The 57,671-nt window shown below is 69.4% G+C and carries 33 protein-coding genes and 1 pseudogene (2 of these 34 cut by a window edge); 15 read left to right on the top strand and 19 right to left on the bottom strand.

The features are described 5' to 3' along the window. The 6 genes from JRI60_RS03280 to JRI60_RS03305 form a co-directional block, all read left to right on the top strand. A protein-coding gene (locus JRI60_RS03280; protein ID WP_204224414.1) for a protein phosphatase 2C domain-containing protein crosses the window boundary here: on the top strand, nt 1-153 show its 3' portion. It extends 651 nt beyond the left edge of the window; the window shows 153 of its 804 coding nt (coding positions 652-804); its start codon lies beyond the left edge, outside the window; it ends in the stop codon at nt 151-153. 4 nt (nt 154-157) lie between these two features. Further along, complete coding sequence (locus tag JRI60_RS03285) at nt 158-2,026, top strand: hypothetical protein (protein WP_204224415.1); 1,869 nt, start codon at nt 158-160, stop codon at nt 2,024-2,026. 150 nt (nt 2,027-2,176) lie between these two features. Further along, complete coding sequence (locus tag JRI60_RS03290; RefSeq protein WP_204224416.1) at nt 2,177-3,247, top strand: cysteine hydrolase family protein; 1,071 nt, start codon at nt 2,177-2,179, stop codon at nt 3,245-3,247. Nucleotides 3,248-3,368: 121 nt separating this feature from the next. Then, nucleotides 3,369-4,178, top strand: coding sequence for a hypothetical protein (locus JRI60_RS03295; RefSeq protein WP_204224417.1), 810 nt, complete (start codon nt 3,369-3,371; stop codon nt 4,176-4,178). Between the two features lie 88 nt (nt 4,179-4,266). Beyond that, nucleotides 4,267-6,264: a bifunctional metallophosphatase/5'-nucleotidase gene (locus JRI60_RS03300; protein ID WP_204224418.1), complete on the top strand. Its 1,998-nt coding sequence runs from the start codon at nt 4,267-4,269 to the stop codon at nt 6,262-6,264. A gap of 225 nt (nt 6,265-6,489) precedes the next feature. Beyond that, on the top strand, nt 6,490-7,965 hold the full coding sequence (locus tag JRI60_RS03305; RefSeq protein WP_204224419.1) for a HAMP domain-containing sensor histidine kinase: 1,476 nt from the start codon (nt 6,490-6,492) through the stop codon (nt 7,963-7,965). Here the strand turns inward: JRI60_RS03305 and JRI60_RS03310 are convergent, their stop codons facing one another. The 4 genes from JRI60_RS03310 to JRI60_RS03325 all read right to left on the bottom strand — a co-directional run bounded on the left by JRI60_RS03310 (nt 7,966) and on the right by JRI60_RS03325 (nt 14,197). Then, nucleotides 7,966-10,716, bottom strand: coding sequence for an ELWxxDGT repeat protein (locus tag JRI60_RS03310; protein WP_204224420.1), 2,751 nt, complete (start codon nt 10,714-10,716; stop codon nt 7,966-7,968). It lies immediately after the preceding gene. Between the two features lie 141 nt (nt 10,717-10,857). Next, the gene (locus tag JRI60_RS03315; protein ID WP_204224421.1) at nt 10,858-13,311 is read right to left on the bottom strand and encodes a cation-translocating P-type ATPase; all 2,454 of its coding nucleotides are present in this window, start codon (nt 13,309-13,311) and stop codon (nt 10,858-10,860) included. Further along, the gene (locus JRI60_RS03320; protein ID WP_204224422.1) at nt 13,308-13,751 is read right to left on the bottom strand and encodes a universal stress protein; all 444 of its coding nucleotides are present in this window, start codon (nt 13,749-13,751) and stop codon (nt 13,308-13,310) included. The genes JRI60_RS03315 and JRI60_RS03320 overlap by 4 nt, the downstream gene beginning before the upstream one ends. Before the next feature lie 20 nt (nt 13,752-13,771). Beyond that, entirely contained in the window at nt 13,772-14,197 is a 426-nt protein-coding gene (locus tag JRI60_RS03325) for a universal stress protein (RefSeq protein WP_204224423.1), read from the bottom strand. 373 nt (nt 14,198-14,570) lie between these two features. On the opposite strand from JRI60_RS03325, the gene JRI60_RS03330 reads away from it, so the two are divergent. The 3 genes from JRI60_RS03330 (at nt 14,571) to JRI60_RS03340 (ending at nt 17,553) form a co-directional block, all read left to right on the top strand. Further along, complete coding sequence (locus JRI60_RS03330; RefSeq protein WP_204224424.1) at nt 14,571-16,193, top strand: sigma 54-interacting transcriptional regulator; 1,623 nt, start codon at nt 14,571-14,573, stop codon at nt 16,191-16,193. A 151-nt stretch (nt 16,194-16,344) separates the two neighbouring features. Beyond that, nucleotides 16,345-17,100 carry a hypothetical protein gene (locus tag JRI60_RS03335; RefSeq protein WP_204224425.1) on the top strand — a complete coding sequence of 252 codons (756 nt, stop codon included), beginning with the start codon at nt 16,345-16,347 and terminating at the stop codon, nt 17,098-17,100. A 45-nt stretch (nt 17,101-17,145) separates the two neighbouring features. After that, nucleotides 17,146-17,553 (top strand): hypothetical protein, encoded by a 408-nt coding sequence (locus tag JRI60_RS03340; protein ID WP_204224426.1) that lies wholly within the window; start codon nt 17,146-17,148, stop codon nt 17,551-17,553. A 12-nt stretch (nt 17,554-17,565) separates the two neighbouring features. Here JRI60_RS03340 and JRI60_RS03345 read toward each other — a convergent pair whose 3' ends face one another. Continuing rightward, nucleotides 17,566-21,234, bottom strand: a complete 3,669-nt coding sequence (locus JRI60_RS03345) for a serine/threonine-protein kinase (RefSeq protein ID WP_239470315.1) — start codon at nt 21,232-21,234, stop codon at nt 17,566-17,568. Between the two features lie 340 nt (nt 21,235-21,574). Here JRI60_RS03345 and JRI60_RS03350 point away from each other — a divergent pair, with 340 nt between their 5' ends. After that, nucleotides 21,575-22,150 carry a Uma2 family endonuclease gene (locus JRI60_RS03350; RefSeq protein WP_204224427.1) on the top strand — a complete coding sequence of 192 codons (576 nt, stop codon included), beginning with the start codon at nt 21,575-21,577 and terminating at the stop codon, nt 22,148-22,150. 21 nt (nt 22,151-22,171) lie between these two features. Here JRI60_RS03350 and JRI60_RS03355 read toward each other — a convergent pair whose 3' ends face one another. The 5 genes from JRI60_RS03355 to JRI60_RS03375 all read right to left on the bottom strand — a co-directional run bounded on the left by JRI60_RS03355 (nt 22,172) and on the right by JRI60_RS03375 (nt 28,055). Continuing rightward, complete coding sequence (locus JRI60_RS03355) at nt 22,172-22,813, bottom strand: hypothetical protein (RefSeq protein WP_204224428.1); 642 nt, start codon at nt 22,811-22,813, stop codon at nt 22,172-22,174. Next, on the bottom strand, nt 22,810-23,832 hold the full coding sequence (locus JRI60_RS03360; protein WP_204224429.1) for a M20/M25/M40 family metallo-hydrolase: 1,023 nt from the start codon (nt 23,830-23,832) through the stop codon (nt 22,810-22,812). Before JRI60_RS03360 ends, JRI60_RS03355 begins: the two co-directional genes overlap by 4 nt. After that, a complete protein-coding gene (locus tag JRI60_RS03365) occupies nt 23,832-24,458 on the bottom strand; it encodes a hypothetical protein (RefSeq protein WP_204224430.1) in 627 nt (208 codons plus the stop codon). Before JRI60_RS03365 ends, JRI60_RS03360 begins: the two co-directional genes overlap by 1 nt. Before the next feature lie 220 nt (nt 24,459-24,678). Further along, complete coding sequence (locus tag JRI60_RS03370) at nt 24,679-26,508, bottom strand: DUF4215 domain-containing protein (protein ID WP_204224431.1); 1,830 nt, start codon at nt 26,506-26,508, stop codon at nt 24,679-24,681. 11 nt (nt 26,509-26,519) lie between these two features. Then, nucleotides 26,520-28,055, bottom strand: coding sequence for an OmpA family protein (locus JRI60_RS03375; RefSeq protein ID WP_204224432.1), 1,536 nt, complete (start codon nt 28,053-28,055; stop codon nt 26,520-26,522). 40 nt (nt 28,056-28,095) lie between these two features. On the opposite strand from JRI60_RS03375, the gene JRI60_RS52975 reads away from it, so the two are divergent. Next, nucleotides 28,096-28,497 (top strand): transposase, encoded by a 402-nt coding sequence (locus JRI60_RS52975; protein ID WP_275439095.1) that lies wholly within the window; start codon nt 28,096-28,098, stop codon nt 28,495-28,497. A gap of 171 nt (nt 28,498-28,668) precedes the next feature. Here JRI60_RS52975 and JRI60_RS03390 read toward each other — a convergent pair whose 3' ends face one another. The 3 genes from JRI60_RS03390 to JRI60_RS03400 form a co-directional block, all read right to left on the bottom strand. Continuing rightward, nucleotides 28,669-29,439: a hypothetical protein gene (locus tag JRI60_RS03390; protein ID WP_204224434.1), complete on the bottom strand. Its 771-nt coding sequence runs from the start codon at nt 29,437-29,439 to the stop codon at nt 28,669-28,671. Between the two features lie 207 nt (nt 29,440-29,646). Beyond that, nucleotides 29,647-30,378, bottom strand: a complete 732-nt coding sequence (locus tag JRI60_RS54935; protein ID WP_204224435.1) for an immunity 52 family protein — start codon at nt 30,376-30,378, stop codon at nt 29,647-29,649. Next, nucleotides 30,375-31,739: a Tox-REase-5 domain-containing protein gene (locus JRI60_RS03400; protein ID WP_204224436.1), complete on the bottom strand. Its 1,365-nt coding sequence runs from the start codon at nt 31,737-31,739 to the stop codon at nt 30,375-30,377. Before JRI60_RS03400 ends, JRI60_RS54935 begins: the two co-directional genes overlap by 4 nt. 620 nt (nt 31,740-32,359) lie before the next feature. Between JRI60_RS03400 and JRI60_RS03405 the strand changes: the two are divergent. Then, nucleotides 32,360-34,251, top strand: a pseudogene (locus tag JRI60_RS03405) (CHAT domain-containing tetratricopeptide repeat protein); the annotation flags it as partial. A gap of 125 nt (nt 34,252-34,376) precedes the next feature. Here the strand turns inward: JRI60_RS03405 and JRI60_RS03410 are convergent. Further along, nucleotides 34,377-34,844 carry a DUF4214 domain-containing protein gene (locus JRI60_RS03410; RefSeq protein WP_204224437.1) on the bottom strand — a complete coding sequence of 156 codons (468 nt, stop codon included), beginning with the start codon at nt 34,842-34,844 and terminating at the stop codon, nt 34,377-34,379. 399 nt (nt 34,845-35,243) lie between these two features. Between JRI60_RS03410 and JRI60_RS03415 the strand changes: the two genes are divergently transcribed. Beyond that, complete coding sequence (locus tag JRI60_RS03415; protein WP_204224438.1) at nt 35,244-36,590, top strand: hypothetical protein; 1,347 nt, start codon at nt 35,244-35,246, stop codon at nt 36,588-36,590. A gap of 226 nt (nt 36,591-36,816) precedes the next feature. Continuing rightward, nucleotides 36,817-40,131: a CARDB domain-containing protein gene (locus tag JRI60_RS03420; RefSeq protein ID WP_239470317.1), complete on the top strand. Its 3,315-nt coding sequence runs from the start codon at nt 36,817-36,819 to the stop codon at nt 40,129-40,131. A 27-nt stretch (nt 40,132-40,158) separates the two neighbouring features. Here the strand turns inward: JRI60_RS03420 and JRI60_RS03425 are convergent, their stop codons facing one another. Continuing rightward, a complete protein-coding gene (locus tag JRI60_RS03425) occupies nt 40,159-40,926 on the bottom strand; it encodes an enoyl-ACP reductase FabI (protein WP_204224440.1) in 768 nt (255 codons plus the stop codon). A 103-nt stretch (nt 40,927-41,029) separates the two neighbouring features. On the opposite strand from JRI60_RS03425, the gene JRI60_RS03430 reads away from it, so the two are divergent. Further along, complete coding sequence (locus tag JRI60_RS03430; protein WP_204224441.1) at nt 41,030-47,041, top strand: type I polyketide synthase; 6,012 nt, start codon at nt 41,030-41,032, stop codon at nt 47,039-47,041. A gap of 108 nt (nt 47,042-47,149) precedes the next feature. Here JRI60_RS03430 and JRI60_RS03435 read toward each other — a convergent pair whose 3' ends face one another. The 4 genes from JRI60_RS03435 to JRI60_RS03450 all read right to left on the bottom strand — a co-directional run. Beyond that, nucleotides 47,150-50,767: a Dyp-type peroxidase gene (locus tag JRI60_RS03435; protein ID WP_204224442.1), complete on the bottom strand. Its 3,618-nt coding sequence runs from the start codon at nt 50,765-50,767 to the stop codon at nt 47,150-47,152. 179 nt (nt 50,768-50,946) lie between these two features. Then, nucleotides 50,947-56,556, bottom strand: a complete 5,610-nt coding sequence (locus JRI60_RS03440; RefSeq protein WP_204224443.1) for an aminotransferase class I/II-fold pyridoxal phosphate-dependent enzyme — start codon at nt 56,554-56,556, stop codon at nt 50,947-50,949. Between the two features lie 26 nt (nt 56,557-56,582). Next, a complete protein-coding gene (locus JRI60_RS03445; RefSeq protein ID WP_204224444.1) occupies nt 56,583-57,494 on the bottom strand; it encodes an SAM-dependent methyltransferase in 912 nt (303 codons plus the stop codon). Beyond that, on the bottom strand, nt 57,491-57,671 hold the 3' portion of the coding sequence (locus JRI60_RS03450; protein WP_204224445.1) for an acyl carrier protein. 32 nt of this gene lie beyond the right edge of the window; 181 of the gene's 213 nt are visible here — the last part of the coding sequence; its start codon lies beyond the right edge, outside the window — the gene reads right to left on this strand; the stop codon is at nt 57,491-57,493. Before JRI60_RS03450 ends, JRI60_RS03445 begins: the two co-directional genes overlap by 4 nt.

Consider the following 57,671-nt stretch of genomic DNA (forward strand, 5'->3'; position numbering starts at 1 on the left):
TCCAACCCGGACGCGCTGCGTCGCAGGCTCGCACTCCTCAACCGCGAGTCCGTCCGCGCGGACTTCCCGGCCCGTCGCCTCGTGCGAGTGCCCGGACTGCTCACCGATGACACCACCCTCGTCGTCCTGCGCCGCCGGCAGGGGAGGGCTTGAGGCCATGGACGTCTATCTCGAAGGGAAGAAGCTCCGGTTGGATCCCACCAAGGCGCTCGGCAAGGGCGGCGAGGCGGACGTCTTCGACCTCGGGGACGGGCGCGTCCTCAAGCTCTTCAAGCCGCCCGAGCACCCCGACTATGGCAACCTCCCCGACGAGCAGGCCGCCGCCCGCGCCCGCATCGCCGAGCACCAGCGGAAGCTGCCCGCGTTCCCCCGGCCACTGCCGGGGCGCATCGTCTCGCCCGAGGCGCTCGCCACGGACAAGAAGGGGAAGACGGTGCTCGGCTATGCCATGCGCAAGCTCGAGAACGCCGAGCTCCTGCGCCGTTTCGGTGAACCGGCCTTCCGCCGCGCCGGAGTGCCGTCCTCCCGTGTCGCCGAGCTCTTCCGTGGCCTGCACCGCACGCTCTCCGCGCTCCACGGGAGCGGCGTGGTGGTGGGGGACTTCAATGACCTGAACATCCTCGTCACCGGCAACGACGCCTGGCTCATCGATGCGGACAGCTTCCAGTTCGGGCCCTACCTCGCCACCGTCTTCACCGAGAAGTTCCTCGACCCGCTGCGCCTGGGCGGCTCGACGGGTGGCCTCATGCCCTCGCGCCCGGCCTCCCCGGACAGTGACTGGTATGCCTTCACCGTCGCGCTGATGCAGAGCCTCCTGTTCGTGGGGCCCTATGGCGGCATCCACCGCCCCAAGCCTCCCGCGCCCAAGGCCACGCCCACCGCGCGTCTCCTCCAGCGCCTCACCGTCTTCCACCCGGACGTCCAGTACCCCAAGCCCGCCACGCCCTACGGCGTCCTCCCGGATGACCTGCTGCACTGTCTCCACCGGGTGTTCGTCGAGGACACCCGTGGGCCGTTTCCGCTCCCGCTGCTGGACTCGCTGCGCTTCACCGTCTGCGCCTCGTGTGGCGTGGAGCACGCGCGGGCCTCGTGCCCTACGTGCCGGCCGAGCGCGACGGCGACCGCCACGCCCGTCACCACCGTGCGCGGCCAGGTGGTGGCCACGCGGCTCTTCACCACCGAGGGCGTCATCCTCCACGCCTGCGTCGAGGACGGCACCTTGCGCTGGCTCTTCCACGCCGAGGGGGCCTACCGGCGCGAGGATGGCTCGGCCGTGCTCCAGGGCTCGATGGACCCCTCGCTGCACTGGGCGCTCCAGGGCGGTGCCACGCTGGTGGGGAAGGGCGGGGAGCTCGCCGTGCTCGCCTCGGGACAGAGACCCGAGCGTCTGGGCGTGGATGCGCCGGACCAGCGCCCCGCCTTCGCGGCGAACGCGCACCACCGCTACTGGGCCCATGCCGGTGCGCTGTGGCGGGATGGGAGCTTCGGACCCGAGCGCCTCGGCGAGGTGCTCGCCGGGCAGACGCGCCTCTTCGTGGGGCCGCGCTTCGGGCTCGGCTTCCACCGCGCGGGCTCGCTGCGCGGCGCCTTCGTCTTCGACGCCGAACGCCCCGGCCTCAAGGATGGCCTCTCACTGCCCTGGCCCTCGGGCAGGCTGGTGGACGCGGAGGCCGTCTTCGATGGGGGTCATTGCTGGCTCTTCCTCGCGGAGGAGACGGGGGGCCGCACGGTGCACCACTGTGTCGTGGTGGGGGCGGATGGCTCCGTGAAGGCGAGTGCGAAGACGGACGCCGGGGATGGCTCGTGGCTGGGCACGCTGCGAGGCAAGTGCGCCGCCGGGGAGGCCCTCTTCGCCGCCACGGACGCGGGGCTCGTCCGCGTGGAGCTGCGTCAGGGGCGGCTCGAGGTCGTCCGCGAGTTCCCCGATACCGAGCCCTTCGTCGACGCCGACAGCCGCCTCTTCCTCACGAGCCAGGGGCTCACCGTCGTGCGCCGCCAGGATGTCACCGCCCTGCGCATGACCTGACACTCCGCCGTACCCGGGGGCTCTCTCATCCGGTCCACTCTGATTTGACATGGTGTTGTTTGGACACTATGTTGGTGTTGTCGGAACACGAAGGGTGGCGCGGCGAGCGGTGCTCTCCGCCCCCCACCCGCAACCACGGAGGGTTGCATCATGAAGGCCACGTCGAAGCTGAAGGAGCTGCCTCTCCCGTCGTTCTACAAGCCCGCCAATGCCGCCTCGTACGGCTACGGCCCCAACGCCCTGAACCTCCAGGCCGAGGCCCATACCTGGCGCGGCGCCCACGGCCTCTCCGCCGCCGCCACCGACTCCTTCAACCTCCACCTCCTCCTCATCGACGTCCAGAAGGACTTCTGCTTCCCCGAGGGCTCCCTCTACGTCGCCGGCCGCTCCGGCCGCGGCGCCATCGACGACAGCCGCCGCATCTCCGAGTTCGTCTACAAGAACCTCGGCGCCCTGACCAACATCACCACCACCCTCGATACCCACTTCGCCTACCAGATCTTCTTCCCCTCCTTCTGGGTCGACCAGAACGACCAGCCCCTCACCCCCTACCGCGAAATCACCCGCGAGCAGATCGAACGCGGCCTCGTCCGCCCCAATCCCGCCGTCGCCAAGTGGCTCTGCGGCGGCAACTACCCCTGGCTCCTCAAGCAGGTGAAGTTCTACTGCGAGGAGCTGGAGCGCGCCGGCAAGTACACCCTCTACCTCTGGCCTCCTCACTGCCTCCTCGGCAGTGACGGCCATGCCATCGCCGGTGTCGTTCAGGAGGCTCGGTTGTTCCACTCCTTCGCCCGCGGCGCTCAGTCCTGGGCCGAGGTCAAGGGCGGTAATCCCCTCACCGAGAACTACTCCGTGCTCCGCCCCGAGGTGCTTGCTCGCCATGACGGACAGCCCCTCGCCCAGCGGAATACGCAGTTCATCAAGACGCTCCTCACCGCCGATGCCGTCGTCATCGCCGGCCAGGCCGCCAGCCACTGCGTGAAGAGCTCCATCGATGACCTGCTCGGGGAGATCCTCGCCCAGGATGCCGCCCTCGCTCGCAAGGTGTACCTGCTCACCGACTGCATGTCCGCTGTCACCATCCCCGATGGCAAGGGCGGGTTCGCCGCTGACTTCACTCCCCAGGCCGATGCCGCTCTCAAGCGGTTCGCGGATGCGGGCATGCACCTCGTGAAGTCCACGGACCCTCTCGCTGCCTGGCCGGATCTGCGGATCTCCTAGTCAGGACTCGGACCCTCGATACCCTCACCCCGACCCTCTCCCGAAGGGAGAGGGAGTGGGGATCCTCTACCCTCACCCTAGCCCTCTCCCAGAGGGAGAGGGGACTTACACGGAGGCTCAGATGAGCTCCTCGTCCAGCAATGGTTCCGGCAGTGTCAATGTCTCCGCCCTCTTCGATGCCGCTCACGCCGAAGGCGTCCTCAGCCCCCAGGCCCTTCAGGCTCTCACCGTCGTTGATCTCGGTGCTCAGATACAGGCAGGGCTCGGCATCAGCGTCGATGATGTCCAGGCCAGCGAGGTCGTCCTCGTCACCGTCATGCCCGATGACTCCGGCTCCATCCAACACTCCGGTCACTCCCGCACCGTCTGCGATGGGCACAACCTCGTCCTCGATGCCCTCCTCTCCAGTCAGCAGAAGGACGGCATCCTCTTCCACACCCGTTATCTCAACGGCTTCGTCCTCAATCCCTTCCGGCCCCTCGAGGACGTCGTCCGCATGCACTCCAAGAACTACGACCCCGATAAGGGCACTCCCCTTTATGACCAGGCCGTCGTCCTCCTCGGCACCGTCCTCGCCAAGGCCCAGGAGTTCACTCGCAACGGCGTCTCCGCTCGCACCGTCACCCTCCTCATCACCGATGGCGCTGATTGCCACTCCCAGAGCGCTCGCCCCCGCGACGTCGCCTCGCTCGTGAATGACCTGCGCCGCTCCGAGAATCACATCGTCGCCGCCATGGGCATCGACGACGGCAGCACCGACTTCCGCAAGGTCTTCCGCGAGATGGGCATCGAGGACAAGTGGATTCTGACTCCCGGTCAGAGCGCCCAGGACATCCGCAAGGCCTTCCAGGTCTTCAGTCAGTCCGCCGTCCGCGTCAGCCAGGGCGCCGCCAGCTTCAGCCGCACCGCCCTCGGCGGCTTCGGGGCCTGACCCCTGCCGTGGAGCGCCGTTTCCGGTACCCTTCGGACCCCCAACGGCCGACAGGCCCTTTCCTCCGACGGAACGCACCATGCTCCACTTGAAGAAACGACCCGTCTCCCTGGCCAGCGCCCTCCTGGCGCTGGCCTTCTCCTCGGGCTGCGACCCCACGGAGCCGGATCCCACTCCGACTCCTCCGAAGGAGCCCTCCTTCACACTCCAGGTCCTCCACGCCTCGGACATGGAGTCCGGTCTCCCCGCCACCGACGTCGCCCCCCGCTTCTCCGCCGTCCTGCGCTCGCTCGAGGAGCAGTACCCCACCCAGACCCTCAAGCTCGCCAGCGGTGACCTCTGGCTCCCCGGTGTCTTCTTCAACTCCGGCGGCGACCCCGCCATGAAGAACATCCCCGCCATCGGCAAGGAGAGCTCCGGCCGCGCCGACATGGCCATGATCAACGAGATGGGCTTCCACGCCGCCTCGTTCGGCAACCACGAGTTCGACAGCGGCCCCCGGGAAATCCGCAACATCATCGTCAGTGATGGGGCCTGGTCCGGCGCGAAGTTCCCCTACCTCTCCTCCAACCTCGACTTCAACGCCAACAGCGACCTCAAGTCGCAGACCATTGCTCCGGGCGCCGTCATCGATGCCAACAACCCCGGCAACACCCTGCACAACAAGATCTCCGCCAGCGTCGTCTTCGACGTGACAGGTCAGAAGATCGGCGTGGTCGGCGCCACCACCCCGCAGCTGCCTCGCATCTCCTCGCCGGGCTCCGTCGTCTGCTCGCCCGCCGACCCCGTCGACTATGACGGGCTGGCCGCCATCATCCAGACCCAGGTCGACCAGCTGCGCAACACCGGCATCGACAAGGTCATCCTCATGGCGCACATGCAGCAGCACTTCATCGAGGTGGAGGAGCTGCCCAAGCGTCTCGAGGGCGTGGACATCATCATCGCCGGCGGCAACCACGCCGTCTGGACCGATGAGGATGACGTGCTCTTCTCCGGCGACACCCGCGGCGAGGACTCCCTGGCCTACCCCCAGTGGAAGGCCTCCAAGTCCGGTCAGCCCCTCGCCGTGCTCAACGTGGCCTCCAACTGGCGCTACGTGGGCCGCTTCATCGCCAACTTCGACGAGTCGGGCGTGCTCATGCGCGAGCTGCACGACCCCTCCAAGAACGGCGCCTACGCCACCGACGAGGCGGGCGTCGCGCGCCTGGAGGCCTCCTCCAAGGTGGACCCCGAGGTGAAGACCATCGCCGACGCGGTCAAGAGCGTGGTGCTCGCCAAGGACGGCACCATCTACGGCAAGACCCAGGTGTACCTCAACGGCCTGCGCACCTCCGTCCGCACCGAGGAGACCAACCTCGGCAACATCACCGCCGATGCCAACCTCTGGTACGCCCAGCAGACCGATGATTCCACCCTCATCTCCATCAAGAACGGTGGCGGCATCCGCGACTCCATCGGCACCGTCGGCACCGGCGCCAACCCCACCTACGGCCCTCCCGCCGCCAACCCCGCCGCCAACAAGAAGGCCGGGGAGATCAGCAAGCTCGACATCGAGAACAGCCTGCGCTTCAACAACGACCTGGCGCTCGTCACCGTCACCGCCACGCAGCTCGAGGAAGTGCTCGAGCACGGTGTCGCCGCCGTGGCCCCCGGTGCCACCCCGGGCCAGTTCCCCCAGGTGAGCGGCATCCGCTTCGAGTACGACTCCAGCAAGCAGGCCCAGGTCCTCAGCACCCAGGACCTCTCCGTCGTGAAGGCCGGTGAGCGCATCCGCAAGGCCGTCATCGTCGACGCCAACGGCGAGGTGGTGGATACCCTGGTGGAGAATGGCGCCCTCGTTGGCGACCCCGACCGCACCTTCCGGGTCGTGACGCTCGGCTTCATGACCACCGGTGGGGATACCTACCCCTTCCTGCGGTACAAGTTCCTGAACGAGGAGCTCTTCAACCTCGCCCCGCTCCCGGGCACCGAGCAGAAGGCGTTCGCCGACTACCTCACCGCCAGGTACCCCGCCTCCGGTCCGGGCTACTCGGCGGCTGACACCGTCAAGCCCTCCGACGCGCGCATCAAGCCCGTGGGCCCGTAAACACGAGCAACCGTGGGAGTGGGGGGCCGCTGCTCCGCCTCCCCTCCCGCTTCGTCGGATGCCCTCCGACCGGGCCGCGCGGATCGGCTCCTTCCGGACACATCTTCCTGGTGGGAAGGTACACGGCGCGGAGAGCCGCGCCCTCGACTCCGGGAGGACTCGCGTGGACCCTTGCTGCCCCCGCCGCGCTCCGCATCCTCTGTGCTCCTTCCGTCCGGAGGCGCCATGAGCCTCAAGCGCGTCATGACCACGGCCGTGGTCGTCCTGGGCGTGGTCTCCCTGGCCGGCGCTGCCTCGCTCGTCATCCTGACGAGCTACCTCCACCGCACCTCCGAGAGTCTCGGCAATTCGGTGGAGGGCGTCCGGCTCGCCGAGGCCCTCCAGGTCGACCTGCTCACCCTCGTCCGCTTGTCCAATCCCTCGCGGGGCACGCCCTCCGAGGTGGACCGCTCGCGCGCCGAGACGGAGACCGCCATCCGCCTCCACCTCGCCGAGGCCCACCGCCAGGCCCAGTCGGAGAAGGAGCGGGCGCTGCTCGCCGAGGCCGAGCAGGCCATCTCCTTCTACATGCTCAAGCGTGAAGAGGTGCGGAACCTGTCGAGCGACGAGGCCGTGGCCCAGGTGTTGGGGCCTCCCCTGGATGCCGCGCTCGGCAGCCTGGAGCGGCTCGTCGAGTTCAACGTGAACGAGGCCCAGGTGGCTCGCTCCCAGGCGGACCGGTGGGATGAGCTCGCCAACGTCCTGGGGGTGGGGGCCGCCGCTCTCCTGTTGCTCGGTGGGTCGGCGCTGCTGCTGTGGTTGCGCCGCTCCGTCTTCCGCCCCCTGCTCGAGACCAGCCGCGCCATGCGCCGCTTCGGCGGCGGGCGCAAGCGCACCCGCGCTCCCGAGGCGGGCCCCACCGAGCTGCGCGAGATGGCCCGGACCTTCAACGAGATGGCCAACTCGCTGGGGCGCCAGCAGGAGGAGCAGCTCACCTTCCTCGCCGGCGTGGCGCACGACCTGCGCAATCCCCTCTCCGCGTTGAAGATGTCCGCGGCCCTCGTCACCTCCGACCGCCCCCTCCCCGAGGATCGTCTGCGGAAGACGATGGCGCTCGTGCGCCGTCAGGTGGCCCGGTTGGATCGCATGGTGGGCGATCTGCTCGACGCCACCCGCATCGAGGCCGGCCGCTTCGAGCTGAGCCTGGAGGACCGGGACGCACGCGAGCTGGCCCGCGAGGTGGTGGAGCTGTACCTGGCCGGTGGTTCCTCGCACGACCTGCGGCTGGTGCTGCCCGAGGAGCCCGTCCTCCTGCGTGCCGACGCCACGCGCGTGGAGCAGGTCCTGCACAACCTGGTCAGCAACGCGCTGAAGTACTCACCGGTGGGCAGCCGCGTGGACGTGATCGTCGAGCGCTCGGGCGAGGAGGTCGTGCTGTCCGTGGTGGATCGGGGCATTGGCATCTCCAAGGAGGAGCTGCGCCACCTCTTCGCGCCCTTCCGCCGCACGGGGCGCGCCCGGGAGACGGCTCCGGGTGTGGGCCTCGGTCTGTCCGTGGCCCGGCGGATCGTCGAGGCCCATGGGGGGCGCATCGAGGTGGACAGCCGCACCGGCGTGGGCTCCACCTTCCGGGTTCGGTTGCCCATGGCTCCCGCCATCGCCCACCCGCCCGAGGCCAGGCCCGAGGGCACCGCCTCGAGCCCGGCCGACACCGTGCACTGATTACGGGTGTTGATGGAAAGCCGCCTTCTTCACGGACCAGAGCTCGCGGCCGTGCACGCCCTCGTCGGCGACGAAGAAGAGCCGCGAGCCGGAGACGGTGAGCTGCGAGGGAGAGGAGCTCATCGGTCCCCGGGCCAGGTCCACCAGCCGGCGCGTGCCCTCGGGGGTGCCATCGGACATCCACGGCTCCATTCCGTCCACGCCCTGGGGAGAGGCGAAGGCGAAGGCGAAGGCGCCGTGCTTGCCGACGGGGACGAGTGGCACGCCCACGAGCGGGCTGCTCGCGGAGCCCGGCGTGAGGTCCCGGAAGAGGGTGGTGCCCCCGGCGGTGCCATCGCTCTTCCACAACTCGTTCCCGTGCACTCCATCCGAGGCCGTGAAGTAGAGCTCGTCTCCGATGACGTTCAGGAGCCGGGTGGTGTCGGAGAAGTCGATGGCGAAGCCCGAGTCGGGACCCGGGGAGATGTCGGCGACCAGCACCGTGCCCTCGGCGGTGCCGTCGCTCCTCCACAGCTCGCGGCCGTGCACACCATCATGGGCGATGAAGAAGAGCGTGCCCGCCAGCTCCACCAGATCCGTGGCTTCGGAACCGCTGCCCCCCGGGTTGATGTCCTCGACGAGAACGGTGCCCTCGGCGGTGCCGTCGCTCTTCCACAGCTCGCGGCCGTGCACGCCGTCATCGGCGACGAAGAACAGGGTGCTTCCCACGGCGGTGTGCCTGCTGGGGCCGCTGCCCATGTTTCCCGGGCGGATCTCCCCGACGAGAACGGTGCCCTCGGGGGTGCCATCCGTCTTCCACAGCTCACTGCCGTGCTGGGGGTCGAAGGCGGAGAAGTAGAGCGTGTCCCCCATGCGCCTCAGGCCGCTGGGCTGGGCGCTCCCGGAGCCCGGGTTGATGTCCTTGAAAAGCCCGGTGCCCTCGGGCGTGCCGTCGCTCCTCCACAGCTCCGAGCCTTGCGCGGACGTCCAGGTGGAGAAGAAGAAGGCCGTCCCCAGGCTACCCACCTGCGCGGGATTGTACGGCTGGAACTCCACCCGGGCGAGCCGGACGGTGCCGGCCCCGGTGCCGTCGGTCTTCCAGAGTCCCCGGTCTCCCGCGTGGAAGAAGAACAGCGAATCCCCGACGGGCGTGAGCATGTGGGGGCCCTCGGTATGTAGGGCCGCCGGGCCGATGTCCTTCACGAGAACGGTGCCCTCGGAGGTGCCATCCGTCTTCCACAGTTCGCGGCCGTGCTCGGCGTCATGCGCGGAGAAGAAGAGCGTGCCCCCCACCTTCGTGAGGTGCTGGGGATTCGAGGCGTCGCCTCGATGGATATCGCGCAGCAGGTGCGTGCCCCCGGGCGTCCCGTCCGTCATCCAGGGCTCGGCGCCGTGGAACTCATCCATGGCCCAGAACATCACGCGGTCACCGAAGCGGGTGAAGCGCGCCGGATACGGAACGCTCCGTCCCTGGGTCATCCGCAGCGGCGTGGTGCCTGCCTCGGTTCCATCGCTCAGCCAGAGCTCCGGCGTGCCAGGGTCTTCCCCGGCGGAGAGCAGGTAGCGGCCATCCGGCAGGCGCGCGGCCGGCGAGTATCCCGACAGGTTGATGTTCCCCAGGAAGGTGGTGCTCTCGGGCGAGCCTCCGGTCCGGTAGAGGCCCTCACCCCAAGAGAAGAGGAGGCTGTCCCCCATGGCCGACAATTGGACGGAGGAGTTCCAGGGGATGTCCGCGACCTTCCTCGTTCCGGACTCGGTGCCGTCGCTCGTCCACAGGCCTGGCCCGAACCCATCGATGAACCAGGCTCTTCCGCCCGCGGCGGTGAGGTGCGAGGTGATGAGCGGTCGGGTCTCGCTCGTGGGGCTCGTGAGCGGCACGGTGCCCTCGGGTGTCCCATCACTCGTCCAGATCTGGCCCCAGGAATAGCCCGTGTTGAGGAACACCCGGGAGCCCACGGCGACGAGGGTTGCGCCAGTATTCGGGCTGGGCATAACGGGGCCGATCGACGCGAGACGCACCGTGCCCTCCGGGGTGCCATCGCTCTTCCACAGCTCGTCCACTTCGCCGCCGACACCCCGTTTGACGAAGAACAGCGTCCCGTTCGCGCAGACCGTGTAGGGAGGCTCCGAGACGTTCCAGTCGATCCATACCGAAGTGGCGAGCCGGAAAGTTCCCCCGGGCGTGCCGTCGGTCTTCCAGAGGCTCGGGGTGTCTCCGCCTTCCGAGAAGAACAGCTGGCCGTTACAAGAAACGAGATTGGCGGGGTTTCGCCACGTCCCGGGCATGAGCTCGGTGGTGCCCTCGGCCGTCCCGTCGCTCTTCCAGAGGGTGCCCGACGCTGCCGAGAGCAGGTACACGGTGTCGTTCGATGTGGCCAGCTCGAAGATGCTGCCAGTCGGGCCGGGGGCCGTGTCCCGGACGATCCGAGTCCCCTCCAGGGTTCCGTCCGTCCTCCAGAGCTCGACACCCGTGCTCTCCTCCCCGGCCGCGAAGTACAGCCCCGTACTGGTGACGACTGCGTCGAGCATGTTCGTGTACGAGCTCTTCTCGCTGGAGTGGAGCGTTTCATCGGTGCCCACCTGGATGTCTTTCACCAGGGAGGGGCGTAGCCCCGGAGGGCGCCGGTCGGCGCTCGAGGTCTCCGGAAACTGGAGCTCCGAGAGCGATGGTTCGGGGTTCTCCGTGTCCCGTGGCTCGCCGGAGCAGCCAAGGGCCAGTGAGAGGAACAGCACGGACAACGGGCGGAAGCGTGGAATGGGATGGGAGGGCATGCGCGCGGCCTCGTGCAATGGCCGTGCTCGCCTGCTCGCTCCAGTCTCGTCCCTCGGGCCACCGTTGCCGCCACGGGCCCGCGCTGACCTTTTTCGTCCTCGGGAGTGCCGTTCTTCGTCAGACCACGGTGACGGGTACCCTCACCCCGTCCCTCTCCCGGAGGGAGAGGGGTGGTGGGGGAACCCACGGCGCAACAGTTTGGAGAGCTCCAGCGCTGTCACCGGGATGAGTCCCAGTGCGAACGTCAGTCCCAACTCCCAGGTGTGGAGTGCCCCCAGCCCGAACAGTCCCCTCGCCGCCGGCAGCTCGTAGATCGCCACCTGCAGCCCCGCCGAGAAGAGCACGATTCCCAGCAGCAGCCGGTTCGTCAGCGGCCCCACCTCCCAGAAGATTCGCGTGGCGCTTCGTGCGGCGAATGCTCTCAGCAGCTCCGCGAACACCAGAGTCGAGAAGGCCAGCGCTCTCGCCCTCTCCACGTGCTGCTCCGGGTCCGCCCAGATGAAGACCCCCAGCACCACCGCCGCCTCCAGCGCCCCCACCAGCAGGATGTGTCTCCACTGGTGCCCGCCCAGCATCGGCTCCTCCGGACGCCTCGGCGGACGCGACAGCAGCTCCGCTCTCGCGGGGTCCATCACCAGCGCCAGCGCCGGCAGGCTGTCCGTCACCAGGTTGATCCACAAGAGCTGCAGCGGTAGCAGCGGCAACGGCAGGCCCACCAGCGAGGCCGCCAGCATCACCGTCAGCTCGCCCACGTTGCCCACCAGCAGGTACACCAGCGTCTTGCGGATGTTCTCGTAGATGGCCCGGCCCTCGCGGATGGCCGTGATGATGGTGGCGAAGTTGTCGTCCGTGAGCACCAGGTCCGCCGCCTCCCGCGTCACCTCCGTCCCCGTCCTCCCCATGGCGATGCCGATATGCGCCTCGCGCAGCGCCGGTGCGTCATTCACCCCATCCCCCGTCATCGCCACCACCTCGCCCCGCTCCTTCCACCGCCGCACGATGCGCAGCTTGTCCTCCGCCGTCACCCGCGCGTGGATGAGCTCCGCCGCGTCCTCCCCCGGTCGCACGATTCCCAGCTCGCGCCCGATGGCCAGCGCCGTCTCCGGGCTGTCGCCGGTGATCATCACCGTGCGCACCCCCGCCGCACGCGCCGCCGCCACGGCCTCCACCGCCTCCGGCCTCGGCGGGTCCGCCATGCCCACCAGCCCGAGCAGCTCCAATCCCTCCTCCTCCTCGCCCTGGCCCCGTGCCACCGCCAGCACGCGCAGGCCCCGCCCCGCGAGCGTCCGCGTCGCCTCGACCGCGCCCTCCGTGCCCGCCCGGCACCGGGGCAGCAGCACCTCCAGCGCCCCCTTCACGTACAGCACGCCGTCCGCGCGCAGCACCGACATGCGCTTCGTCTCCGAGTCGAACGGCCGCACCTTCACCCGCGGGCGCTCGCCCTCCAGCTCCTCGCGGCGGATTCCCTTCGCCAACGCCGCGCGCAGCAGCGCCAGCTCCGTCGGGTCTCCCGTCCCCTCCTTCCCGTCCGGCCCCAGCGAGGCGTCACAGCACGCCGCCGAGGTGAAGAGCACCGCCCGCTCGTCCGGGCCCCACACCTCGCGCACCTCCATGGTGCCCGTGGTGAGCGTCCCCGTCTTGTCCGTGCACACCACCGTCGCCGAGCCCAGCGTCTCCACCGCCTGTAGCCGGCGCACCAGCGCGTGTTTCGCCGCCATCCGCTGCACGCCCAGCGCCAGCGCGATGGTCACCACCGCCGGCAGGCCCTCGGGCACCGCCGCCACCGCCAGCGAGATGGACGAGAGCAGCACCCCCATCCACCCCTCTCCGTGCCACAGGCCCAGCGCCGCCACCAGCACCACCACCACCCCGCACGCCATCAGCAGCGTGCGCGTCACCTGCTCCAGCCGCTTCTGCAGCGGCGTCTCCGTCTCCCCCGTCGAGGCCAGCAGGTGGGCGATCTTCCCCAGCTCCGTGCTCATGCCGGTGGCCTGCACCTCGGCCAGGCCCGTGCCCCGCGTCACCGCCGTGCCCAGGAACACCGTGTCCGTGCGCTGGGCCAGTGGCGCGTCTCCGGCTACTGGCCGCGCGGCCTTGTCCACCGGCGCGCTCTCGCCCGTCAGCGCCGCCTCGTTGGTGGCCAGCGCATGCGCCTCGTACAGGCGCGCGTCCGCCGCCACGATGTCCCCGGCCTCCAGCAGCAGCACGTCCCCGGGCACCACCTCCGCCGCCGGCAGCTGCACCGCGTAGCCGTCCCGCATCACCCGCGCCCGCGGCGCCGTCATCGACCGCAGCGCCAGCAGCGCCCGCTCCGCCCGCGACTCCTGCGCGAAGCCGATGAGCGCGTTGAGGACCACGATGGCGCCAATGGCGATGGCGTCCGCGTGCTCCCCCAGCAACGCCGACACCGCGCACGCGCCCAGCAGCAGGGCGATCATCGGCGAGCGGAACTGCTCCAGCAGCACCCCCCACGCCGAGCGCGTCTCCCCTCGCTGGATTTCATTGCGCCCGTGCTCGGCCAGGCGCCGTGCCGCCTCGGCCCCGCTCAATCCCACGTGCTCTTTCGGGACGATACTGGCGGCGGGCGCGCTCATTCCGAGCGCACCCGGTTGGATGCCTCGGGCACCACCATCAGCGGCTTGGGGCACTGCCGCAGCAGCGTGTCCGCCACGCTCCCCAGCAGTGTGCGCGCCAGCGTCCCGCGCGCCCTCGTGCCCACGATGACCATGTCCACGTCCTCCGCCTCGGCCGCCTTCGAGATGGCCTCCGCCGGCTCGCCGTGGAGCACCACCTGGTCCGTCATCGGTCCGTTCCGGCCGTGGCCCGGGTGCACCTCCGCCAGCAGCCCGTTCGCGTAGTCCTCGCACGCCCGCTCGAAGGCGGCGAAGTCGGCCGTCTCGCCCTCGGCCACGGAGGTCGGCAGCACATGCACCAGCGTCACGCGCGCCCCCACGCGTCCGGCCAGCTCCAGTCCCACGCGCGCCGCCTCGCGTGCCACCGGGGTGCCATCCACCGCCACCAGTATCCTCCGCATCTCGATTCCTCCTGGGCCGCTCATCGCACCACCACCACGGGTCTGCTGCTCGTGTGCACCACCTGGGTGGCCACGCTGCCGAGCAGCAGTCGTGCCATCGCTCCCTGTCCGCGGCTCCCCATCACCACCATCTGGATGTCGGGCGCCTCCGCCCGCTCGTGGATGGTGCTCGCCGCGTCTCCCTGGCCCAGCACCGTCTCCACCGGCACCCCGTGCGAGCGGGCCTTGTCCGCCAGGGCCGCCAGCAACCGGGTGCCCTCGGCCCGCGGGGAGTCCCGCGGCTCGGAGGCCGCCCCCGCTCCCCCGTCGCCCGGTGGGAGCACCACCGGGGTCATGGCGTGCAGCAGGACGATGCCCACCCCCAGCTTCGCGGCCAGCGACGCCCCGAATCCCAGGGCACGCAGGGACGCTGGAGAGCCATCGACGGCGATGAGGATGCGAGCCATGTCTCTCTCCCTTCCATCTCCCGTGCCAGCCGGTTTCTAGAGGCACGGGCCGCTTCGAGAGGAGGCTGGCCCGCAAGGGCTGCGCACGAAGGGCGCAAGCGTTGCGCGCCGAGGGGAAGTCTCCCCGCACCCTCTCTTGCCTCTCCCCTAAGTTGCACACCCCGTGCCGGAGCCGCCGGGCGCCGCGCGAGGAGCTCGGCGGCGCCAAGCATGGTGCTCATACGAGCGCCCAGACCCCTGGCTGGCGTGGGGGCGTGGAGGCCTCGGTTCCCGCCTCTTCTTTTTCGAGAGTGTAGGGGTTGTCTCTACCTGTCATGAGAGTCACCCGCGCGCGGTATACAATGCGCGGTCAATTCCCCTTCGAGCAGGCCCCATGCAGCAGAAGCCGTTCGCCGACATCTCCACCGCCGTCACGCCCAGGCGCACCCGGTCGCAGGCGCCGCACCCAGTGCCGGTCCTGACCGTCATCTCCCACCCCATGCCCCAGCGCATCGGTCAGCGGCTGGTGCTCGAGGCGGTGAGCGCTGGCAAGCCGGTGGCCCTGTCCCGCAACGCCCCGGACTTCTCGCACCCCGGCAGCTCCGAGCTGGGCATGCCGCTGGCGGATACGTTCCTGAGCCGCAAGCCAGTGCTCTTCGAGCCCGCCCCCGGCGGTGGCCTGCTGCTGCGGGTGGAGGAGGGGGGCACCCAGGTGCGCGTGGTGGGCGAGCCCTTCGTGGGGGTCCGGGAGCTGGGGCCCGAGGAGCTGGCCGCGGGCGTGCCGCTGGTGCTGGCCGAGCGCGTCGCGCTGCTTCTGCACATGGAGCCCTCCAGCGTGGAGCCCTCGCGCGACGGGCTGGGCATGGCGGGCCAGGGCCTGGGCATCCGCCGGGTGCGCGAGGACATCTCCCGCGTGGCGGACCTGAACGTCCCGGTGCTCATCCGGGGCGAGACGGGGACGGGCAAGGAGCTGGTGGCGCAGGCCATCCACCAGAGCAGCAATCGCCGCAACGGGCCCTTCATCAGCGTCAACCTGGGCGCGCTCCCCAAGGAGCTGGCCGCCGCGGAGCTCTTCGGCGCGCAGAAGGGCGCCTACACGGGCTCCACGAAAGATCGCGAGGGCTTCTTCCGCGCCGCGCACGGCGGCACCCTCTTCCTGGACGAGGTGGGCGAGGCGCCCCCCGAGGTGCAGGTGGCGCTGCTGCGCGTGCTGGAGACGGGCGAGGTGTACCCGGTGGGTGGGCACTCGCCGGTGTCCGTGGATGTACGGCTCATCACCGCCACGGACGCGGACCTGGAGGAGCGCATCCGCCGGGAGCTGTTCCGCGCCCCGTTGCTGCACCGGCTGGCCGGCTTCGAAATCCAGGTGCCGCCGCTGCGCGAGCGCCGCGAGGACATCGGCCTGCTCTTCCTGCACTTCGCCCGCCAGGAGCTGGAGGCCACGGGCGAGGCGTGGCGCCTGTCGCCCGAGGTCTCCCCCGCCGAGCCCTGGCTGCCCGCGCTCCTGGCCGAGCGGCTGATGCGCTTCATGTGGCCCGGCAACGTCCGGCAGCTGCGCAACCTCACCCGGCAGCTCATCATCGGCAGCCGCGGCCTGGATACCCTGAAGGTGTCCTCGCGCATCGAGCAGGAGCTGGACTCCGCCGTCGTGCCCACCCCCTCGCGCTCCGCGCCCACCGCCTCGTCCGTGGTGGTCACCGTCGAGGAGCGGGGCTTGCCCCGGCGCAAGCCCTCGGAGGTGGGCGAGGAGGAGATGCTGGACGCCCTGCGCGCCAGCTCCTGGGACATCAAGGCCACCGCCGAGCGGCTGGGCATCACCCGCTCCTCGCTCTACGAGCTCATCGACCGGAGCTCGCGCATCCGCACCGCGGGGGACCTGAGCCCCGAGGAGGTCACCAGCTGCTTCCACGAGTGCCAGGGTGACCTGGACGCGATGGTGCGGCGGCTCGAGGTCTCCAAGCGCGCGCTCCAGCGCCGCCTGCGCGAGCTGGGCCTGGAGTCCTCGCGGGAGCGGTGACACATCAATGACGTGTCGGCTCGCCGCGCCGACATGTCAGCCGACACGAGGGCTCCTCGTGGGCCAGGGGGGTGGATCGTGGCGGCGTCTTCGCGGTATCCCCCTTGCAAAGGGTCGTGCACCTCGACCCCCAACCAAGGAAAAGGGATTCATGATTCACGAAGGAACGCGTCGGATGAGGTGGCTCTCCGCCGCCGGAGCGCTGCTGTCGCTGGTGGCCTGTGGACCCGAGGAGGAGAAGCCGGATCCGACCCCGCAGCAGCCCGCGGCCTGCACCGCGGCGGACTACGACACCGGCGTCGACGACGCGGCCGAGCACACCTCGGAGGACGTCGTCGACAACCTCTGGGCCATCACCCCGTCCAACACGCGCCTGTCGTGGAACGCGGACAAGACGGCGGTGCGCATGGTGGCCTGGACCACGTTCACGGGCTACAAGCCGGGCGGCAACACGCTGTCGCGTGAAGTCTGGGTCACCGCCGTGCCGCAGCTCCAGGAGCTGTGCCGGACGCTGCCCGACGACGCGGCCCGCATCGTGCGCATCAACCAGTTCCTCGGCCTTCCCCCGGCCAACGAGTCCGACAACGGACGGCAGTTCGTCGAGATGTGGGTGGATCCGGACGACATGTTCCGGCCCTGCGCGGACCCGGAGATCGACGACTCCACGTGCGGCATCCAGTTCCCGGCCAACGTGACGGCCGAGCACAGGAGCTGGTTCATCAACAACTACGCCTCCAGCTACGGCTTCTGGCAGACGACGCGCTATCCGTGGACGGGGCTCGGCTATACCTACGACTGGTGCAGCCGCGACACGAAGCACGTGGGCGCCAGCGAGTTCGTCATCCGCCCCGGCTCGGTCGTCGACGTGACGGCCATCATCGACCGCGGCACCTACTGCGCGCAGTAGGCGCGTGTGATTCTCCACTCCTTCCCCGACAGAGGATTCATTCCCATGGCAAACCTCACCGTTACCCTCCACATCGACCCCAACAACGTCGCGAACAACCACGCCACCTACGACCCCCCCGACAAGACAGTGAAGTGGGGGGACTCCGTGGTGTTCAAGGTGGTGGGCAGCACGGCGGTCTTCATCGTGAACTTCCCGGATGGCTCGCCCCTGGTCTCCGGCCTCAACAACTTCCAGGTGGGAGGCCAGACGCTCGCCTCGCAGTCCACGCCCCAGGAGCAGGTGGCGAAGGTGCCTGAGCAGGATTACCGCTTCACGGCGACCCCCCAGAGCTCCACACCTCCGGCCTCGCGCCTCGGTGGCGAGTACGACACGCCCGGCACGGTCGCGGGCGATCTGGAGGTGGTGCCGGATACGCGCGGCAACGACGACAAGAAGCCCAAGGGCCGTTAGCGGTCCGCGCTCCTACCGGGAATCGGCCAGCGGCTTGCTCAGGGCGGTGAGCCGGTCCTTCCAGGCCGATGCCAGGTGGGGGTTGCGGCCCAGCGCCGCCTCGAAGTCCTCCCGCGCCCGGCTCCGCAGCGCCTGCTGCTCCCGGGCGTCGGAGGTGTCCCCGGCGAGCTCCGACAGGAGGCTCGCCCGCAACACCCCGGCCTTGGGGCAACTGGGCCGAGCGGTGAGCGCGGCCTCGGCCACCTCCAGGCCTCGCTTCAGCAGTGGGGCGGGGTCTCCCCCGGCACGCCGCCGCCAATCGGCCCACTCCCTGAGGTGGTGACCGAGGGCGAGGCGGAACTCCGGCCGCTCCGGCTCCTGGTCGAGGGCCTGCTGGAGGAACCGGGCCGCCGTCTCGAAGTGCTCCTCCTTCGCCTGCTCCCGCCGCGCCAACCACCGGGCCCGCGTGCCATGCGCTTCCCCGAGGTGGCGCCAGGCATCCGGGTGCTGGGCGTTGCGCTCCAGGGCGTGGCGCAGGGCCTCCTCGGCCTGCTTCAGCGCGGGCTCCGGATCCGCGCCGTGCTTCAGCGCCCAGGAGGCCTGGTAGCCGTGGACCTTGCCCAGGTTCGCCCACGGCTGGGCGTGATTCTTCACCAGCTCGAGCGCCTGCTGGTACGCCTCCGCGGCCGCGCGGAGGGCCGGGCCCGGCTCTTCCTCCCGTGCCATCAGGAAGGTGGCCCGGAAGGCCTCCACCTCGCCGAGGTTGTTGAATGCGAACCACTGCTTGGGCGCCAGCGTCCGGGCCTGCTCGAAGGCCGCGCGGGCCTCGTCGAGTCCCGGGAAGGGGTCTCCGCCCTCCTCCCAGGTGAGCTGCGCCCGCCACAGCAGTGCCCCGCCCAGGCCATTGTGGAGCTGGGGAATCTTGGGGTTGATGGTCAGGCCCTTGCGGTACAGCTCGATGGTCCGCTCCAGCTCCGGCCGCGTGTCTCCTCCATGGTCGTAGAGCCGGTGGGCGAGCTGCTCGTGGACCTGTGCCCCGTAGAAGCTGGCCACGTAGTTGCCGGGGTTGATGGAGAGCGCCCGCTCGAGCGCGTCCCGGGCCTTCTCCAGGTCGCCTCCGCGGTCGGCCGCGCGCGGGTGCGAGGCGCGTTTGAAGTACGCGCTGCCGAGGTTGAGCCACGCCTCCGGCAGGTGCCCGTGTAGTGAGATGGCCGTCTGGAAGGCCTCGATGGCCTGGCCGCGGTGCGCCAGCGAGTCGGCGCCGATCTGATCCTCGTAGTCGGCCCACACCTTGTGGATGAGACCCTGGTCCGTGAGGAAGCCGTAGCCGCGGTCTTCCGGGGCGATGCGCGAGAAGGCCTCGAGGGCCTGCTGGAGCTGCTCGCGCGGGTCCTGCCCCCGCGCCTGCCGGTCGCGGGCGATCTGCCAGAGGACCTCGCCCAGCTCCAGCTGGCCGAGCATCCGGTCCGGGTAGTCGAGGGCGAGCGCCTCGCGCGAGGCGGTAAGGGCCTTCTGGAGCAGCTCCTCCACGTTCTCGCCCTTGCCGGAGCGGTACTCGGCGAGGCGGCGGTGGAAGCGGGACTCGTACACCTTGGACAGGAAGTAGTCCGGGGCCACGGAGAGCGCGCGCGAGATGGCTTCCAGGCCGCGGGTGTAGTGGGTCTGCACGTCCCCCTTGCCGTACAGCTGCATGAGGAGCTGGGCGTACTCCAGCCGGGCCTGGGAGTGGTACACGGCCGGGGAGCTGGCGGCGATGGAGCTGGCGGTGGCATAGGCCTGGCGTGCGGCGTCGTAGTCGGCCAGCGCCCCGTCCTGTTCGCCGCGGTTGCGCCGTTGGCTGCCCCGGACGAGGAGGATGTCGCCGCGCAGCAGGGGCACCTCGTGGAGCCAGGGCGCCGCGTCGCGGGCGGCATCCAGGCGGGAGATCGCCTCGTCGTGGCGGCCCTCGTAGAAGGAGAGGAGCGCGGCCACGTAGGCGGGAGGCGCGGGGACCTCGGGGCCGTCGCTGCGCCGCAGGTACTCGAGGGCGGGGTCGCGGTAGCGGCGCTGGACTTCCTGGCGGCGGGCCTCGCGCTGCTCGGCGTTGCGGATGCGCTCCACGTCCAGGAGTTGCTCCGCGTAGAACTCACCCAGCACCTGCGCCAGCGCCCAGGCCACGCGGGGCTCGCGATAGCCGCGGGCCCAGGCGGACTCGAGCCGCTTGCGCGCCTCGTCCTTGTCCCCGAGGGCGAACAGGACGCGGCCCAGGGCGTAGTTGCCGGGCCCCTCGGCCTGACCGCCGGCCTGGAGCACCTCGGCCTCCAGCATGGCCATGCGCTCGCGCAGCAGCTCGCGGTCGGCCCGCGTGTCGTGCAGCGGCAGCATGGAGATGTAGCGCGCCATGGCCTCGATGCGTTCCACGGACTCGGTGTAGCGGCGGGAGAGGCGCTCGCGCTCGGCCACCTCGCGGCGGGCGAGGACGACCTGCCCCAGGGCGAGTGTCACCACCAGCAGCGTGACCGAGCCGACGGCCACGAGGACGCGGTGCTTGCGCACCTTCTTGCGCAGCCGGTAGGCGAGGCCCGCGGGACGTGCGAGCACCGGCTCACCGGAGAGGAAGCGCTCCAGGTCCTCGGCCAGCGCGCGCGCCGAGTCGTAGCGGGCCGAGCGCTCCTTCTCCAGACACTTGAGGATGATGGCCTCCAGGTCCGCGGGGATGTCCTTGTCCAAGGCACGCGGGGGGCGGGGCTCCTCGGACTGGATGCGGGTGAGCACCTCCAGGGCGTTGTCGCCGGTGAAGGGAGGCTGGCCGGTGAGCACGGCGTAGAGGGTGGCGCCCAGCGAGTAGACGTCCGCGCGGCGGTCGAGCCGGGCCACCTCGCCACGGGCCTGCTCGGGGGCCATGTAGTGGGGGGTGCCCAGCACGGAGCCGGTGGCGGTGACCTCCTCGCGCCAGTCGCGTGCCAGACCGAAGTCCATGACGTAGGGCTGGAGGCTGCCGTCCTCGGTGCGCTCCACGAGGATGTTGGAGGGCTTGAGGTCGCGGTGGATGAGGCCGGCGCGGTGGGCGGCGTGCACGCCCTCGGTGGCGTGGCGCAGCACGAGCACCTTCTGCTCGAGGGTGAGCTCGCGGGCGAGCTGACCCAGGGGCCGGCCATCCACGAACCGCATGGCGATATAGGGCTGCTCCTGGACCTTGCCGACCTCGTACACCTCGCACACGCGCTCGTGGGTGACGCGGGCCTGGGAGCGGGCCTCGGAGAGGAAGCGCTGGGCGAGCTCGGGAGTGCCCTCGCGCATGAACTTGAGGGCGACATTGCGGCGCAGCCGCGGGTCATACGCGAGGAACACCCGGCCCATGCCGCCCTGGCCGAGCAGTCGCACGGGCTGGTAGCGGTCCCAACCGGGAACGGGGAACGCCTCGTCCTGGGAGGAGGCGGAGGGGGTGGGGGTGGAGCCGGTGCCCGCGGGCTTCTGGGTGGGAGGCTCGAGGGGCGGGGGGCCGCTGGGGGCGACCGACTCGCGGGAGACCTCGAGACGGAGCGAGGCGAGGGTGTCCTCGGAGAGCCGGCCGCGCTCCATCAACAATTCCAGGGGGCTGCGCTCCATCCGGAGAGCATCCGAGCGAAGGGAATCCGCCTCGTCCTTGGAGAGGACCCCCTCGGCCACGGCGAGCCGCAGCTCTTCCTCGTACACCCCTGGGTCCGACGCTGTAGTCCGCACGGGGAGAACATACCGGGTGGACCGGGTGGGTCTCCAGCCAGGGGAGGCGCACCGTGTATGCCCCCTCTCCCTCTGGGAGAGGGCTGGGGTGAGGGTATACGCCGTTGGAATGGGGAGTCCCTCTGGGATGACGAACACTCGGATGCTCGCAAGGTGTCCGGAGGGGATGGCGTGGCTACCTTGAGATGAACGTGGGGGGTGACCGGATGGGTCATCTCCGGTTGAATAACGCTAGAGGTTATGAGGGAGCCATGTTACCTATCGAGTCATGGAACCCTTCATCACTCAAACGGACGCTTCCCCAGGGGCACGGGGGCATGGTCTGCTCCCGTCGGAACGCATGACGGTGACGGTCAAGAAGCCCGCGACGTACGAGGATCTCCGAGCCCTTCCGGAGACGGTGGTGGGGGAGATTGTCTCTGGCGAGCTCGTGGCCTCGCCGCGGCCCGCCAGTCGCCATACGCTCGTTACCTCCGCGCTGGGTGGTGAGCTGATCGGGCCCTTCCAGCGGGGCCGGGGTGGTCCGGGGGGTTGGTGGATCCTCGACGAGCCGGAGCTGCATTTCGGGAACGACGTCCTCGTTCCAGACCTGGCCGGATGGAGGCGCACACGGATGCCCGTGCCGCCAGATGAGTCCTTCTTCACGCTTCCGCCGGACTGGAGCTGCGAGGTTCTGTCCCCCTCGACCTCGAGCTTCGATCGGGAGAAGAAGCTGCCGGTGTACATGCGCGAGCAGGTGGGCCACGTCTGGTTCATCGAGCCGCTCACCCAGACGCTCGAGATCTTCCGGCGCGAGCATGATCGCTGGGTGCTCGCCAACAACTACGTGGGAGAGCAACGAATCCGGGCGGAGCCCTTCGAGGCCATGGAGCTGGAGCTCGAAGCGCTCTGGTTGCCCGCCAATACCGGGAGGTGAGGGCGGTATCGCCCCCCACCTCTAGAAGGCGAGGCCCAGCTCCAGCAGTCCCAGGTGGACGATGGGGCCGACGGTGGCGAAATCCGTCCCAAGTCCCACGCCTGGCTCCAGCAGGGACACGCAGCTTCCCCGGTCGGAGCAGAAGCGGAAGGGGGCGAACACCACCGCCAGCGCTCCGGCGGGCCCGCGAGGGGAGGTGGGAGCGCCCTCGGTACGCAGCGTCAGACCATCGCCTCGCAGCACCGACACGGTGGCGAGCATCGAGGGGGACCATGTGCCGCCGCGCTGCACGCCCGCGCCGATGCGCACCTCGCGCACGTTGCCGAGCAGTCCCATGTAGCCCACGTCCACCTGGAGGATGACGCGGTCCTTCAGCACGCCGCGCAGGCCCACGCCGCCCCCGACGCCACCCATGGCCCGAGTGGGCGTGACCAGGAGCGAACCGCCGCCGCGCAGGTAGACCGAGACCCTATCTGGCGGAGGAGGGGGAGGAGGTGGAGGTGTGGCGGGAAGGACCACGGGCGCGACCAGCGCGGCGGTCACGACCTTCGCCACGGAAGCAGCGGTGGAGGCAGGAGCAGCGGGAGCCTTCTTCGCCGCGAGGGCGCGAGGGGGAAGGAGACACAGGGCGCCGAGCAGCAATCCCAGGAGACACGCCTTCATCGGACACCTCCCGCCCAGTAGGCGAGCGACACCGCGGAGAGCCGGACCACGTCGGAGAAGAACGCGGGGTCGAGCGTCTCCGGCGTATCCGTGCGTTGGTGGTAGTGGGGGCTGCGCAGGTCCGTCGAGTCGTTGAGCAGGAGCGCGGGCGTACCGTCCAGCCAGAACGGGGCATGGTCGCTGCGCAGGAGGTCTCCGGTGAGGGGCCCGTTGCCGTTGCCGGGAGCGCCGAGGGTCATCATCCGGGTGAGGTCCATGCGCTGGTGGAGCTGCCACAGTTCGTCCAGCTGCTGGGAGGCGGGCGAGTTGGCGAGGGCGAGGATGAAGTCCCCGGTCGTCGGGAACGAGAGGGGAGGCACGGAGCGCTGCGAGCCGGGCGAGGTGCTCCGGTAGCCGATGCTGTCGAGGACGAGGGCGACGACGATGTGCTCGTCCCTGGCGAGGTCGGCCACGTACCGGGTGCTGCCGACGGAGCCGAGCTCCTCCAGGTCGAAGCCGACGAAGCGCACGGTGCGGTCGAAGGAGCGGGTGGAGAGGACACGCGCCAGCTCCAGCACGGCGGCCACGCCGGTGGCGTTGTCATCGGCCCCCGCGTGGAGGGCGTCATAGTGCGCGCCCACCAGGACCACCTCGTGGGGGCTGCGGGTGCCGCGCTTCTCGGCCACCACGTTGACGACGTCGAGGTCCCCATCTCGCGAGACGTGCTCGGTGAGGGTGAGGCCCAGCGCCGCCAGCTGGTTGCGCAGGTACGCGCGCGCCTTCTCCCGCGTGAGGTGGCACAGGGGATTGCTGGGAGAGGGCGGGGTGACCCCGAGGCGAGCGCAGTCCATCGGAGTGTCGGAGCGGTGTGCCGCCACCACCGCGTTCACCGTGGCCATGAGTCGCGCGGTGTCCACGGAGGTGGCGAGCTCGGGCAGTCCGGCCAGCCGCGCCTCGTCCAGGGCGGGTGGGGTGGAGGAGTCACAGCTCGAGGCCAGCGCCACGGTCAGCAGCGCGGGGAGGAACATCGGGACGCGCATCACAGGACACCTCCCAGGTACAGCAGGCCCACCTGGAGGCGGAGGGCCGAGCCGGGGTCCTTCAGTGGCGTGGCGGTCTGCAGCTCGGCGGCGCTGAGGGTGAGGGGCCCCAGCACGAAGCGCAGCGGCGCGAGGGTGATGCCGGCGTAGAAGGGCCCCATGCGGTCCTGCAGCGCGCCGGAGAGGCCGCGAGGATACGAGGGGCTCTCGATGGAGCGCCGCAGCCGGGTGAAGCCACTCACCCCCACCTCGGGGCCGAGCGCCGGGGACCAGGGCCCCACCTTCGCCACCAGCTGCACGCGCCCGTAGGCCTCCAGCGGCAATGTGACACTGTCCGGCACGCCCACGCGCACGCCGATGCCGAGCCGCACGGCCTCGGGCAGCTGGCCCAGCCGCAGCTTGCGATGGTAGGCGATGTCCGCGGTGTGGTGCGTCGCGCTGGAGCCCTGGGACGCGAGGTACTGGAGCGAGGTGACGCCCACGGTGAGCTCGTGGCGCGGGGGCGTGGGAGGAGGCTTCACGGGTGGCGCGGGTGGCGCGGCGTGGGCTCCTCCCGCCAGCAGCGCGAGGAGCGCGGCGGGCACGCGGCCCACCCTTTTCGGGACGTCCGTCTTGGCGTGTCTCATGGAATGCGTGGCCTCCCCCCGAGGGAGCGCGGCACGCACGGTGCGCCGGCTTCCCCCTCGATTCCACGGTACTCCCGGTCTCCGCGCGCCCGTCCCTCCCCAAGGGCGGAGAGGGTTGTTCAGAAGCCGAAGCGCGGCGCGTCACGGCACTCTCGAAAGGACAGCGGGGGCCCCCCGAGCCGGTGGACCCCCGCTGGGCACTACCCGACGTTTCCCGCGCTCAGCGGCGGCTTGCGCGACGCAGACCCAGCAGTGCGAGGAAGGCCAGCCACGAGAACGAGGGGGCGGCGCCGCAGCCACCACCGGCGAAGCTGCGGGTGTCCTCCACCGTCCACGTGTACTGAGCGGGCGAGACATCCACGTTGCCCGCGCGGTCCACGGCGCGCACGCTCAGGGTGTGCTCGCCGAGCCGGACATCGTAGGTGTCCTGGCAGGGAGCGTAGGCGCCCCCGTCCAGGCTGCACTCGTAACGCACGCCCACCTCGGTCGAGTCGTAACCGAACACCGCGATGTCGTCCTCGCTGCTGGCGGGCGGGCTGCGGGTGATGAGCGTGTCGGGCTGCTGCGTGTCGAGCGTGAAGGAGACCGGAGTGGAGGCCGGGCTCGTGCTCCCGTTGCCCGAGGAATCCCGGGCCGTGGCCGCCACGGTGTGCGGGCCATCGACGAGCGGCTGGGAGGGCGTGCAGCTCCACCTGCCAGTGGCATCGGAGGTGGCGGTGCAGAGCACCGTGTCGCCCTCGCGCACCGTCACCGTGTGGCCCGCGTTCGCCGTGCCACTGAGGGGGGGCGTCGAGGTGGCGAGGTGGGAATCCGGCGCGGGGCCTGTGATGACGGGCGCGGCCACGTCGATGGCGCAGGTGTTGCCGCAACTGTCACCATTCGACAGGTTGCCGTCGTCGCACACCTCGGAGCCCACCACCACGCCGTCACCGCACCAGGTGCGGCAGACGCTGGGCGCGCCGCCGCAGGTGTAGCCGCTCTCGACGAGGCAGGTGCCGCCGCAGCCGTCACCGCGGGTGGTGTTGCCGTCGTCGCACACCTCGCCGGCCTCCCGGATGCCGTTGCCACACGTGTGGAAGCACACCGTCCCGGGCGCGGGGCACCGCCAGCCGGTCTCCACCTGGCACGAGCGGTCGCAGCCGTCGCCCGTGGAGCCATTGCCGTCGTCGCACCTCTCGCCGCCCGCCATGATGCCGTCGCCGCACAGGGTGGTGCAGGTGCTCGGAGCCCCGCTGCAGTTGTAGCCGGTGTCGACGCGGCAGCCCGGCGAGCAGCCGTCGTCCGCCTTCGTGTTGCCATCGTCGCACGTCTCGTTCGCCTCCAGCTTGCCGTTGCCGCAGGTGTTGGCGCACACGGACTTCCCGGCTGCGGGAGTGCTGCAGGCGTAACCCGGCTCGACACGGCACTCGGTGTCGCAGCCATCCTTCGACGTCAGGTTGCCGTCATCGCACTGCTCGCCGGGGTTCACCGTGCCGTTGCCGCAGGTCCTCGCGCAGGGCCAGCCGGCCGTGGGGCACGCATAGCCCGGCTCCAGGGCGCAGGCGTTGGAGCAGCCATCACCCTGGGTGGCGTTGCCGTCGTCGCACGACTCGCCCGCGTCCATGCGCCTGTTGCCACACAGCCTGGCGCAGACGGACGGGACGCCCGTGCACTCGTGGCCGCTCTCGATGAAGCACGCCGCGTCGCAGCCGTCGCCCGCGGTGATGTCGCCGTCATCGCACTGCTCGCTCGGGTCGAGGGCGCCGTTGCCACAGCTGGTGACGCAGGGCTGGCCGGCCGTGGGGCATGCGTGGCCCGCCTCGACCCGGCAGCTCGCGTCGCAGCCGTCGCCCGCGGTGGTGTCGCCGTCGTCGCACTGCTCGCCGGGGTTGAGGGCACCGTTGCCGCACGTGGCGTCAGACGCATCCACGAGGAGGTCGCTGGCGCCGGTGCTGGACCAGCCATCGCCGTGCGAGACGTCCGGGCCGCAGCCGGTGAGGGTGAAGAGGAGGGCCAGTGAGAGGGCCGCCACGGAGACTCCCGTGCGCGATGGGGTGGAGCGTGTATCCATGGAGGTCGGTCTCACTTCTCGAGGGTTTTGGCGGCGGGGGCGCCCTGCCGGGTCTTCACGTCCACGGCATCGCCGACGATCTTGAACTCCACGCGGCGGTTCTTCGCGCGGCCTTCGCTGGTGTCGTTGTCCGCGATGGGCCGCGTCTGGCCGAAGCCCCTGGGCTCCAGGCGCTCACGCTCCACGCCCTTGCCGATGATGTACTTCACCACCGCCTCGGCACGGCGCTGCGACAGGTCCAGGTTGTACCCGGCATCACCCTCGTTGCTGGTGTGGCCCTCGACGCGCAGCTTCATTTCCGGGTGCGTCTTCAGGATGGACGCCACCGTGTCCAGCAGCTCGTGGCTGCGGGGGCTGAGGATGTCCTCGTTCTGCTCGAAGAAGACGGGCTCGCGCATGCGCAGCTGTCCCTCGTCGATCCGCGCGAGCTGCTTGTCCTTGCAGCCCCCGTTCTTCTCGGTGCCCTTCTCGTCCGGGCAGTTGTCGAGCCGGTCGACGAGGCTGTCCCCATCGCGGTCCTTGTCGGGGCAGCCGCGGTTCTCCTGGATGCCCGCCTCGTTCATGCAGGCGTCGGAGCGGTCGGCGATGCCGTCCTTGTCGTTGTCCGGCTCGGGCTGGTCCTCCACGCGCGGGTTCGCCGGAGGGGTGCTCTCCGGCGAGTACGTCACGCCAGCCAGCACGCGGAAGGCCGGCGTGCCGGGCGTCTTGCCGAAGCCGGGGCCGCCCATGGCGTACACCTCCACGGGGCCCACGGGGGCCCGGAGGCCGAGCAGCACCTCCAGCGACGAGGGGGCGCGCGTCATGGGGAGCGTGCCTCGCACCAGCAGCTCCTCCTTCAATCCGAACAGGGCGGCCGAGACGTTGAGGCCACCGTTCACCTCGACGCCCAGCTCGTCCCGGGGTGTCTTCACCTGGGGCGAGAGCGCGTACGTCCGGGTGCGGACGAGCGCGCCGACGTCGGCGCCCACGCGCCATGCATCCCCGAGGCGCTTGCCGAGGCCCACGCGTGGCGAGAAGACGAAGCCCTGGTCGAGCGTGAGGGCCTCCGCGCTACCCACGGGCAGGGCGGCGCCGAGGTGCAGTCCGAGGTCGAGGGGGCGTCCGTCGCGCTCGGAGAAGAGGTTGGCGCGCGCCTGGAGCCACGGGGTGCCGAGCGCGAATGACTGGGGCGTGGCCAGGCCCACCGTGGAGACGTTCGGGGCCCACTGGCCGACGATGGGGAGCTGGGCACCCAGCTCGAGCCAGTCGGTGACGGACCAGGCGCCGCTCAGGTGCGCCGTCACGCGGTGGGAGATGATGGTGGCGCTCTCCGTGCCGTGTTCGAAGAGCACCAGGGGCTTGTTCTCCCAGTGGCCGGTGAGGGAGAGGCGGTACTGGCCCTTCCGCGTCAGGTCGCCGGTCGACAGCACGAGGCTGTCGCGTGCGCCGGGGTTGAGTTGGAGTCGCTCCAGCTCGAAGCCAGGGATGCGTTGCGACTGGGCGGATGCGGTGAAGGCCCAGAGCGCCAATGTTCCACCGAGCCACCCTTGAATCTCTCGCGAAGGCAAAGGGATCCCCTCCACTGCGGTTCGGAGCCACTGGAATTCAGTGACCCGGGCGGGTGCGCAGCGTAGCCCACGCCGCGGTGGCTCGGGCCCAGCATCTTGGAGGAGCGCGGCGGCTACGGCGTGCGCGTGCCGTTACTTTCATGCCAACGACAGGCAGGGGCTGGAGCGGCTGTGCCGCTACGGAGCACGCGGAGCGCTGGCGCTGGAGCGTTTGTCACGAGCGGAGGACGGCCGCATCGCTTGGCGGATGAATCGCACGCTGCCGGACGGCACCACGCACCTGCTCTTCACCGGGCTGGAACTTTTTACGGCGTGTGGCGTCCCTGGTGCCTCCGCCTCGGGCAAACCTCACGAGGTTCCACGGCGTCTTCGCTCCAGGCACGAAGCTGCGGCCATTCCTGGTCCCCCAAGCAGCAGCGGAGGAGGCGAGCATGGCGCCTGAGGCAGCGGCCAGGAAGGAGCCGAAGAAGGAGAGGACGCCGCGAGTGGACTTTCGCGGAGTTGCTGAGGAGGACGTTCGACTTCGACGTGCTCGCCTGCGTGAGGTGTGGAGGCAGGCGGCGGAATTGGCGTACGTGGAGGGAGCGGGAGGGGTACGCACGATTCTGGAGTCTCAGGGTTGAACGGATTGCGGCAGACGGCCCCGGTCCTTGGAAACGGGCATGTAGCACTTGCCCTGATACTCGGCCTGGGTCACGGAGCAGGGAGGACGCCGAGCGAGTTCCATCCAGCAACCCCCATTGATTGCGACTTCATCCGCCTGGGTCCTGCATGGAGCCTTCGCCTGGTTGCGGAAAGGCTGCGCGGGCAGCGGGTAGGCAATGCTCGGTGTCTGCGAGTCCCCCGTGCTGATCAAATCCGGTGCATCGGTTGGGGTGGGACCTTGGGATTCCACGCCGGGCGAGGTGGGCTCCGGGTGTTCGGGCCCACTCGCCCCATGCAGCCAGACGCCCAGGCTCAACGCGAGCACGGCGAATCCCGCGACGGCACGCGGGCCCCACCGCTCCCAGCGGCTCACCCGCCCTCCCACCACCCGCCCTCCCACGAGGTGGGCATGCACCTGGGCGTTGTCCTCCACGCGTTCGACTGCGGCGGTCATCAGCACGAGGATGTCCGCCAGCTGCGTCACCTGAGCTGAGGCGGGCGCATGCTCCACCTCCAGCGTCACGGACGGCAGCTCCGGATCGCACGTGAGCCGCACCCGCCAGGGCCCCTCGGGTTTCCATTCCACGCGCGCTCCGGGCAACAGCGTCAGTGCCGCTCTCCCCGTGCCCACATGCCGCGCTTCATGGAGGCTTCCCAGGTCGAGCCCTACCTCTTCGTATCTCCTGCCGAGCTGGAAGGGCCCCGTTCCACCGTCCTTGCCTTTCTTCTCGTTCGCCACGTGCTGTCCCCTCATGGATGAGCGCTTCACGCCCGCCCAGGGGAGCGGATTTGACCCCGTGAGTCAAGGTGGTCAACGAGTCCTGTTGGGTTCGTTGGTGGAAGGCGGGCGGGCGCACCTCGGGGTCTGTCTACCGGCTCCACCCTCGCCGCGTCCCTAACGGCCGGCTCGCCTACACCATCCCGAAAGCCGAGCCGATGAAGGGCGTCATTCCTGCCATGGGCGAAGTGGGGTGAGGAGGCCGGCCTGGACGAGGCGCTCGGAGACATCGAGGGCCAACGCCACGTGGGGGGGGCTGGAGGCGGTGAGGCGCTCGGGAGTGAGGATGACGAGCGTGCCCTTGTCCTCCACGGGCTCGACCTGAACGGGTGAGGGCAGGGGCGGCAGGGGGCCGCGGCGGTGGGAGAAGTATGTGAGCCAGCCGACGAAGGTGCCGGCCCTGGCGGATTTCGGTGCCACCAGCCCTCGATGCTCCTGGGAGGTGGCGACGCCCCATTCAGGCTCGAAGGCCACGGCCATGGCGCGCAGTATCCGTGCGAGTACGGGCGTCTGGAGCACGCGCTCCGCCGCGGAGCCTTGATCTGGCGGCTCGAACACACAGGAGTTGGAGACCCTGACCGATGCATCGCCGCAGAGCAGGGAGAGGCGACTCGCTGCTTCGTGAGTTGCTCCATTCCATCCGCTCAGCGAGAAGCCATCCGTGGCGAAGCGTCCTTCCTCCTGCGCTTGCTGGTTGAATACATTCGCGAGACTCGCCGCATCGGATTCAATGCGGTACCGCAAAGCCTCCTCGAGGGTTCGGCCCTTTTTGAACCAACGAGCGAGGCTCGGGTCGCATGAAGCGAGCAGGCTGAAGAAGGCTTCCGCTCGCTCAGCACAGGCCTCGGCCGTTTCTCGCCGTGTCAGCCAGTACGCTCCAACGTAATACGTTTCCTTCATGGGATGACCTCGATGTCGAGGCCTTTGTTCTGGAATTGTCCACGCATGAAGTCCGCGACCTCCCGCTCGGCGAAGTGCCACTGGATGGGAGTTCCGTCGGCCGCCTTGAGTTGTCTTTGGGCCTGATCGAGCAGTTCCTCGACGCCTTCGAACCACGGCCTGCCCTCCATCTTTCTGAGGAGTTCCCGGTAGCCGGGACCTTTGACCTCCAGGAGTACGCCGTTCTTGAATCCGTCGAAGTCCACGAAGTCCTTGGGCCCCGGGCCCGTGCGGACACGGTAGACCCAGCCCTCTGGAGCGCCCGTCTTCTGGGACTGGAAGCGCTGGGCCTCCTCGCTCATGCGCTCCTCTTTCTGAACCCACTGGCCGGGTCCCTCGGGGGGCGGAGACCAGGATTTGCTGCCCCCGGTCACCTCACTGCCCTGCGCCATGAGGACGATGGATACCGACGTGGCCCCGGTCCCGACCGTCGCGGTCACGGCTCCAGCGGGTACTACCACCTCGTGCACCGCCAGCGTGCCCCTGGCCGAGAGGGTGAGCACTGGCAGCCGCGTGGCCGAGGCCAGTCGTGGCCCCACCGTGGCAGCACCTCCCTGGAGCGTCAGCACATGGGTGGCCAGCCGTGCCGCCTCGCGAATCTGGTCCTCCAGGTTCATCGTCCCATAGCGGGCGAAGTATTCCGGAGAGCTGGAGATGAGACCCGCCACCGCCGAGGGAAGGTGGGTCAGGCCCGCCAGGGTGCGAGCTGGCTCGGTGAGGAGGGCTGCCAGTCCTCGCGCCATCTCCTCCAGTGCGGCCTCCGTTTCCAGCAGGGCCGCGGTGGCCGGGTCTCTTCCCAGAGCGCGTTCGCCCACCGGTGGGGACTCCTGCTTGCGCAGGGCCTCATCCACGGGGAAGTAGACGCCTCCTGCGTCGAAGTAGAAGGCGCCCACGCGCATGCGCTGCACGTACAACTCCCCCTGCTGGAGGGTGGTCTGTCCCAGCCAGGAGATGGGCGTGCCGGTGAGCGCCACGGCGCAGTAGCCATCCGGTCGGGCCACCACCAGGCGGCGGAAGCGCGCGGTGCGAGCGAGCAACTCGGAGTAGGGCAGGGGTTGGCTGGTGGCGGAGGCCTCGCGTAGCAGGCGCGCCAGGGTGGTGCGGGGCGCGAAGGTCCTCAGGTTGGCGGGGCCATCCACGAGCCCCCGCCAGAGGGCCTGGGCCTTCTTCGGAGTGAGGGACTGGCCCAGAGGCAGGTGGGCGGACTGCGGCAGTCCGCTGTGCCGCAGGAGCACCTGGAAGTCATCCGCCTCGGCGGCGAGGGCACCGGAGGCCAGCAGCAGCACGGCAGCCAGGAGCGCGGCGGATGTCATCAGCCTCATGGCTACATGCTGACAGGCGCCGCGCGAAACAGCCATACAGACTGGCCGAGTCGATGAAGGGCGTCATTCCTGCCATGGGCGAAGTGGGGTGAGGAGGCCGGCCTGGAGGGAGGATTGGCTCCATGACTTCCGCGTCGATGCACGTGGCCATTGCTACTTCGCGAGCACCACGGACTTCGTGCAGGCGGACACGAACAGCTGAGTGGTTCAACAGCTCCTTGCGAGGCCACCGCGTTGGAGACCGCGTCCATCGAGGACTGGGACGAGAACGCCGTGGCCCACATCCTCAGCAGCACGGCGAAACCAGCCCACCACCTTGCGTGAAAAGGGGTCCAGGACGACCGCCAGAGACGTCCACGCCAGGTCTCGTTCTGGCTCGAGTCCCGCGGTTCGGGTCCTTTGACACTGTCTCGGGGTCTCGGTGACACTGTCTCGGATTCGAGTCCTTTGACCGCGTCTGGGGCTGTTGTTTCGAACGAGGGGAACAGATGCGACAGGTTCTGGGATGGGTGACGCTCGCGGTTCTTTGCTGCGCGGCGGGAGTGTCGGTCGCGGAAGAGAAACCAGACCCGCGGCTACAGGAGGCGCAGTCGGCCTTCGACGAGGCGAAGAAGCTCCAGGACACCGGCGAGTACGCGGAGGCCATTGCGCGGGCCGAGCATGCGCTGGAACTGCGGGAAACGGCACTTGGGGGCACACATCTGGATGTCGCCGCTTCGCTCAACATGGTCGCCACCCTCTACTGGAAGCAGGGGCTGTACGACCGGGCCGAGCCGCTCCTTCTGCGCGCGCTCGCCATCCTCGAAGCGGCTCTCGGCAAGAACCATCTCACCGTCGCCTCCTCGGTCAACAACCTCGCCAACCTCTACAAAGCCCAAGGGTTGTGCGACCGGGCCGCGCCTCTCTACGAACGCGCGCTCGCCATTCGGGAGGCGGCCCTCGGCAAGAACCATCCCGACGTCGCCCAATCGCTCAATAGCCTCGCCCAGCTCAGGCTGGCCCAGCATCGCCTTGACGAGGCCCTCCCGCTGTTCACGCGCGCCTTCGTCGTGTCCGAACTGCGCCTGCGCCACGAGGCGCTCGATTTTTTCCGAGGCGCGTCTGGCCAGCTTTCTCCAGTTTCTGCGCCGCGACGAGGAACGCCTCTATGCGCTGCTGCGCGCGCATCCAGACGACGCCCGCGTGAGACGCCTGGCCCTGGGCGCGGCTCTTCTCCTCAAAGGCCGCTCCGTAGAGGAGACGGCCGACATCTCCCGTGCTGTCTACCGGAGCCTGGGCGCGAAGGAGCAGGACACCTTCGAGCGACTACGCGGGCTGCGCACCCAACTCGAGCGTGTCGCCCAGGCCCTGCCCAAGGACGGCGCCCTCGTCGAGTTCATCGCCTACGGGGACCGCCCGCTCGTGTCCAGACCCGGCACGCCCGAGTCCCGGCGGCCCAGTCAGCTGCGCTACCTGGCGCTGGTACTCTTTCCAGACACGACCATTCGCACCCCTGCTTCCGCTGCTGGGAAAGACTCGCCGCCTCTTCATCGCACCGGATGGCCAGCTGGCCCTGGTGCCCTTCGCCGCCCTGCACGACGGGAAGCAGTTCCTCGTGGATACCTTCGACTTCACCTACCTCACCTCCGGCAAGGACCTGCTGCCTGGCTCCCAGGAGACAGCTCCAGCGACCTCCGTCGTCGTCCTCGCCGACCCGGCCTTCGGCGCGCCACTGCCAGCATCCGCTTCCTCCCCGGGAGGGGCTTCGGAGCGCTTCTTCTCCACGCTGCGCGAGAGCCCGGCGCAACGAGCCTGGGACGTCGCCCTGCTGCCAGGCACCCGCCAGGAGGCCGAGAGCATTCAACGTCTGCTTCCCCAGGCCCAGCTCTTCCTGGGTTCCGAGGCCACCAAGGAGCGGCTGCTGCAGCTGCCTCCCCCCGGCATCCTCCATCTGGCCACTCACGGCTTCTTCCTCGAGGACACCTCCGCTCCCACGGGCTCCCGCGCCGTGGGTAGCTTTGGTTCGCTGGGTGATGCCACTCCCGCCTCGCGCCCACCGGATCCCCTGCTGCGCTCCGGCCTCCTCCTCGCGGGGGCGCGCGCCCCGGCCCCTGGCGCCTCCAGCCCCAACCAGCCCCCGCCCGAGAGCGCGCTGGTGACGGCGCTGGAGCTGGCCGGGCTCGATTTCTGGGGCACCCAGCTGGTGGTGCTTTCCGCCTGCGATACGGGACGAGGGGACGTCAAGCTGGGCCAGGGAGTCTACGGACTGCGCCGAGCGCTCGTGGTGGCCGGAGCGGAGACAGTCGTGATGAGTCTGTGGAAGGTGAAAGACGACACCACGCAGCAGCTGATGGAGGCCTACTACCGCAACCTGCTCGCGGGGAAGGGGAGAGCCATCGCCCTGCGCGAGGCCATGCGTTGGCTGCAGGCCACGAAGCCCCATCCCCACTACTGGGCACCCTTCATCGTGCTGGGCCGAGACGCCCCTCTCCGCGCGCTGGCACCCCTCTCACAGGAGCCACCGGCGCCGTAGCCCGTTCACCGTCGACCGTGCCCGTGGGCTGGAACGCTCCCTCCTGCGGCACCGGGCGCCGGCTCGATGAGAACGGCGGTGCTCGCCACCGTGCCGTCGTTCCACGGACGGGGCCCGGCGTGAAACTAGGGATCCCCGAAGTGACCGCGATACTCCGCCGAGTTGAGGAACCCGTTGATCACCCCACCGTAGTCATGGGTGTTCTGCAAGTAGGGGAGCCAGAAATTGAACCCCGTGGACTCGGGCTGGCGCTTCAAGAAGCCGGTATAGCAGCGCCAGACATAGGCGTCCTGGAACTGCGGATGGCCAGGGATCATGCCCTGGGCGTTATAGTGCTCTGGCGAATCGAAGACGCTGCGCGCCATGTAGAGCTGTCTGGCTCTCTGGCAACTGGTGTCGCTGCCACACGCCTCCAGGTAATCGAACCCGCCATACAGTTCATCGTGCGTTGGGGCCCGGTTGAGCAGATCCCAATAGATGGTCTGCACGTAGAAGAAGTTGTCGTCGAGGGCGTTCCAGGCAAGAGCCAGGCCGGGCGTGAGGGATGCGGCGGCGATGAGGACTTGAAGCAGGCGGACAAAAGAGCGGTGCATGAGTGGGTCTCCGTTGATGTACTCGTCAACAGGAGCCCGCGAAGTGGAAAATCATGCAGGAAATCCGCGAGCACACCGTGGAGGACTTCGACCAGGTGAGCGCCACATGGCTGTCCGTCAAGTACGCCTTCCCCGAGCATCGGCACGCATCCGCTTCCTTTGCGCACCAATGCCCGGCCGCTCATGGAAGCTCTGACGCCGCCCTTGAATTTCCCCTGGGAAGCGACGTCGACGAAACTCGCGCCGGCGAAGAGCACGAGCGCGACACACGAACTCATTCCGACGCCCGGGGGCCGAGACCGGAGCGTCCGGGCTCGAAACAGGAAGACCGTGAAACATCGGATGCACGGCTGGGGGGCAGTGCTTTTGGGCGTTCTGGTGGGCTGCACGACTCCCGAGGTGGAGACGACTCGCTCGCTGAGACCCGCGCCGGATGAGGTGACGCTGACGCAGCGGGAGGGCTGGCCCGGGGCGGTCCAGGTCCGACCCACCGGAGATGCCTTCCATGGAGAAGTCCTGCAACTGGAGGCGGACCCGAAGGGCCGCATCTGGCTGCTCCGGAGTGAGAGGGCGAAAGACTCCTCCGACCTGGACGCCGTCACGACGCTCGAGGTGTACGGGGCGGACGGCCGGAGAGCGCTCGCCCTGGCACGGGAGGAGGGGGTGCTCCCCTGGAGATTCGCGCTGCACCCCAGCGGCGAGGTGACCCTCTTCGAGCTCGTGAAGGCCCCCGGGGCGCGCACCTATCGCCTCCGGCTGAGCCGTCTCTCCCCCGAAGGGGCCGTTACGAAGGAGCGCCTCTTCGAAGACGCGGGCCGCGCGGAGGAGCGGCTCTACTACGACCTCGACCAGCAGCAGATCCTCTCCATCTCGACCGACACGGACCCGCGGGATGTGTGGCCCTCTCCCAAGCACGCACGCCTGCGCGCGGTCGTGCTCGGTGAGGAGGTCGTCTTCATGGCGATGACCCATGGGGTGAAGCTGTACCGGTTGGATGCCGCGCTCCAGACGCGGTGGAGCTCCCAGGTCATGCCCGCCAACTACTGGAACGCGCTCCTTCACTCGGACCAGGAGCAGCTCGCACGGGATGAGCAGGGGAACCTCCTGGTGGCCTGGAGCATGTTCTCGAGCGAGGCGGAGGCATACCGTCTCCACTTCGGGCGCGCGCTGCCCTGGAGGGGTGGCCGCCGCGACATCGTCGTCCAGCGCTTCGGGCAGGACGGACAGTTCCAACTCGCGCAGACCTTCGGGCGGGAGGGGAACGAGGAGGAGCTCGCGGGCCTCGCCGTCCACCGGGGGGAGGTGGTCCTGGGCGCGATGGAGAACCTCCTGAAGTCCGACCGACCCAATGACACCACCGAGTGGGACCTCGTGCTGATGCGCGGACGCCTGGAGGACGGTGCGCTCTCGCTCCACCGGACGCTCGACATCTCGCGGGAGGATTGGCTCCATGACTTCCGCGTCGATGCACGTGGCCATTGCTACTTCGCGGGCACCACGGACTTCGTCCAGGCGGACACGAACAGCTGGGTGGAGCCCGGCAAGGGCCTGCTGCTGAAGACGGATGAGAACGGGGAGCAACTCGGCCGCCTGGAGCTGACGGGGACCCGGCACGTCGAAGTCACCCACCTGGCGTTCCGCCCCGACGGGACGCTCCAGTTCGGCGGCACGACTGATGGCCCCCTCACGCACACGCCGCTCGACGAGTGGTTCAACGAGACGGTGCTGGGCCTCGCCTCGTTCTGATGAGTCCGCGGGCGGGTGGGCGTCGATTCTGGTAACCCGAGGCCCGTTGCGAGCGCCTCTATGAGTGATGGCTCACTTCATCCATCGTCTCATCGAGGCAGGATTCATGCTCCATTTCAAACGTTCAAGGCTATTGCTTCGTGCCGCATGCGCGATTCCGTTCCTCACGAGTGCGTGCACCCCGGCGGGTGGTTCGACTGACGGGCAAGACGTCGCGCCGTTGGGCGTGGCGGTCGCCGCGCGGGGCGCGTCCCTGGCTCCGACCGTGCTCTCCGCGGGCAAGCCCGCCTCCGCCAGCAGCAGCAACGCCCCCTACACGGCGAACAACCTCACCGACGGCAACCCGGAGTCCTACTGGGAATCGACCAACGGTGCCTTCCCCCAGTGGGCCCAGGTCGACCTGGGCTCGGCCGCGACCGTCGAGGACGTCGTCCTGCGGCTCCCGGCCGGCTGGGGTGCTCGTGACGAGACCCTGTCCGTCCAGTCCTCCACCGACGGCTCCTCGTTCACCACCCTCAAGGCGAGCGCGTCCTACACGTTCAGCCCGTCCACGGGCAACGCCGTGACGATCGACGTCCCGGACACGTCCGCGCGCTACGTGCGCGTCACCCTCACCGCCAACACCGGCTGGAACGCCGGCCAGCTCTCCGAGCTCGAAGTCCGCGGCACCGCTGGCACGCCGCCGCCGACCGACCCGCCGCCCCCCGGCAGCAACCTCGCCCTCGGCAAGCCCATCGTGGGCTCCTCGACGGAGTGGCAGTTCGTGGCCACCAACGCCAACGATGACAGGACCGACACCTACTGGGAGGGCGCGGGCGGCCAGTACCCGAGCCACCTGACGGTGTCGTTCGGCACGAGCGTCGACCTCTCGGGCGTCGTCATCAAGCTTCCTCCGGCCTCCGTCTGGGCGACCCGCACCCAGACCTTCGAGCTCCAGGGCCGTGGCCAGACTGGCGGGTCGTGGACCACGCTCAAGGCCTCCGCGGCGTACACGTTCAACCCGGCGACCGGCAACACGGTCACCGTGCCGTTCACCGGCACCGCCGCCGACGTCCGGGTCGTCTTCACGGGCAACACCGGATCCGGCAATGGCCAGGTCGCCGAGTTCCAGATCTTCGGCACCCCCTCGGCCAACCCCGACCTCACGGTCACCGGGGTCACCGCGACGCCGGGCTCGCCCATCGAGTCCGACACGATCACGCTGACGGCCACGGTGAAGAACGCCGGCACCAAGCCGTCGGCGGCGACAAGCGTCAACCTCACCGTCGACGGTTCCGCGGTCGCCACGGCCGCCGTCGCCAGTCTCGCGGTCGGTGCGACCACGACCGTGTCGGCGCCGATCGGAAAGAAGAGTGCCGGGTCCTACACGATCGGCGCCGTCGTCGACCCGGACAGCGCTGTCGTCGAGCAGAACGAGAGCAACAACGCGTTCAGCAACCCGACGAAGCTCACGGTGTCGGAGGCTCCCGGGCCCGACCTGCAGGTGCTGAGCATCAGCCCGAACCCCGCGAACCCGGCCGTCGGGGCGCCGGTCACGTTCAGCGTGGCGGTGAAGAACCGCGGGACCACGGCGGTCGGGGCGGCTACGGTCACCCGTGTCGTGGTGGGCGTCAGCACGCTCACCGCCACCACTCCGGCCGTCGCCGCCGGCGCGACCGTCACCGTGACCACCAGCGGTAGCTGGACCGCCACGAACGGGGGAGCCACCGTCACGGCCACGGCCGACGCGACCGGCGTCGTCGCCGAGACCAACGAGAACAACAACACGTTCTCGCAGTCGATCGTCGTCGGGCGCGGGGCGGCGGTCCCGTGGGTCTCCTACGAGGCCGAGGCCGGCCGCTACCAGGGCACCCTGCTGGAGACGGACCCGCTGCGCACCTTCGGGCACACCAACTTCGCCACCGAGTCCTCGGGTCGCAAGTCCGTGCGCCTGAACAGCACCGGTCAGTACGTCGAGTTCACCTCGACCAACCCCACGAACTCGATCGTCGTGCGCAACTCCATCCCCGACGCGCCGAACGGCGGCGGCCAGGAGGCCACGATCAGCCTGTATGCCAATGGCAACTTCGTCCAGAAGCTGACGCTCTCGTCGCGGCACAGCTGGCTGTACGGGAACACCGACGGCCCGGAGGCGCTGACCAACACTCCCCAGGCCGACGCCCGGAGGCTGTTCGACGAGTCGCATGCGCTGCTCGCGCAGACCTACCCGATCGGCACCACGTTCCGCCTGCAGCGCGACGCGACCGACACGGCGTCGTTCTACATCATCGACCTGATCGACCTCGAACTGGTGGCATCGCCCGCGAGCAAGCCCGCCGAGTGCACCTCGATCACGAGCTACGGCGCGGTGCCGAACGACGGGCTCGACGACACGGACGCCCTCCAGCGGGCGGTGACGGACGACCAGAATGGCGTCATCAGCTGCGTGTGGATCCCCGCGGGGCAGTGGCGGCAGGAGAAGAAGATCCTCACCGACGACCCGCTGAACCGCGGGACGTACAACCAGGTGGGCATCCGGAACGTCACGATCCGCGGCGCGGGCATGTGGCACTCCCAGCTCTACTCCACGATCGAACCGCAGAACCAGACGGCCAGCATCAACCACCCCCACGAGGGCAACTTCGGCTTCGACATCGACGACAACGTCCAGATCTCCGACATCGCGATCTTCGGCTCCGGCCGGATCCGTGGGGGTGACGGCAACGCCGAGGGCGGCGTCGGCCTGAACGGCCGGTTCGGCAAGAACACGAAGATCACCAACGTGTGGATCGAGCACGCCAACGTGGGTGTCTGGGTGGGTCGTGACTACGACAACATCCCCGAGCTGTGGGGTCCGGCCGACGGCCTGCAGTTCAGTGGCATGCGCATCCGCGACACCTATGCGGACGGCATCAACTTCAGCAACGGCACGCGGAACTCGCAGGTGTTCAACTCGTCGTTCCGCACCACCGGTGACGACTCCCTGGCGGTCTGGGCCAATCCCTACGTCAAGGACCGCGCGGTGGACATCGCCCACGACAACCACTTCATCAACAACACGGTCCAGCTGCCCTGGCGGGCGAACGGCATCGCGATCTACGGCGGCTACGGCAACACGATCGAGAACAACCTGATCTACGACACGATGAACTACCCCGGCATCATGCTGGCGACCGACCACGATCCCCTGCCGTTCTCGGGGACGACGCTGATCGCCAACAACGGGCTCTACCGGACCGGTGGCGCGTTCTGGAACGAGGACCAGGAGTTCGGGGCGATCACGCTGTTCCCGTCGACCCGGGACATCCCCGGCGTCACCATCCGGGACACCGACATCTACGACTCGACCTACGACGGCATCCAGTTCAAGAACGGTGGCGGCAACATGCCGAACGTCGTGATCAGCAACGTGCGGATCAGCAACTCGCTCAACGGTGCCGGCATCCTGGCCATGAGCGGCGCCCTCGGCAGCACGACGCTGACGAACGTCACCATCACCGGCTCGGCCGACGGCAACATCGTCAAGCAGCCGGGGTCGCAGTTCGTCATCAACGGTGGGTAGTCGCACCCGGCCATGACGTGACGCGTCTCAGCCCACCGCGCCCAGGATGGAGAAGCCGGCATCCACGAACAGCACCTGGCCGGTGAGCTTGCTGGACGCGTTGGAGGTCAGGAACAGCGCCGTGTTCGCCACGTCGGAGGCCTCGACGCGGGTGCGCAGCGGCGCTACCTCCGCGTAGCGCTCGAGCATCGAGTCGATGCCGGGGACCGCCTGCGCGGCCAGGGTGCGGATGGGACCGGCGGAGATGGCGTTGACCCGGACCCCCCGGGGCCCCACCTCCGCGGCCAGCTCCCGCACGATGGACTCCAGGGCGGCCTTGGCCACCCCCATCACCTTGTACCCCGGCACGACCCGAGTGGACCCGAGGTACGTCATGGCGATCACGCTCGCGGGCCTGGCCAGATGGGGCAGCGCGGCGCGGGTGAGGCGCAGCAAGCTGTAGGCGGAGATCTCCAGCGCCTGGGAGAACTCAGTGCTGGACAGCTCGGAGAGGGGCTTGCCGAACGTCTCCAGCGGAGCGAAGCCGATGGAGTGGACCATCACATGAAGGGGACCCCCCACGGCGGTGAAGAATGCGTCCACCTCGGCCGGGTCCGTGACATCGCACCGGTGGAGGCCATCCGGGGCGAAGTCCGCGTCCTTGAGGGCCTGCAGGACCCGGCTCTTGAAGCGTTGCTGGTAGCCCACGTGAATGCTGGCCCCCGCCTTCTTGAGCGCCCGTGCGACGTGCCAGGCGATGCTGTCCTCGTTGGCGAGGCCGAAGATCACCGCTCGGGTTCCAGAAAGGTCGAACATCGCTGACTCCACGGGAATGCTGTGTGTTTGGATTGCACAGTATGAATCAACACGGCTCCGCCGCCGAGATGGGGCCGTGTGATTCGGGTCTAGATTGCCAAGTATGAACCAGCACGAGCGGATTGCCATCGTTGGCATGGGCGCGGTGTTACCGGACGCATTGGATGTGCCAGCCTTCTGGAACAACATGCTGACGCGCCATTGCTCGATCGCTCCAGTTCCCGAGCAGATCTGGCCCTCTTTCCTGTTCGATCCCTCGCGCAAGAACGCGGAGCGGCCGTACTCCCGCCTGGGGTCGGTGGTGAAGGGGCTCTCCTTCAACGCGAAGGAGTTCGGCCTGGCGCCATCCACCGAGCCGCAGTTGGACCTCTCCCAGAAGGCGGCGCTCCTGGCCTCGCGGCAGGCGCTGGCGGACTATGGGATTCGTGGCCCCACGGAGGGGCTGAACGCGGCGGTGTACTTCGGCAACCTCCAAGGGGGCACGCAGGCCAAGGGTGAAGCCTGGTTCCGTCTCCTCCACCCGGTGCTGGAGGAGACGGTGGCGCGGCTGCCGTCCGTCCGCGGCCTGCCGGAGGCGGTGAGAGGCTCGCTGACCGAGGAGCTCCGCACCTCCTGGTACAGCCAGTTCAAGAGCGTGGACGGAGACTCGCTCCCCGGTCTGCTGGGGAACATCACCGCCTCACGGGTGGCGCACTACTTCAACTTCCAGGGGCCCGCGCAGGTGGTGGATGCGGCCTGTGCCTCGGGGCTCGCGGCGGTGGACAACGCCTGCCGGTTGCTGCTGTCGGGCAAGTGCGATCTGGCGGTGACGGGGGCGGTGGACTTCCTCATGGATATCCCGTCCTACGTGGGCTTCTGCCTGATGGGGGCGCTCTCCGCGGAGGGGAGCTTCCCCTTCGACAGCCGGGCCAACGGCTTCATCATGGGTGAGGGCGCGGCGGTCTTCGTGCTCAAGCGCCTCTCCGAGGCGCGCGCGGCCGGGGATCGGATCTACGCGGTGATCCGGGGGATCGGCTCCTCCTCGGATGGCCGTGGCCGTTCGCTGGTGGCGCCCAACCCCGATGGACAGATCCGCGCGATGTCGGAGGCCTACCGGCAGGCCGGCGTGGATCCGGCCACCGTCGGGTACATCGAGGCGCACGGGACGGCCACGCCCCTGGGAGATCCGGTCGAGATCCACAGCATGCGTGAGATCTTCAAGGACGCCGGCAGAGGGCAGCTCGCGATCGGCTCCGTGAAGGGCAACCTGGGTCACCTCAAGGGAGCGGCGGGGGCGGTGGGGTTGCTGCGCGCGGCCCTGGCGCTTCATGAGGACACCATTCCACCGCACGCCGGCTTCGAGACCCCCAACCCGCGCTGCGAGCTGGAGTCGTCGCCCTTCCGCGTGCCCCGGGAGAAGCAGGGCTGGGATTCGAAGGTCCGGCGCAGCGCGGTGAGTGCGTTCGGGTTCGGCGGCATCAACTACCACGTGGTGCTGGAAGAGGCGGAGCCCGGCACGGCCCGGAAGCGCGCGCCCCGGCCGGCCCAGCGCCCGGGGCTGCCGCTGGGGCTGGGAGTGATCGCGCTGGGCGCGAACAGCCGCCAGGAGCTGCTGGCGGAGCTGTCCAGGCTACGCGCCGAGGCACCCTCCGCGCAGGCTCTGGCGGAGCGCCTGTGCGCGCGTCCGCTGCTGAGTGAGGCCCCTGTCCGGATCGCCTTCTTCGCCGAGGACGCGGAGAGCTGCGCCAGATGCCTGGAGGCGGCGGGCACGTTCCTGGAGAAGGGCGGCAGCACCGCGAAGCTCGATGCGCTGGGGATCTCCTTCCGCGAGGGCCCGATGGTGGGGGGCGGGGTGGCCTTCATGTTCCCCGGCCAGGGCAGCCAGTACGTGGGGATGATGGATGAGCTCCGCAAGCGCTACCCCGTCGTCCAGCAGGCGCTCGACGAGGCGGACGAGGCGATGAGCGCGCTCCTGCCCCGGAAGCTGTCCTCCTATCTCTACGTGGAGCCGGGCCAGGATCCGGATGATGCCTTCATCGAGTTGACCCGGACCGAGATCCTCCAACCGGCGATGCTCGCCTGTGACGAGGCCCTGCGGCGGCTGCTGGCCCCGCTGGTGTCCCCCCAGCTGGTCATGGGCCACTCGCTGGGGGAGTACGGCGCCTGCGTGGCGGCGGGGGTGCTCCAGTTCGGCCAGGCGCTCAAGCTGGTGTCGGCCCGCGGAGACGCGATGGCCAACGTCAAGACGGAGGACCCCGGGCTGATGCTCGGGGTGGGCGCGGGCGAGGCCCAGGTGCAGCAGCTGCTCCAAGGCATCGAGGGCTACGCCGTCATCGTGAACAAGAACTGCCATACCCAGACGATCGTCGGAGGGGCCTCGGCGGCGGTGGAGGCAGCGGACGCCCGGATGAAGGCCGCCGGTCTGGAGACGGTGTTCCTGCCCGTGTCGCATGCCTTCCACTCGGCCATTGTCGCGCCGGCCAGCGAGCCCCTGCGGCGCGAGCTGGACAAGATGGAGGTGAAGGCCCCGCAGGTGCCCATCCTCTCGAATGTCACGGGCGGCTACTATCCGGACGGCCCCAGCGCGCCGGAGTGGATTCGCGTCACGCTGGCCCAGCAGCTCGCCAGCCCGGTCGAGTTCATCCAGATGGTGGAGCGGGCCTATGCCGATGGGGCGCGCACCTTCATCGAGGTTGGACCGAAGCGAGCGCAGGCCGGCTTCGTCTCCGACATCCTCAAGGGCCGGCCGCACCGGTCGCTGCACCTGTGTCACCCGAAGCTCGGAGAGGTGCAGACGCTGGGCCGCGCCATGGCCTCCCTCGTGGCCGATGGGCAGATCCCCTACGGCGATCCCAAGGCACGGCGGTCTTCTCCCGCGGGAGACGTGGCGCCCCGGCCTCCCTTCCTTCCACCGATGCTGCCGGTGAAGCCCACGGCCCCCGCCCCCGTGGCGCAGCATGCCGCGGCCGCGCAGCCCGCCCCCGCGGCGCAGCCCGCCGCGGCCGCGGTCCCGCTCGTACCCCTCATGGGCTCGTTCGCGGTGCTGGATGGGGTGAGCCAGGATCCGCGCTTCTGGCAGTTCGTCGCGATGCAGGCGCCGCTGCTCGCCAATTACCTCGCCGGCTCCTACCGGGCCGCGCTCTCGCTCGCTCCAGGCGCGCCGGCGCTCCAGGCGTTGCCCGGGCTCCCTCCCGTGGCCGTGGCTCCGGAGGCGCCCCCCGTGCCCGCTTCCATCGCCCCGCCCGCTTCCATCGCCCCGCCCGCTTCCCCAGCTCCCATCACGGACTTCACCGGCTGGGTCCTCGAGCGGGTGGCGGCGAAGACCGGGTACACGAAGGAGGAGCTGGACCTCGATAGCCAGCTCGAGTCCGAGCTGGGCGTGGACAGCATCCGGCAGATCGACGTGGCGATGTCGCTGCGAGACGAGCTCAAGCTGCCCCCGGATGACCGCTTCCGCCTCTCGGACTACCCGACGCTCCGAAAGTTGATCGGCTACCTGGAGCAGAGGGTCGCCGCCGTGCGCGGCGCTCCCACTCCGGGCGCTCCCGTCCCCGCGGCTTCTGCTACTCCAGCCGTGGAGCTGACCACCCGAGTCCTCCGGCGAGTGGCCCAGAAGACCGGCTATGAGCTCTCCGAGCTGCAGCAGAACCTGGACGCGAACCTCGAGACCGAGCTTGGCATCGACAGCATCCGTCAGATGGAGGTGCTCCTCGCGCTGCGGGAGGAGTTCAAGTTCACGGGTGATGATGGCTTCCGGCTGTCCAACTACCCCTCGCTCCGCAGCTTGATCGCCTACCTGGAAGAACGGGTGGGCGGAGGAGGCCCAACGCGCCCTTTTGACGTGGCCCGGCCGGCGCCCATCGCCGAGCCGGGTGACGCGGAGCCGCTGAAGGCACCTCTCTTCGCTCGCAGGCTCTTCCTCGAGGCGGCGCCGCCAGCGCTCTCCGCCAGTCACCGGCCGCTGGCCGTGCTCTGTCCGGACGCTGACCCGGAGGCCCCCTGGCAGAAGCTGCCTGGACGGAAGGTGGTGATCCTGCCCTCCATGAGCGAGGACGCCATCCAACAGGCGCTGGGCAGCCTCGAGGGCGTGAACCTGGTGGATGCCTGTGCCCTGGCGTCAGGAGAGGGCTCCGCCACCGCCGCGGCGCAGGCCGCGCTCAAGCGGGTCTTCCGTGTGGCGAGGGCGATCAGCCGCTCTCCGGGGCGGCCCGCGCGGGTGGTGGTGCTCACGCGGATGGGCGGGGGGCTGGGGCTGGAGCCAGGGGCGTCCGCCACCGTGGAGGCGCTCGCGGGCTCGGCCGCGGCGGCAGGCGCCTGGAAGTGTGTGGGCCGGGAGTGGTCGGAGGAGAAGACGCACGTCGCGGTGACCGTGGCGGACCTGTCCAGCTCGCCTGGCGCCGAGGATCTGGAGGCGCTGGGTGCCGAGCTGAGCGCGGAGGCCGGGCCCCTGGAGGTGGCGTTCCACCAGGGGGTGCGCCGGGCGCCAGTCCTGAGGTCCGCGGCTCTCTCCCAGGGAGAGCTGCCGCGCGGCGGGGTCGTGCTCCTCGTGGGTGGGGCCAGGGGCATCCTCTCCCGGGCCTCGCTGGAGCTGGCTCGCGCAGGCTACCGGCTCGCGCTGGTGGGCAGGACTCCGCGAGGAAGCGTGGCGGCGGGCCTGGATCGGACGCGCCTCCGCGCGCTGGCCAGGGAGAACGCGGGCGTGGGGGCGTCCACCTCCGAGGTCAACCGCCAGGCGGAGCTCCTGGCGCGGCAGGCGGAGGTCGAGGCGACCCTCGAGGAGCTGTCACGGATGGGAGCCGAGGTGCTCTACCTCTCCGCGGATGCCTCCCGCCCGGAGGAGATGATCGCCGCGGTGGAGGAGGTCCGGCGGCGCTTCGGCAGGCTGGACGCGGTGATTCATGGGGCGGGCGTGGATCAGAGCAAGAGCCTGCTCTCGAAGCGGGAAGAGGAGCTGGACCAGGTCTTGCTGCCCAAGGTGGCGGGGCTGGAAGCGCTGGCTCGGGCCGCGGCACCCGCGAAGCTCTGCACGATTGGCTCCGTGACCGGGAGGTTCGGCAACGCGGGGCAGATCGACTACGGCGCGGCCAATGAGGTCCTCTCCAAGCTCTGCCTGGCCTTCGGGGGTACGGCGCTGGACTTCACCGCATGGGCGGACGTGGGCATGGCCGTGGTCTTCGCGCCAGTGATGCGGGAGCGCGGCATGGATCTCCTCCCTCCCGGGGAGGGGGTGAAGATCCTTCGCGCGGCCGTGGGGCCAAGCGCGCCCGGGGAGTGGGTGATCTGCGGCAGGCTCCCGGGTGTGCTTGCCTTCGAGCCGCCGCTCCCCACCCGGAACCAGCTGTTCGTTCCAGGCGCGGAGCGCGTCGACTCCTTCTCGCTGGCGATGGAGAGCTGCGCCTTCCTGCGTGATCACCGCGCGACGAGCGGGGGGCTGCTGCCCGGAGTCGTGGGGCTCGAGCTGATGGCCTCCGCGGCGAGGACCCTGGCTCCCGAGCTGCCGTTGACGTCCGTCAGGGGTCTGTCCTTCGCCGCTCCGCTGAAGGTGTTCGCGGACAAGCCGCGGGAAGCCACCGTGCGGGCGGAGCGCGGGCAGGCAGGCCCCGAGGGGTTGCTCACGCGGGCACACATCCAGGTGGGGGACACGCTCCATCACCGGGCGGAGCTGCTCCTGGGGGGAGCCCTCCCCGCACCCGAGGCGCCCACGGCCCGCCCCTCGGCTCCTGGCCCTGGCGCGGAGGCCATCTACCGGTTCTTCTTCCATGGGCCCTCCTTCCAGGCCGTGGAGTCGACCTGGCTCTCCGAGCACATGTTGCTGGCTCGCTCCAAGCCGCTCCGTCCGCCGCTGGGCGAGGACCTTTCCCCCTCGGCTCGCGTCCGGGCCATGGCGCGGGAGGTGGCCCTTCAGGCCGCTGGCATCTTCCTCTGGGCCGCGCGCAAGCAGGCCGGGCTGCCCGTGGGAATCCAGCAGGTGAGCATCTTCCAGGAGGCGCGAGAGGGCGAGCAGGTGGAGGCCGCCGCGGTGCCGCGGTCGCACCTCGGGGCGGCCAGCCGGTTCGACGTGTGGCTACGGGGAGATGACGGGAGGCTCCTGGAAGCGTGGAGCGGGCTCGAGTTTCAGAAGCTCGCCGATGTCTGATGAGTAGCGCTCGGCGTCCGATGAGCCTGCCTGCGTCGTCAGGGGGGTCCAGCTCCAACGGCTCCGGCCGCCCGTGCAACCACCCTGACCAGGGGCCCTCGGTGGCGCTCAGCGGCGCTTGGGGCGGCTCTTGGGCCCCAGGCGCCCTTGCGGCGGAGCCTGCGGGACGAAGTAGGGCCGCCGCTGGTGTTGTGCGTGGTGGGCGGGGAACATGGCGGAGAAGAACTCCGTCCACCCGCCGGTGCGCACGCGCACCAGCTCGTAGCGCTCCGGCTGCCACGCCGCCGCGGCGTAGGTGTCCGGGTCCGCGACGGTCACCGTCAGCAGGTTCGAGCCGACGTGGCCCGCGGCGTACTGACGGATGAACTCCTCCAGCTCTTCCTGGGGGAAGTCCTCGCGCACGTTCAGGTCCACCGGCGCCGCGTTGGAGAGCTTCAGGTTGATGGCGTCCTGGTTCCAGCTGCTCATGGCGGTGTAGAGGGGACGGTTGGTCCCGGCGAAGGGATTGCTCGCCGCCGGATCCTGCGCGATGGGCGGGAGATCCTGCGGTACCGGCGTCGGGCTGAAATCCGAGGGGTAGGGCTGGGCATTGCGCCGTCCATCCGGCGAGGCCCCGCTGCTCAGCGCGTCTCCCACGTAGGCCTCGAAGGTGCCCACGCCCACCTGCAGCGACAGCTCCCACGGCGCGCCCCGCACCGAATAGGTCTTCTTCAACCCCTGGAGGATGGAGGCCAGCACCGGCGGGGGTGCATCCAGCGTCTCCCGCGCCAGCGTGGTGATGCGCTCCACGAGCCAGCCTCCGAGCGCGTCCACCTCCGGTACGCCCATGCCGAACTTCGGCAGCGCCAGCGCCGCGGACCGGATCTGCTGGAAACGCCGGGCCCGCTCGTCCGAGCGCAGCGGACCCGCGAGCTTGCTCTGGAAGGGCTCCTCCATGCCGTAGCCCCAGTCCTCCTGGAGCGCCTCCACCAGCTCCGGCAGCGTGGTGAGGGCCGTCTCCGGATCGAAGACCAGCTTCTTGATGGCGTAGAGCGAATCGATCGTCGTCGACAGCGCCAGGTACATCGGGGCGATCAGGTGATAGCGCGCACCGCCATGGGACAGATCCCTCCCCGTCTCCACGCAGCCATCGATGACGGTGGAGAGCAGGGGGCTGGGGCAGTACTTCCAGAGCGCACCGTAGTTGCCCAACACGCTGGTGTAGAACTGCACCGTCAGGTAACGCAGGTGCTGGAGGTAGAGCTTCTGGAGCTGCTCGAAGCTCGAGATCTCCGTGGCGGGCGGTGAGCGGAAGCTGACCTTCCAGCCACGCAGGTAGACGGGGCCGGCCTGGTTGAAGCGGGCGCCCTGGTTGAGCGCGAGCTCCAGCGCGTCCAGCGTGACGATGTTGCTGAAGGCGAACTCGCACTGGCCGGCGATCATCGGCTCGTAGCAGCCGTCGCAGACGTAGTCGCGCGCCGCCGACAGGGGCAGCTTCGAGAACCCCGACAGCGCGCCCACCATCCGGTCCTCCTGGAAGAGGATGGGGTGGGAGCCGCCGCTCAACAGCGCGCGCGCGGCCTCCTGGATGATGTCCTCGCCCAGGCCCGGATAGACCCGGAGGGACAACACGGGCGCGTTGAGCGGCAGCCGCCGGGCCGAGCGCAGGCACAGCAACGTCAACCGGTTGGCGCCCGGCGTGGGCTTCGCGTCGTCCGTCGGCAGGTAGCCCCCCACGGTGATCTGCTGGACCCACTGGTTGATGCCGTCACCCTGCGGGAAGTTGCCGCCGGCGTACGACACCGCCGTCGTCCCGTACGTGGCATGGTCCGTGGCGTTCTGCCGGTTGTGCAGCGCCTTCTCGCCCAGCTTGACCCACAGCGCGTCGAGCACCTCCTGGGCCTCGCCCTCCTTGTCCGGATCGAAGAAGGGCGCGAGCAGCTGATCCAACCGGCCAATGGATACGGGCTCGCCCACCAGGTGCAGGCAGCAGTGGAGGTTGAAGAGGCATTGCGCCGCCTCCACCAGGGTGTCGGGCTTGTCGGTGGCCAGCTTGCGCATGCGCGCGGCGAGGGTGCGCAGGTTCTCCCGCGCCTCGGGGTGGGTGGAGGCGTCCGCGGCCATGCGCTCGGCGAGCAGGGCATAGTTGCGGCAGTAGCCCTGCACTCCCTCGAGCGAGAGGATGGCGGCCTGGAAGAACGCGCGTTGGTCGTCCGTGCTGGCCTTCTTCTCGCGCTTGCGCAGGTCCTTCAGCAGCGCCTCCAGGCCCTTCTCGAGCACCTTGCGGTGATTGGGCACCACGTGCCCCATGGACGAGGTCTCGTCCAGCAGGGCGAGGAAGCCCTCCAGCCGCTCCTCGTCGTCGAGGTAGGGCATGACCTCCTTGCCGCGGCCGAGCGACAGCTCCGGCATGACGCCGACGAGCACGTCCCGCGGATCGATGCGGAACAGGTCCGCCTGCCACGCCCACGAGTCGCGGGGCAGCGGGTATTCGGTGGTCGTCCAGACGCGCGTGAGCATGCGCTGGATGGACAAGCCCCGGCGCACCACCACGGGGGCCTTCAGGTAGTGCTGCTCACCCCGCTCGAGGAACGCGGAGAGGGGAGGGACACGGGGTGTGTCCATCCGGCGGTACCACTGGTTCTGCCAGCGCTCGAACACCTTGCCCAGCAGGCCAAGGATGCGCTGGGAGGGGGCATCCCCGAGCACGTACTGGCCCGTTCCCATCACGTTGAGGTAGTCCGCCGAGTTGTAGAACATCAGCCCGTTGGCGCTGCGCACCCGCCAGAGGGGCGCGGGCACGAAGTCGGACGGTGTCAGGCCCTCGCGCACGTCCAGCTCCGAGGTCGCGGGGACGTAGAAGTAGCCGCCCGAGACGGCGTTGAGGATGCCGAGCAGTTTGTCCGAGTCGCCCGAGGGCCCTCCCACCATGCGCGCGAGCATCGTCTCGAAGACGGCCGTGTCCTTGGCGAAGCCGACGAAGTAGATGCCCTGTTCACGGCCACCGCCGAGGGGGGAATGGCCATAGGGCAGGGCCTGGCGCACCAGCTCCCGATTGGAGTGGTCCTCCGCCAGCACGCGAACCCGCTTGATGTGACTGCGGATGTCCTGATCGGGAATGAGCACCGCCTGGTCATCGCGGCCAATGACGTTCTGCTGGGCGTGCAGGCTCATCCCGGAGAACGCCGCCCACGCCACATCGAACTTCTGCGCGAGCACCCAGCAGCTCCCGGGGGCGGTGTCCGTCCCCGTCTGGAGGATGTTCTCCACCACGGAGGCCGGGTCGCTCGGGCTGGTGATGCCGTCGATGAAGTGCTGGTCGAGGATCTTCTGATCAGGCGGCATCGCGGCCCGGGTCTGCTCGTGGCGTGAGAGCAGCGGCCCCAGGGTCTTCTCGACCGAGGCCCGGAGCACGTCGACGCCCGCCTCCGAGTCGGCCTTGAGGTACAGCCATACATCTCCTCCGCTGTCCTGGAAGTGCGAGCTGGTGGCCAGCACGGACCGGGAGGGCGGCGCGCCAGCGGGGGCGTGGCCCGACCACTCGCTCCACAACGCACCGCGGATGGCCACGACGATGCGGCGCCGGTCGGAGCGCGTATCCGCGGTGGTGACCAGGAGCTTCAACGCCGCCAGCACGGGCTTGCTGGCGCGGGGCTCCTTCAGCCAGCCGGTGATGAAGAGGCCGTGCGTTGGCGTGAACATCAACCCGGGTTGGGCGGACTTCAGGACGGATTCAATGGCTGGCATGGCGGGGCATTCCTTGGTCGAAAGAAGAGGCGGCGGCGGAAGTGGATGGGAGCCAACATCACCCGGCGGATCCTCCAGCCCACCGCCGTCCACGATGTGGCCAGGGTGTCCATCGCGCCGCTGGCGAAGCGCAGGAGCGCGTGACACGTGTCGTCGGTCTCCACCGTCAGGGTCTCGCTTCAGTGGCCCGCGAGCGCCTCCCTCTTCGGGGGAAGGCGCTGCGCGCGCTCGAGCTCCTCGGCAACCGCCGCCACCGTGTAGCGGATCTGCTCTTCGGTATGCAGGCAGTTCAAGAAGAACCGGAGGCGGGCGGCGCGCTCCTGCACGGCGGGTGAGATGACGGGCTGCACGCCGATGCCCCGCTGGAGCAGGCCATTCGAGAGCCGGAGTGCCAGCAGCGAGTCTCCGAGCATGATCGGAATGACGGGTGTCCCCTGACTCATGCCCGTATCGAGGCCCGCGCTTCGAGCAAGCTCCAGGAAAAGCGAGGCGCGCTCCTTCAAGACGGCCAGGGGGCTCGAATCCTGCTGCAACACCTGGAGCGCCGCGAGCGCCGCCGCCGCATTGCTCGGTGACATGCCCACGCTGTAGACGAACCCAGGCGCGGTGTATTTGAGGTACTCGGCAACGGACTCCTGGCACGCGATATATCCACCACAACTCGCCAGCGCCTTGCTGAGCGTTCCCATCCACAAGTCGACGCCACTCGGGTCCACCTGGAAGTGCTCGGCGATCCCGCGTCCCGTGCGGCCCAGCACTCCTATCGAGTGGGCCTCGTCCACCATGAGGAAGGACTTGTGCCGCCGCTTGATGTCGATGAATCTCGGCAGCTCTGGAATATCCCCGTCCATGCTGTACAGGCCTTCAATGACAATCAGGGCGCGACGGTAGCGATGCCGGCGTTGACCCAGGAGCTCATCGAGGTGGCGCCAGTCATTGTGCGGGAACACCAGATGGGTGGCCCCGGAGAGGCGGCAGCCTTGAAGCAGGCTGTTGTGGCTCAGCGCATCGGTCAATATCAGGTCTTCGCTGTTGAAGAGATGTCCGATGGTCGTCTCGTTCGTCGCGTGTCCACCGACGAAGGCGATGCAGGCGGGCACACCCAACCAGGCCGCCAGGGCCCGCTCCAGCTCGCGGTGCAGCGGCCGATCTCCGGAGGCGATACGGCTCGCCGAGACCGACGTCCCATAGCGTTCGATGGCCTGCACGACGGCCGCCTTCACGTGCGGGTGCGCCGCGAGGCCCAGGTAGTTGTAGCCCGAATAGTTGATGACCTCCCGCCCCTCGACCACCAGGGTCTGCTCGCTGACCCCATCGCCGAGCCGGAAGTAGGGATTGCTGGCCCCTTGCGCCTGTGCGGCGTGAATCCTCCCTTCGAGCTCCCGCACCTCGGGGCACAGCTCGAAGCGATATCGCTCGGGCTCGAGCTCTCGCGAGCCGGCTCCGCCATCCGGCGCGTCCCCCGAGGCCGACGCGGCTTCACCGTGCCGCGTGGGCTGCTCCACGGGCATTTCCGGCGAGAGGTTCCTGGAGACGGGCGGCGGCAGTGAGCGGCCCTGGAGCACGCGCGCCGCGAGGTCATGGATGTTCTCGCAGCTCGCGACCTGTTCGAGCGTCAGCTCCGAACCGAACTGGAGCGAGATGCCAGATTGAAGCTCCAGGAGCATGATGGAGTCCAGGCCGGAGGCGCTCAAGGGCTGGCCTGGGTCGATGTCGTCCGGACTGCTGCGCGCGATGTCCGCGACCAGGGCACACAGCTTCGCGGTGACGGCCTCCAACGAGGGCACACCCTCCAGGGCGCTCACTTGCGCCCCACTCCCTCCGCTGACCGCCTCGAACACCTGCCAGTCGAGATCGACGACCGCGGCCTGGGCGCGCGGACCTGGCACGAGGCGCGACAGCGCCTCCACCGCCAGCGAGGGATTCAGGGCACGAATCCCCCTCCGCTCCAACCACTGCCTGAAGCCCGATGAGGCCATGCCCGCCTGCCAGGGTCCCCAGTTGATGCTGAGCCCGGGGAGTCCCAGGCCCCGACGATGGTGCGCCAGGGCATCCACGAACGCATTGGCCGCGGCGTACGGCGCCTGGTTCGCCAACCCCCAGAGCGACGCAATGGAGGAGTAGCTCACGAAGAAGTCGAGCTCGGCCCGCCGGCTCGCCTCATGGAGGTTCCAGGAGCCGAGGACCTTGGGCCGGCAGATGGCGTCCCAGGTGCTCCGGTCCATGTCCGCGAAGCGGCACGGCCGTGACACCCCCGCGGCGTGGATGATGCCCCGAAGCGGCAGGGCGCCCTGACGGAGCTCCGCCACGAGCCGTTCGACCGAGGCGGCGTCGGCGACATCGACCGGAGCAATCGAGACCTTCACCCCCGCGGCCTGGAGCTCGCGCAAGGCGGACTCGTGCTCGGGTCGAGCCCCACCGCGGCTCACCAGCACGAGAGAGCGCGCCCCCTGCCGGGCCAGCCACCGCGCCGTGTGCAAGCCAAGGGCACCCAGGCCCCCGGTAATCAGGTAGCTGCCATCTCCTCGGACGAATGGCTCCCGGTGAGCGGGCGTGGCACAGCGCGCCACGCCTGGCACGTAGCGTCTTCCCTGACGCAACGCCACCGACCGCTCCCGGCCCGGCTCGAGCAACTCCTGGATGACGTCCGTGGCGACCTCAGGCCCCTCCTGCGCACCGACATCGATCCACTTCCCCCAGAGCTCGGGGTGTTCCATGCCCAGGCTCTTCGCCACCCCCACCAGCGGAGCCTGCTCCATGCATGGCGACTCCCCAGGCAGCACCGACGCGGCCCGGCGGGTCACGAACGCGAGCGCTGGCCGCTCACCGCCCGGCTGTTCGAGCACCGCGCGCACGAGCTGGATCGCGCTGAAGCCCTCGCTCTGGGCCCGGCCCAGTCGCTCCGCGGTCAGGAGCTTCGGCTCGCTCGAGGGTGGACTGCTCAGGCAGACGATACGGTCCACCCGTCCACGGAGCGATCCGAACAGCTCCGCATGGCTTCGCTCATGCTCCGGGTTCAGGACCCAACGACGCTCGCCCAGCTCGCGGAGCTCCTCCCCCCACTCCACCGCGACACAGGGAAGCGCGTGTCGCTCCAACTCGCGAACGAACGTCTGGAAGAAGCCATCCGGATTGCCGAAGACGACCCAAAGCCCGCCCTTCCTCGCCGCTTCCATGCCGCCAGCGCCTGGCCGGGCGCTCGCATTCCATACCATCTCATAGAAGCAGTCCTCGAGTTGTACGGCGGGGGCCCTCGGCTCCTGAGTGGCTTCGGCCGGGCGGAGGAGCCTCACGGGAGCCGCGAGTACCACCTCCCGCTCCTCGGCCTGGGCTGTGTGCGTCTCGGCTTGGAACCAATAGCGCTGGCGTTGGAAGGGATAATGGGGAAGCGCTACCCACTGGCGAGGGTAATCCCGCTCGAAGGCCGCCCAGTCCAGGGCGGCACCACGTACGTACAACTCCGCGACACACCGCAACAGCGCTGGCCATACCTCCGGGCCTCGTCCGATGAGCGGGAGCCGACCTTCCCGACGCGCCGATTGCAGCGCCGAGACCACGAAGACCCCATCCTCCTGCTCCGCGCGGACCGAAGTCCCGGACACACGGGCGTCGGCCGAGGCCACGCCCACCTCGATGAGCACCGAGCCCCCTCCTGCCCCTGACACCTCGAGCGCGCTGGAGGCGTCGCCGCTCATCCGCGGGCAGGAGAGCCAGAACTCGATGCGGGTCACGGACGCATCGGGCCCGCCGCGTGTGACGAACTCGCACCTGGGCGGCGAGAGGCGAAGCCCGCGGAGCGTCCGCTCGTAGGCCGCCAGCCTTGAAGCATCGTCCGGCGAAGCCCGCACCTCCGCGGCCTGCGTGGCCAGGCGCAGCGCGCCATCGAGAGGGAGGACTCCCGCGAAGCAGGCCGCGACGTAATGCCCCTGACCCTCCGCGGAGACGGCTTGCGCCTCGAGTCCCCACGACGCGCAGAGCTGGGCGAGGCCATACTGGACGGCGAAACAGGCGAGCGCCTCCTGGCCGGGTCCACCCCAGGGGGTGCCGCGTCCGGAAAACGCGTCGAGCAGTCCCAGCGAGACGGACGCCTCCAGGGACGACACGCAGAGCTCGACGGCCCGGCGGAAGGTCGGCTGGGTGGCGAACAACTCACGCCCCGCCTCCAGAAGCTCCGGCGTGCCCTCCGTGAAGAGGAACGAGAGTCTGGGCGGGCGTTGAACGTGGCGGGCCGTGCTCGCGGGCCCGACGAGGGGGGCGCCGTCCACGACGCTCGCGAGCGCCTGTCGCAGTTGCGCGTTGGAGCTTCCAATGATGCACAAGCGCCGCCCCAGGTGGCTGCGGCCCACGTTCGCCGAGGCACAGACGCTCGCGGCATCGAGCTGAGGGTGGGTCTCGAGGTGCTCGTGGTGAAGGCGTGCGAGCTGGATCAACGCCTCGTCGCTCTTCGCCGAGAGGGCCAGGACATGCAGGGGGCGCCCGGCCTCCCGCGGGGGCTGCTCTGGAGGGGGGACGGCGCCAGCCTCCTCGAGGATGAAGTGGGCGTTGGTGCCTCCAAAGCCAAACGCACTGACTCCCGCGAGCCTCGGAGTGGAGCCCCACTCATGCGATTGCACGGGGACCCGCAGACACTCATTCTCCGAAGCAAGATAGGGGTTGGGCCGCTTGAAATGCAGGTGTGGATATATCCGCTTGCTGCGCAGCGAGAGAACGGTCTTGATCAAACCCGCGATACCGGCGGCGGCTTCCAGGTGGCCGATATTGGTCTTCACCGAACCCACCCAGCACGGCTCCTCGCGGCTCCGTCCCTCCGAGAGCACATGCCCCAACGCCCGCCACTCGATGGGATCGCCGAGCGGGGTGCCGGTTCCGTGCGCTTCGACATAACCGATGGCCCGGGCGGGAACGCCGGCGTTGCGGAGGGCCTCTCGGACCACGGCCTCCTGGGAGGGTCCGTTGGGCGCCGTCAATCCATTGGTCAAACCATCCTGGTTCACCGCGGACCCACGAATGACGGCCCAGATGGCATTGCCGTCGCGAACCGCGTCCGACAGCCGCTTGAGGATGACGATGCCGCAGCCCTCCCCGCGCCCATAGCCATCCGCCGCCGCATCGAACGTCTTGCAACGGCCGTCAGGCGCCATCATGCCGGACTTCGTGAAGGTGATGCTCGACTCCGGTGACAGGATCAGACTCACACCACCGGCGAGGACGAGGTCGGACTCTCCGGTGCGCAGGCTCTGACAGGCCAGGTGCACCGCCACCAGCGAGGAGGAGCAGGCCGTGTCCACGACCATGCTCGGCCCCTTCAGGTTCAGCAGGTACGAGAGGCGGTTGGCGGTGATGCTGAGCGCCACGCCCGTGCCATGATGGGCCTCGATGCGACGTGGATCGCGGTAGATCATGCGATTGTAGTCGCTGTTGGCCAACCCGAGGAACACGCCGGTACGGCTGCCCGCCAGGGCCAGCGGGGGCACACACGCCGCTTCGAGCGCCTCCCACGCCACCTCAAGGCTGACCCGCTGCTGCGGGTCCATGAGCTCGGCCTCGCGTCTGGAGATGCCGAAGAACGCCGCATCGAACTGGTCGATGCTCGACAGGAGGGCGCACTGCCGTGTGTTGGTCTTCCCAGGCGCCTTCGGATCGTCATCATGATACGCGTCGTTGTCCCAGCGATCCCGGGTGACCTCCCGCACACCTTCGAGACCCTTCTCGAGCAGGTGCTCGAACGCCGAGACACTCTCGGCCCCTGGGAAACGGCAGCTCATACCAATGATGGCAATCGGTTCCATGGCGTCCCCTGTCCCGTGTGGATGCGTCAAGCCCTCGGCCTGTCGATCCGCCGCAGGCTCAGCCGCATCAAGTCGACGCTGCCGACATGGAAGCTGAGGATGGAATAGCTCAAGAAGCGCTCATAGGCTTTGGTGGTCTTCTCACCGACGAGCGCATGGGCCTTCTCGCGTCTGGCCTTCAGCCTCACGAGATACTCATCGCACGTACGCCGGTAGTCCTCCCGGTCGTTGCGCAGTTGGACCAGCTCGAACCGGCGCTCGATGGCCTCCGCCACCTCGGCCATCCGCGGCAGGTCGGACTCCCTCGAGACCTCGGTGGCGATGAACCGGTTGAGATCCTCCCGGAGAGCGTTGCCATAGACCATGGTCTGCAACGACAGCCATCCAGAAGGCTTGAGCCATTGATGGCAGCGCTCGAAGAAGCTCCGGTAGCCGGCGATCTTCTCGGCGACACTGATGTCGGGTCTGGCGAAGTGCTCGAAGGCCCCGACGCAGATGATGGCGTCGTAGGGCTCCTCTGGAACATGGTCGGACCAGCTCTCCAAGCTGACCGAGATGCGGGAGTCCCCCGCGGAGGTGATGGCCTCCGCCTGGGCGCGGCTCAGGGTGAGCCCATGCGCGTGCTGTACGCCATGGACATCCACCAGGCGCCTGAGCGTCGAGCCCCACCCGCAGCCAATGTCCAGCACCCGCGCGGCTCCCCGGGCGCGAGCCTGCTCCACGTGATAGTCGATCTTCCGAAGCTGCGCGGTTTCGAGCGTGTCTCCAGGCTGCCAGAGGGCGCACGAATAGGTGCGGCTCTCGTCCAACCACAGCGCGAAGAACTCATTGCTCACATCGTAGTGCTCCGCGACCGCCTCGATCGATGCACCCGGGTTCTCGGTTCGCGAGGACGCATGTCCCTCGGCGCCCGGCGTCGCCACGCCTTGCCGTGTCATTTGCCCTCCCCGCCCAGGTGCCGGGCCAGGTCCGAGATGGTCGGATGGTCGTACGCCAGCGTCGGCGAGAGAGACCGGCCCAACAAGTGCTCGAGATCGCCGATCAGCCCGACAGCCGCCGCGGAGTCCAATCCCAGGCGGCTGAAGGGCTCGTTCACGTCGATCTCCTCGGGCGCC

It is taken from the genome of Archangium violaceum, from assembly GCF_016887565.1.
Lineage (GTDB): Bacteria > Myxococcota > Myxococcia > Myxococcales > Myxococcaceae > Archangium > Archangium violaceum_B.

Coding starts and splice junctions, on each gene's coding strand:
- JRI60_RS03400 (WP_204224436.1), bottom strand. CDS start 31,739: ATGAGGCTGATGACATCCGCCGCGCTCCTGGCTGCCGTGCTGCTGCTG.
- JRI60_RS03290 (WP_204224416.1), top strand. CDS start 2,177: ATGAAGGCCACGTCGAAGCTGAAGGAGCTGCCTCTCCCGTCGTTCTAC.
- JRI60_RS03320 (WP_204224422.1), bottom strand. CDS start 13,751: ATGCGGAGGATACTGGTGGCGGTGGATGGCACCCCGGTGGCACGCGAG.
- JRI60_RS03285 (WP_204224415.1), top strand. CDS start 158: ATGGACGTCTATCTCGAAGGGAAGAAGCTCCGGTTGGATCCCACCAAG.
- JRI60_RS03425 (WP_204224440.1), bottom strand. CDS start 40,926: ATGTTCGACCTTTCTGGAACCCGAGCGGTGATCTTCGGCCTCGCCAAC.
- JRI60_RS03310 (WP_204224420.1), bottom strand. CDS start 10,716: ATGCCCTCCCATCCCATTCCACGCTTCCGCCCGTTGTCCGTGCTGTTC.
- JRI60_RS03305 (WP_204224419.1), top strand. CDS start 6,490: ATGAGCCTCAAGCGCGTCATGACCACGGCCGTGGTCGTCCTGGGCGTG.
- JRI60_RS03360 (WP_204224429.1), bottom strand. CDS start 23,832: ATGCGCGTCCCGATGTTCCTCCCCGCGCTGCTGACCGTGGCGCTGGCC.
- JRI60_RS03445 (WP_204224444.1), bottom strand. CDS start 57,494: ATGACACGGCAAGGCGTGGCGACGCCGGGCGCCGAGGGACATGCGTCC.
- JRI60_RS03325 (WP_204224423.1), bottom strand. CDS start 14,197: ATGGCTCGCATCCTCATCGCCGTCGATGGCTCTCCAGCGTCCCTGCGT.
- JRI60_RS03355 (WP_204224428.1), bottom strand. CDS start 22,813: ATGAAGGCGTGTCTCCTGGGATTGCTGCTCGGCGCCCTGTGTCTCCTT.
- JRI60_RS03330 (WP_204224424.1), top strand. CDS start 14,571: ATGCAGCAGAAGCCGTTCGCCGACATCTCCACCGCCGTCACGCCCAGG.
- JRI60_RS03440 (WP_204224443.1), bottom strand. CDS start 56,556: ATGGAACCGATTGCCATCATTGGTATGAGCTGCCGTTTCCCAGGGGCC.
- JRI60_RS03295 (WP_204224417.1), top strand. CDS start 3,369: ATGAGCTCCTCGTCCAGCAATGGTTCCGGCAGTGTCAATGTCTCCGCC.
- JRI60_RS03430 (WP_204224441.1), top strand. CDS start 41,030: ATGAACCAGCACGAGCGGATTGCCATCGTTGGCATGGGCGCGGTGTTA.
- JRI60_RS03365 (WP_204224430.1), bottom strand. CDS start 24,458: ATGAGACACGCCAAGACGGACGTCCCGAAAAGGGTGGGCCGCGTGCCC.
- JRI60_RS03435 (WP_204224442.1), bottom strand. CDS start 50,767: ATGCCAGCCATTGAATCCGTCCTGAAGTCCGCCCAACCCGGGTTGATG.
- JRI60_RS54935 (WP_204224435.1), bottom strand. CDS start 30,378: ATGAAGGAAACGTATTACGTTGGAGCGTACTGGCTGACACGGCGAGAA.
- JRI60_RS03335 (WP_204224425.1), top strand. CDS start 16,345: ATGATTCACGAAGGAACGCGTCGGATGAGGTGGCTCTCCGCCGCCGGA.
- JRI60_RS03410 (WP_204224437.1), bottom strand. CDS start 34,844: ATGCACCGCTCTTTTGTCCGCCTGCTTCAAGTCCTCATCGCCGCCGCA.
- JRI60_RS03350 (WP_204224427.1), top strand. CDS start 21,575: ATGACGGTGACGGTCAAGAAGCCCGCGACGTACGAGGATCTCCGAGCC.
- JRI60_RS03370 (WP_204224431.1), bottom strand. CDS start 26,508: ATGGATACACGCTCCACCCCATCGCGCACGGGAGTCTCCGTGGCGGCC.
- JRI60_RS03340 (WP_204224426.1), top strand. CDS start 17,146: ATGGCAAACCTCACCGTTACCCTCCACATCGACCCCAACAACGTCGCG.
- JRI60_RS03315 (WP_204224421.1), bottom strand. CDS start 13,311: ATGAGCGCGCCCGCCGCCAGTATCGTCCCGAAAGAGCACGTGGGATTG.